The sequence below is a fragment of the Chlamydiales bacterium genome, from assembly GCA_031292375.1.
GTDB lineage: Bacteria > Chlamydiota > Chlamydiia > Chlamydiales > VFKH01 > JARLHF01.
Genome location: JARLHF010000008.1, coordinates 1 through 57,671, shown reverse-complemented (window position 1 = coordinate 57,671; position 57,671 = coordinate 1). Strand labels below are relative to the sequence as shown.

The 57,671-nt window shown below is 37.7% G+C and carries 41 protein-coding genes, 1 tRNA gene and 2 pseudogenes (1 of these 44 running past the window's edge); 23 read left to right on the top strand and 21 right to left on the bottom strand.

What is annotated here, in order from left to right; genetic code table 11:
• The 7 genes from P4L16_01645 to P4L16_01615 form a co-directional block, all read right to left on the bottom strand.
• On the bottom strand, window positions 1-189 hold the 5' portion of the coding sequence (locus P4L16_01645; protein MDR3623823.1) for a hypothetical protein. The gene continues 222 nt to the left of window position 1, outside the view; only the first 189 of its 411 coding nucleotides appear in the window; it begins with the start codon at window positions 187-189; the stop codon falls past the left edge of the window.
• A 385-nt stretch (window positions 190-574) separates the two neighbouring features.
• On the bottom strand, window positions 575-1,792 hold the full coding sequence (locus tag P4L16_01640; protein MDR3623822.1) for a SufS family cysteine desulfurase: 1,218 nt from the start codon (window positions 1,790-1,792) through the stop codon (window positions 575-577).
• Entirely contained in the window at window positions 1,789-3,066 is a 1,278-nt protein-coding gene (locus tag P4L16_01635) for a SufD family Fe-S cluster assembly protein (GenBank protein ID MDR3623821.1), read from the bottom strand. The genes P4L16_01640 and P4L16_01635 overlap by 4 nt, the downstream gene beginning before the upstream one ends.
• The gene (sufC, locus tag P4L16_01630) at window positions 3,066-3,842 is read right to left on the bottom strand and encodes a Fe-S cluster assembly ATPase SufC (protein MDR3623820.1); all 777 of its coding nucleotides are present in this window, start codon (window positions 3,840-3,842) and stop codon (window positions 3,066-3,068) included. The genes P4L16_01635 and sufC overlap by 1 nt, the downstream gene beginning before the upstream one ends.
• Before the next feature lie 2 nt (window positions 3,843-3,844).
• The gene (sufB, locus tag P4L16_01625; GenBank protein ID MDR3623819.1) at window positions 3,845-5,293 is read right to left on the bottom strand and encodes a Fe-S cluster assembly protein SufB; all 1,449 of its coding nucleotides are present in this window, start codon (window positions 5,291-5,293) and stop codon (window positions 3,845-3,847) included.
• Between the two features lie 218 nt (window positions 5,294-5,511).
• Window positions 5,512-7,116 (bottom strand): glycoside hydrolase family 3 N-terminal domain-containing protein, encoded by a 1,605-nt coding sequence (locus tag P4L16_01620; protein MDR3623818.1) that lies wholly within the window; start codon window positions 7,114-7,116, stop codon window positions 5,512-5,514.
• A gap of 38 nt (window positions 7,117-7,154) precedes the next feature.
• A complete protein-coding gene (locus P4L16_01615) occupies window positions 7,155-8,270 on the bottom strand; it encodes a hypothetical protein (protein MDR3623817.1) in 1,116 nt (371 codons plus the stop codon).
• 147 nt (window positions 8,271-8,417) lie between these two features.
• On the opposite strand from P4L16_01615, the gene P4L16_01610 reads away from it, so the two are divergent.
• The gene (locus P4L16_01610; protein MDR3623816.1) at window positions 8,418-9,269 is read left to right on the top strand and encodes an Rpn family recombination-promoting nuclease/putative transposase; all 852 of its coding nucleotides are present in this window, start codon (window positions 8,418-8,420) and stop codon (window positions 9,267-9,269) included.
• On the opposite strand, the gene P4L16_01605 is transcribed toward P4L16_01610, so the two are convergent.
• The 6 genes from P4L16_01605 to P4L16_01580 form a co-directional block, all read right to left on the bottom strand.
• Window positions 9,266-12,253: an NHLP bacteriocin export ABC transporter permease/ATPase subunit gene (locus P4L16_01605; protein ID MDR3623815.1), complete on the bottom strand. Its 2,988-nt coding sequence runs from the start codon at window positions 12,251-12,253 to the stop codon at window positions 9,266-9,268. The genes P4L16_01610 and P4L16_01605 overlap by 4 nt on opposite strands.
• Window positions 12,250-14,445, bottom strand: a complete 2,196-nt coding sequence (locus P4L16_01600) for an NHLP family bacteriocin export ABC transporter peptidase/permease/ATPase subunit (protein MDR3623814.1) — start codon at window positions 14,443-14,445, stop codon at window positions 12,250-12,252. The genes P4L16_01605 and P4L16_01600 overlap by 4 nt, the downstream gene beginning before the upstream one ends.
• Window positions 14,445-15,551, bottom strand: coding sequence for a hypothetical protein (locus tag P4L16_01595; GenBank protein ID MDR3623813.1), 1,107 nt, complete (start codon window positions 15,549-15,551; stop codon window positions 14,445-14,447). Before P4L16_01595 ends, P4L16_01600 begins: the two co-directional genes overlap by 1 nt.
• A 62-nt stretch (window positions 15,552-15,613) precedes the next feature.
• Window positions 15,614-18,628, bottom strand: coding sequence for an efflux RND transporter permease subunit (locus P4L16_01590; protein ID MDR3623812.1), 3,015 nt, complete (start codon window positions 18,626-18,628; stop codon window positions 15,614-15,616).
• Window positions 18,625-19,704 (bottom strand): efflux RND transporter periplasmic adaptor subunit, encoded by a 1,080-nt coding sequence (locus tag P4L16_01585; protein MDR3623811.1) that lies wholly within the window; start codon window positions 19,702-19,704, stop codon window positions 18,625-18,627. The genes P4L16_01590 and P4L16_01585 overlap by 4 nt, the downstream gene beginning before the upstream one ends.
• On the bottom strand, window positions 19,695-21,005 hold the full coding sequence (locus P4L16_01580) for a TolC family protein (protein MDR3623810.1): 1,311 nt from the start codon (window positions 21,003-21,005) through the stop codon (window positions 19,695-19,697). Before P4L16_01580 ends, P4L16_01585 begins: the two co-directional genes overlap by 10 nt.
• A gap of 542 nt (window positions 21,006-21,547) precedes the next feature.
• On the opposite strand from P4L16_01580, the gene P4L16_01575 reads away from it, so the two are divergent.
• The 3 genes from P4L16_01575 (at window position 21,548) to P4L16_01565 (ending at window position 24,828) form a co-directional block, all read left to right on the top strand.
• A complete protein-coding gene (locus P4L16_01575; protein MDR3623809.1) occupies window positions 21,548-21,703 on the top strand; it encodes a hypothetical protein in 156 nt (51 codons plus the stop codon).
• 4 nt (window positions 21,704-21,707) lie between these two features.
• Entirely contained in the window at window positions 21,708-22,892 is a 1,185-nt protein-coding gene (locus tag P4L16_01570; protein ID MDR3623808.1) for a phosphoglycerate kinase, read from the top strand.
• A 307-nt stretch (window positions 22,893-23,199) separates the two neighbouring features.
• Window positions 23,200-24,828, top strand: a complete 1,629-nt coding sequence (locus P4L16_01565; protein ID MDR3623807.1) for an Npt1/Npt2 family nucleotide transporter — start codon at window positions 23,200-23,202, stop codon at window positions 24,826-24,828.
• 29 nt (window positions 24,829-24,857) lie between these two features.
• Here the strand turns inward: P4L16_01565 and P4L16_01560 are convergent, their stop codons facing one another.
• Genes P4L16_01560 through P4L16_01550 form a run of 3 tightly spaced genes read right to left on the bottom strand, consistent with a single transcriptional unit; the run spans window position 24,858 to window position 27,145 of the window.
• On the bottom strand, window positions 24,858-25,361 hold the full coding sequence (locus P4L16_01560; protein MDR3623806.1) for a CDP-alcohol phosphatidyltransferase family protein: 504 nt from the start codon (window positions 25,359-25,361) through the stop codon (window positions 24,858-24,860).
• Window positions 25,362-25,384: 23 nt separating this feature from the next.
• Window positions 25,385-26,014 carry a DedA family protein gene (locus tag P4L16_01555; protein MDR3623805.1) on the bottom strand — a complete coding sequence of 210 codons (630 nt, stop codon included), beginning with the start codon at window positions 26,012-26,014 and terminating at the stop codon, window positions 25,385-25,387.
• A 33-nt stretch (window positions 26,015-26,047) separates the two neighbouring features.
• Window positions 26,048-27,145, bottom strand: a complete 1,098-nt coding sequence (locus P4L16_01550; protein ID MDR3623804.1) for a mechanosensitive ion channel family protein — start codon at window positions 27,143-27,145, stop codon at window positions 26,048-26,050.
• Window positions 27,146-27,163: 18 nt separating this feature from the next.
• Between P4L16_01550 and P4L16_01545 the strand changes: the two genes are divergently transcribed.
• From P4L16_01545 to P4L16_01515, 7 genes are all read left to right on the top strand, one after another.
• A complete protein-coding gene (locus P4L16_01545) occupies window positions 27,164-27,823 on the top strand; it encodes a carbonic anhydrase (protein MDR3623803.1) in 660 nt (219 codons plus the stop codon).
• Window positions 27,824-28,063: 240 nt separating this feature from the next.
• On the top strand, window positions 28,064-30,340 hold the full coding sequence (locus P4L16_01540) for a hypothetical protein (protein ID MDR3623802.1): 2,277 nt from the start codon (window positions 28,064-28,066) through the stop codon (window positions 30,338-30,340).
• 89 nt (window positions 30,341-30,429) lie between these two features.
• Entirely contained in the window at window positions 30,430-31,473 is a 1,044-nt protein-coding gene (locus P4L16_01535; protein ID MDR3623801.1) for a S49 family peptidase, read from the top strand.
• 25 nt (window positions 31,474-31,498) lie between these two features.
• Window positions 31,499-34,156, top strand: a complete 2,658-nt coding sequence (polA, locus tag P4L16_01530) for a DNA polymerase I (protein ID MDR3623800.1) — start codon at window positions 31,499-31,501, stop codon at window positions 34,154-34,156.
• A gap of 2 nt (window positions 34,157-34,158) precedes the next feature.
• Complete coding sequence (coaE, locus tag P4L16_01525) at window positions 34,159-34,752, top strand: dephospho-CoA kinase (protein MDR3623799.1); 594 nt, start codon at window positions 34,159-34,161, stop codon at window positions 34,750-34,752.
• Between the two features lie 396 nt (window positions 34,753-35,148).
• The gene (gene rho, locus P4L16_01520; GenBank protein MDR3623798.1) at window positions 35,149-36,402 is read left to right on the top strand and encodes a transcription termination factor Rho; all 1,254 of its coding nucleotides are present in this window, start codon (window positions 35,149-35,151) and stop codon (window positions 36,400-36,402) included.
• 21 nt (window positions 36,403-36,423) lie between these two features.
• Window positions 36,424-37,566 carry a hypothetical protein gene (locus P4L16_01515; protein MDR3623797.1) on the top strand — a complete coding sequence of 381 codons (1,143 nt, stop codon included), beginning with the start codon at window positions 36,424-36,426 and terminating at the stop codon, window positions 37,564-37,566.
• A gap of 147 nt (window positions 37,567-37,713) precedes the next feature.
• Here the strand turns inward: P4L16_01515 and P4L16_01510 are convergent.
• Window positions 37,714-38,133 (bottom strand): annotated as a pseudogene (locus tag P4L16_01510) (helix-turn-helix domain-containing protein).
• A 277-nt stretch (window positions 38,134-38,410) separates the two neighbouring features.
• Window positions 38,411-38,860: pseudogene (locus P4L16_01505) on the bottom strand (helix-turn-helix domain-containing protein).
• A gap of 179 nt (window positions 38,861-39,039) precedes the next feature.
• On the opposite strand from P4L16_01505, the gene P4L16_01500 reads away from it, so the two are divergent.
• From P4L16_01500 to rlmD, 4 genes are all read left to right on the top strand, one after another.
• Window positions 39,040-40,989: a S41 family peptidase gene (locus P4L16_01500; GenBank protein ID MDR3623796.1), complete on the top strand. Its 1,950-nt coding sequence runs from the start codon at window positions 39,040-39,042 to the stop codon at window positions 40,987-40,989.
• A 130-nt stretch (window positions 40,990-41,119) separates the two neighbouring features.
• The gene (gene secD / locus P4L16_01495) at window positions 41,120-45,706 is read left to right on the top strand and encodes a protein translocase subunit SecD (protein ID MDR3623795.1); all 4,587 of its coding nucleotides are present in this window, start codon (window positions 41,120-41,122) and stop codon (window positions 45,704-45,706) included.
• 56 nt (window positions 45,707-45,762) lie between these two features.
• The gene (gene recJ, locus P4L16_01490; protein MDR3623794.1) at window positions 45,763-47,499 is read left to right on the top strand and encodes a single-stranded-DNA-specific exonuclease RecJ; all 1,737 of its coding nucleotides are present in this window, start codon (window positions 45,763-45,765) and stop codon (window positions 47,497-47,499) included.
• Window positions 47,496-48,779 (top strand): 23S rRNA (uracil(1939)-C(5))-methyltransferase RlmD, encoded by a 1,284-nt coding sequence (gene rlmD / locus P4L16_01485; GenBank protein ID MDR3623793.1) that lies wholly within the window; start codon window positions 47,496-47,498, stop codon window positions 48,777-48,779. The genes recJ and rlmD overlap by 4 nt, the downstream gene beginning before the upstream one ends.
• Here rlmD and gltX read toward each other — a convergent pair.
• Window positions 48,763-50,280 (bottom strand): glutamate--tRNA ligase, encoded by a 1,518-nt coding sequence (gene gltX, locus P4L16_01480; GenBank protein ID MDR3623792.1) that lies wholly within the window; start codon window positions 50,278-50,280, stop codon window positions 48,763-48,765. The genes rlmD and gltX overlap by 17 nt on opposite strands.
• Window positions 50,281-50,449: 169 nt before the next feature.
• Here gltX and P4L16_01475 point away from each other — a divergent pair, with 169 nt between their 5' ends.
• From P4L16_01475 to P4L16_01455, 5 genes are read left to right on the top strand one after another with little or no spacing between them, the layout of a single operon-like run.
• Entirely contained in the window at window positions 50,450-51,739 is a 1,290-nt protein-coding gene (locus P4L16_01475) for an adenylosuccinate synthase (protein ID MDR3623791.1), read from the top strand.
• Between the two features lie 8 nt (window positions 51,740-51,747).
• A complete protein-coding gene (locus P4L16_01470; protein ID MDR3623790.1) occupies window positions 51,748-52,500 on the top strand; it encodes an isoprenyl transferase in 753 nt (250 codons plus the stop codon).
• A complete protein-coding gene (locus P4L16_01465; GenBank protein ID MDR3623789.1) occupies window positions 52,497-53,369 on the top strand; it encodes a phosphatidate cytidylyltransferase in 873 nt (290 codons plus the stop codon). Before P4L16_01470 ends, P4L16_01465 begins: the two co-directional genes overlap by 4 nt.
• A 1-nt stretch (window position 53,370) precedes the next feature.
• Window positions 53,371-54,048 carry a (d)CMP kinase gene (gene cmk, locus P4L16_01460; protein MDR3623788.1) on the top strand — a complete coding sequence of 226 codons (678 nt, stop codon included), beginning with the start codon at window positions 53,371-53,373 and terminating at the stop codon, window positions 54,046-54,048.
• Between the two features lie 22 nt (window positions 54,049-54,070).
• On the top strand, window positions 54,071-54,703 hold the full coding sequence (locus tag P4L16_01455) for a lysophospholipid acyltransferase family protein (protein ID MDR3623787.1): 633 nt from the start codon (window positions 54,071-54,073) through the stop codon (window positions 54,701-54,703).
• 16 nt (window positions 54,704-54,719) lie between these two features.
• Here the strand turns inward: P4L16_01455 and P4L16_01450 are convergent.
• A tRNA-Leu gene (locus tag P4L16_01450) sits at window positions 54,720-54,803 on the bottom strand.
• A gap of 238 nt (window positions 54,804-55,041) precedes the next feature.
• Between P4L16_01450 and trxA the strand changes: the two genes are divergently transcribed.
• Genes trxA through P4L16_01435 form a run of 3 tightly spaced genes read left to right on the top strand, consistent with a single transcriptional unit; the run spans window position 55,042 to window position 57,223 of the window.
• Window positions 55,042-55,359, top strand: coding sequence for a thioredoxin (gene trxA, locus P4L16_01445; GenBank protein ID MDR3623786.1), 318 nt, complete (start codon window positions 55,042-55,044; stop codon window positions 55,357-55,359).
• Between the two features lie 2 nt (window positions 55,360-55,361).
• A complete protein-coding gene (gene lpxI, locus P4L16_01440) occupies window positions 55,362-56,207 on the top strand; it encodes a UDP-2,3-diacylglucosamine diphosphatase LpxI (protein ID MDR3623785.1) in 846 nt (281 codons plus the stop codon).
• Window positions 56,204-57,223 carry a guanosine monophosphate reductase gene (locus P4L16_01435; protein MDR3623784.1) on the top strand — a complete coding sequence of 340 codons (1,020 nt, stop codon included), beginning with the start codon at window positions 56,204-56,206 and terminating at the stop codon, window positions 57,221-57,223. Before lpxI ends, P4L16_01435 begins: the two co-directional genes overlap by 4 nt.
• Window positions 57,224-57,450: 227 nt before the next feature.
• On the opposite strand, the gene P4L16_01430 is transcribed toward P4L16_01435, so the two are convergent.
• The coding region (locus P4L16_01430; protein MDR3623783.1) for a GxxExxY protein at window positions 57,451-57,671 on the bottom strand (221 nt) is incomplete at its 5' end.

The window sequence follows — 57,671 nt, the reverse complement described above, 5'->3', positions numbered from 1 at the left end:
TATTTTTTTTTTAAGTAATTCTTGATATCTTTCTTCAGAATATTTTTCTTCCAAAAAGATGTAGTTGTCTTTTTTTATAAACTTAGGCCAAAAAAAATCTAAGAATGTAAAAAATATTTTAGATTCGATTTGCTTATCTTGTACAAGCCAATATAAAGCTGTATATATTGAAGGTGTATTGTTATCCATAATGCCTTTATTTTTTACCTAGGAATTTCATCTGGTCTAGCTTCCCTTACTTGAGGATTACCTGGTCTAGGCCCTGTAGGAGATGGATTTATTTTATTTTCTTTTATATTTGGCCTTGGTATATTGCCATGAGGCTTTCCAGGCCTCTATATTGTTTAAATGTTCCATCTTCATTAAATGTAGTATATTTTCCTTCAGCACCAGGTTGTTCTATAACACTGTGTGGTCGCCCTTCTGCTTGGGGGTCTGGATCACAATGAGTACAATAATACAGGGTCTTCGCCCTGCAAATTATATACACAAACAAGTTCAAGAATTGTTTGTGCATAACTATTCAAGCTATTGATTAACAAACAGTTGAAAATCGAGCTGACGTTAAATAACCTTAAGACAGCCTTACTATAGCTTCTTTCAAGTAAGTGATAAATAGATCGACTTCTTCATGCGTGTTGTAAAGGCCAAAAGAGACTCTCGATACAGTTCCAAGAGAAAATCTGCTCATAGTAGTTTGTGAACATAAGTGCCCCGTGCGAATAGCAACTCCTTTAAAATCAAGAAAAGTACCTAAATCTAAGGGATGAATACCTTCTACGATAAAGCTTACAAGTGAACCTTTTTTCTTTGCTCTACCAAGTATTGTAAGACCTTCTATTTTTTCTAACTCTCTTATCAAATGATCTAAAAGCGCTATTTCATGCCTTTCTATGTGGCTTAGCCCAATATCTTTTAAATAATCAAGGGATGCACCAAGACCAATCACCTCTGCAATCATAGGAGTTCCTGCCTCAAACTTCAAGGGAAGCTCATTATAAGAGCTTTTAGAGAGGGACACCTTTTGAATCATGTCACCACCTGCCTGATAAGGAGGCAATTGTTCAAGTAGCTCGTATTTGCCATAAAGTATTCCAACGCCCGTTGGGCCATAAACTTTATGACCAGAAAATGCAAGAAAATCTGCATCTAATTCTTGTACATCCAAAGTAAGATGAGGTGCACTTTGAGCCGCATCTATAAACACTTTAGCATTAAAACGGTGCGCCTCTTCGATGACTTTTTTTATAGGATGAAGTACGCCTAATGAGTTGGAAATGTGAGCAATACTTACAAGCTTTGTACGTTCATTCAAAAGCTTTTTATAAGCCTCAAAAATAATTTCCCCATTATCGTCGATAGGGATAAAACGTAAATGTGCACCTCTCTCTTCACAAAGAATTTGCCACGGCACAATGTTAGAGTGATGTTCACTTTCAGAAAGGATGATTTCATCACCCTCTTGTATCATAGCCTTTCCAAAGGAGCTTGCAATCAAGTTGATACTCTCTGTCGTACCTCTTGTAAAAATGATTTCTTCCGATCTTTTGGCATTCAAAAAATGCTGCACTTTTGTGCGCGCTTTATTATAAAGGCTTGTTGATTCCATAGAAAGGGCATAAACAGCTCTGTGCACTGTTCCATAATGATTTTCATAAAAATCTGTGATGGCCTCTATCATAACTTTTGGCTTATGAGCGCTTGCTGCTGTATCAAAATAGATAAGCGGTTTACCATGCCTTATGGCTCTTAACATGGGAAAATCTTCTCGCAAAAGAAAAAGATCTTTCATAAACTTCTTCCAAAGGGTAAAAGGTCTAGAATTTCTTTTGTAAATCCTTGTATAAGAAGCTTCCTTGCTTTTGCATCACTTATGCCCCTTGACTTCAAATAAAACAGAGAATCTAAGTTGAGCTGACCAAAAGTTGCCCCGTGAGACGCCTTTACGTCATCTGCAAAAATTTCTAAATTTGGTTTACTATTGGCAATTACGTAAGGACTTAAAAACAGATGGTTGTTTAGTTGAAAAGCATCTGTCTTTTGAGCTTCTGGATGAACATAAATTTTCCCCTCAAAAGAAGACTTTGATGTGTCACTGAGCACGCCTTTAAACAACTGCAATGACTTGCAGAAAGGGGCTACATGCTCTATAAATACGTTTGTATGAGACTCTTGATTTTTTTTCAAATCCCATAAACCATACAAAGCACACTCGCTATTTTCTCCTAATAACGAGACATAAAAATCTTGTCTAAACGTCTTTGCACCCCTTGTATGGCTTACTGCTTGAAACAAGCTATTTTTTTTAAGCTGAGCCCTTAAAAACTCAAACTGCCATGACTTAAAAGAGCTATCAAGTGTGCTATAATGAACTTTTGCTCCCTCATCGACAACAAAATCGTACATTCCACTCAAGAAAACATCTGCATCTTTTTCTTGAACTGTTTTTGAAACGAAAGAGACTTCAGCAAATGCACCTACAAATAACTGCACTCTTGGAAAACAAAGTGGGGATTTATTTGTAACTACATGAAGAATCTGTATAGGAACCTCTATTTTAATTTTAGGAGGAATATAGATGAAAGCGGATCCAGAAGATAGAGCCATGTTGAGTAGAGCAAAAGCATCCGTTTCTTCTTTTAAACTCTTTCCTAAATGGTTATTTAAAAAAGTTCCATAAGTTCTAAATGCGTCTGAAAGGGCTTTCCATACAATGTTATGCTTAATAGAGCTCATATTCGAAAGACTCTTATCAAATTTTCCATCTACAAAAACAATGCAAGAGTGTCTACACTCTGAAAGGATGTGAGACTCAATATCTTCCACTTTTAACTCTTCCAAGATCTGCTCTCTTCCCAAAAACTCTGTTACGTACAAGGTGCGAAGAGGAACGTATTGATAAGACTCTTTTCTTTTCTTAGGAAGACCCAAATCTAAAAAACGATCCCAAGATCTTGCTCTAAAGTGTTGCAGCGCATCTTCTTTTGAAGCATTTGCATAGTGCTCATGCAATGAGCGCAAAAATAGATCTTCTTGCAAAGGTTCTAATAGAACATGTCCAGACATTAAGATTCATCTCCGACTGCTGCTAAAAAGGCGTCATACCCTTTATCTTCCAAATGGAGTGCAAGTGTAGAAGGGCCAGACTCTACAATTTTTCCATCCATCATCACATGCACAAAATCTGGCTTAATATAATCTAGAAGACGCTGATAATGCGTGATTAAAATAAGCCCCTTCTCTTTATTCATCAAGCGATTAACACCCCTTGAAACAACTCGCATTGCATCGATATCTAAGCCAGAATCTGTTTCATCTAATATAGCAAGCTTTGGATCAAGTATCGCCATCTGCAAGATTTCATTGCGCTTTTTCTCACCCCCAGAAAAACCCTCATTCACACTTCTTGTGATAAACTCTTTTTTCATCTCCACAAGATCCATCTTTTCTTGTAAAAAGATAGAAAAAGCCTCTTCAGAATAGGAATCTTGCGATAAAGCCCTTCTCTTTGCATTGAAGGCTTCTCTTAAAAACTGCTCATTACTAACACCTGGAATCTCTGGAGGATATTGAAAGCTCATGAAAAGCCCCATCATGGCTCTCTCTTCTGGATCTTGCTCTAAAATATTTTTTTTGCAGAATATAACTTCTCCATCCACAACCCCGTAAGAAGGATGACCTGCCAGTACTTTTGCAAGCGTTGACTTTCCAGCTCCATTTGGTCCCATAATTGCATGAATCTCTCCAGGAAATACCGTGAGATTAAATCCCTTTAAAATAGGTTTGCCATCAATTGAGACATGAAGGTTTTTAATATCGATTAAAGGCTCTTTTACATTCATGTTTATCCAACCGAGTTTTCAAGTTTTAATGAAAGCAGTTTTTGTGCTTCTGCTGCAAATTCTAAAGGAAGCTCTTTAATGACTTGCTTACAAAAGCCATTGACAACTAAATTAACAGCATCTTCTCTTGCAATCCCTCTGGACTGAAAGTAGAAAAGTTGCTCTTCATTCATCTTAGATGTAGATGCTTCATGCTCTACTTCACTTGTGGCATTTGCAACTTCAATATAGGGAAATGTATTTGCTGAACACTTATTACCAACAAGCATAGAATCACATTGCGTATAATTTCTTGCGCCTTCTGCTCTTGGAGCAATTTTTACAAGACCTCTGTAACTATTGGAAGAAGTATCTGCTGAAATCCCCTTAGAAATAATTGTTGACCTTGTATTTTTCCCAAGATGAATCATTTTAGTGCCTGTATCCGCCTGCATCTTCCCATTAGTAAGAGCTATGGAATAAAACTCTCCAACAGAATCATCCCCTTGCAAAATACAACTTGGGTACTTCCAAGTGATTGCAGCGCCCACCTCTACTTGTGTCCATGAAATTTTCGATGCCTTTCCAAGGCATCTTCCTCTCTTTGTAACAAAGTTGTAAATACCACCGAGGCCTGTTTTTGGATCACCAGAATACCAGTTCTGCACAGTAGAATATTTAATCGATGCATGATCTAAGGCGACAAGCTCAACAACTGCTGCATGCAACTGATTAGTGTCATAAGCAGGAGCTGTACACCCTTCCAAATAACTTACAGAAGCATTTTCTTCTACAATGATAAGTGTGCGCTCAAACTGCCCTGACTCTTTATCATTAATGCGAAAATAAGTAGATAACTCCATGGGGCACTTGACACCTTTTGGAACATAGACAAAAGAGCCATCGGAAAAAACAGCCGAATTAAGCGCTGAAAAATAGTTATCACTTATGGGAACTACACTTCCCAAATACTTTTCTATAAGCTCTGGATATTTATGTACTGCCTCGGAAATGGGGCAAAGAACAACACCTGCTTCATCTAACTTTTTTCTAAAGGTGGTCCCAATAGAAACAGAATCAAATACTACGTCAACTGCAACATTTGTAAGTCTTTGTTGCTCATCAAGTGGAATGCCCAATTTTTCAAATGTTGCCAAAAGTTCTGGGTCTACTTGGTCTAGGCTATCTAATTTTGGCTTAGTTTTTGGAGCAGAATAATAGCAAATATTTTGATAATCGATTTTTGGATAAGATACATTTTGCCAAGAGGGCTCTTCCATTTGCAACCAAGCTCGGAAAGCTTTCAGGCGAAATTCCAACATAAATGCAGGCTCTTGCTTCTTAGCAGAAATCGCTCTGATAATCTCTTCATTGATTCCCTTGGGCAGAGAGTCGGTTTCAATATGAGTTACAAACCCATACTTATACTCCGTCTTTTCTGAAGAAAATTGATCCACAGGATCATGAGCCATAAAAGAATCCTCTCTAAATTCAGAAGACATTTTACTCTAAATAAGAGTTATACACAAACAAGTTCAAGAATTGTTTTTTTGACTGCGCCAAAGCCCCGAGGTTCAACGATCATAATCAACTCAATATTAGCAATATGGAGTTGATTATGATCGTTGAACCGCGAAAGCTTTCGCGTTGTCAAAAACCAATTCTTGAACTTATTTGTGTATATACACAATTAATAAGACAAGATAGGAAGCTTGCCACTAGGGACAAATGTGCCAAAAATTGCATCCATGGCAGATTCTCTTGTATCAGGATCATCTTCATAAGCAACCATTATAGTTTCTACTGAATCGAATAAGGATAGGGCATAAGGGCTTCCAAATAAGACAAGAATAACAGGCCTTCCTTGCAAAGCACTAATTAGTTTCAGCGTAGATGAAGAAACATTAAAATTATCTTTTGAAAATCGACTCAGATCAAACAAAGAAATAACAATTGTAGAGGAAGGGGAAATGAATGGGCATTCTTCCAAAGAAAATTCTTTATTTAAATAGTAAGCTCCTTCAATAATCCCTTGCGTTTCTCCTCCAATTTGGAAATGAACGATTTGATCCGTTGCAATGGGAAGCAGATGATTTTGGTCTCTAACAAGAGTCAAGGATTCTTTATATAGTTTGTGCTTCAATGCTTTTGCATCCTCAGTAAACAGCTCATCTCTTGTTACAAAAGGAACATGCGAGCAATTAAAAAGATTGCAAACCTCTTTTGCTTTCAATATCTTTAAAACCCTCTCATCTAATTGTACCTCAGAAATTTTTCCATCTATCACAGCTTGTTTTATTGCAAGGATGGCTTCTGGAATATAGATAGAATGAATCTCTTCAATATCCTCAAAAAGATGCGCTCCAAAAAGAAGCAAATCATTACCGGCTAAAAATGCACGCAGCGCCGCTTCTCTTGGAGAAAAATATTTCATCACACCCTTCATATTTAAGGCATCTGTAATAACAAGGCCATTAAACCCAAGTTGTTTTTTTAAAAGACCATCTACAATATTAGAGGACAAAGAAGAGGGAAAAAGAGATGACTGGTCAAGACTTGGAATCGATAAGTGTGCTGGCATAATAGCTCCAACCTTGTTTTCTATCATAGCCACAAAAGGGACAAGCTCGCTATTTTGCAATTCTTCCATAGAACGCTCTATAACAGGAAGGTCCAAATGAGAGTCTACAAATGTATCTCCATGCCCAGGAAAGTGCTTAGCACAAGCCAAAACACCCTCTTCTTGAACTCCTCTCATAACAAGCAAGGCTTTTCTTGCAACATCTTCTGGAATATCTCCAAAGGAACGCTCTCCAATAATAGGATTTGCAGGGTTTGTATTTACATCAACAACTGGCATTAGGCCCACATGAATACCTACTAATGCAAGCTCTCTTCCTATCTCTTTTCCAAAAAGATAAAGAAGAGATTCATCTTGTATGGCTCCAAGAGCCATATTCTTTGGAAAACGAAGAGCAGGCTCAAGGCGCATGGTAAGCCCCCACTCCGCATCTTGCATAGTAATCAGGGGAATTTTTTGCATCTTTTGACAGCAATTGATGATCTCAATTTGAACAAGAGGATCTCCTTGAGTTAAAATGATACCTCCAAGGCGCTGGCTTTGAATTGAGGTTTTCACCCTTTCCATTAGCTCTGGAGTCAACTTACCCCCAATAGGAGCTACAAAAAGTTGTCCAATTTTTTCTTCCAAAGAAAGTGTGCTTAAAACTTCTTCAGGAGACATTCCTGCATATAAGGAAACACTAATACAAAAAAATAGTAAAAAACGAAGCATACATAGCTCAAAACAGAAATAACAAAGGAGCAGTCTACTTAAGTTACATCTAAAGAAGCAAGTGTTCTTTTAATTTTTTCTTTTATCATTAAATTATTCCCTTGCATTCCCTGCTTTTTATCTTCTATTGCCTTAATTATCTTCTCTTTCTCAGCAGTTAAAGCAGGATTACCAACAGATGCATCATCTGGCCAAACCATTTCATTCGTTCTTGGATGCATGACACGATGTTTGCCATCAGAACGCTCCTTTCTTAATTGAGTTGCATCATTCCCAAATGAACCTATAACAGCCTTTGCAGCTGCATCCAAAGATTTTCGACCTATCCAAGAAATATAAGTATTACTATTTTTAATACTTTTTAAAGCAACAGGCTCCTCTAAGAGCTCTTTTGTAAATGGATCTTTTAACTCATCAGGAATTAGATCATCTCTTCTTATTCTTTTAAGCAACTGAACACGCTTTTGAAGCGTTGCTTCATCTACCACTAGCCTGCGAAATGAATCATCAAGACCTCTACTCTCTATTTCTATAAGCGAAATAGGATGCAACTTACTCAATATTACTCCAATTTTGTCCCATAAAACCTGATTATCTGCAATTTCTTTAGTAGTCACAATTTTTTCTTTTGTAGGATCCTCTGATATTTCCCTTATTCTTTTCTCTAATTTTTCTTTATACCTGCAGGTGCTACTTTTCTTTGACTTTACTTTCGAAGCAGGCTCAGAATCATTAATCATATCCTCTAAAGTTTTCCTAAAATTTTCTTGTGAAACGCACTCTAGTGCATCTAGAATGTCTACTCTTTTTAGAGAGGGATTAGGTAATCCTGGCTGTCCACTTCGTGAACATATTTCCTTGTAAAGCGCATTAACCTTATTGAAAAGTAGTGCATCATACTTGTTTTCTGTTGCATCATCTAGTCGCACATAAGAAAAAATAATTTGCCTAGCACTTTCACTATTATACCAATTCCTATCCCCAAAATAGTAATTAACCATTCTAAATATGGCTGCAACAATAACAGAGACTCCATACAGATAATGCTGAATAAAGTTTGCTCCTGCTTTAACCTTAGCAGGCTCTAAACAAGCTGACATTCTATCTAGATTACACTCATTAATAAAATAATTACCATCTATTATGCGTATCATAATGCTAACTCTTTCAATTTATTAAAGAGAGTAGCGTATAGATAAATCATTAATTTATTATAAAGATTCATCAAAGAAGGTTTGCTCCTAGTCAACTTTATTATTTTTTGATATACTGGCGTAAGAACCTGCTTTGTAGGAAAAAATATGCTCTCTAAATTTTTAGATCCAAAAAATGATTTTGCTTTCAAAAAGATTTTTGGCACAGAAAAAAATAAAGATATCCTCATTCATTTTCTCAATGATACCCTCACTTTCAAAGAGGGTTTTCCCATTCAGGAAGTAACTTTCTTAAAGACAATTCAAGATCCAGAAATCATCTCAAACAAAACTAGCATTGTTGATATTCTCTGCAAAGATGAAAGAGGACACACTTACATCGTAGAGATGCAGGTCGCAAAAGAAAAGGGTTTTGAAAAAAGAGCACAATACTACGCCTCTAAAGCATATATCTCTCAAACAAAGGCTGGTGGCGAATATCACAATCTTCAAGAGGTGATTTTTTTAGCTATTGCTGATTTTATCATGTTTCCAAATAAAGAATATTTTAAATCTGATCACGTAATTCTCGACAAGAAGAGCTATGAAAATGATCTCAAAGACTTCTCTTTTACCTTTGTTGAGCTTCCCAAATTTCACAAAACAATAGATGATCTCTCAACGATGCTTGACAAGTGGGTCTACTTCTTTAAGCATGCTGAAGACACTTCAGAAAAGGAAGTTTCTAGGTTAGGAGCCCATGATCCTATCATGGAGAGGGCCTATGAGGAGCTCAACCGTTTTTCCTGGAGCGATATCGAGCTTTTAACCTATGACCAAAAAGACAAATATGCCCGCACCTACAAAGCCTCTATGGATCAAAAATTTGACGAGGGAGAAGCTGTAGGCCTTGCTAAAGGTATTGCTACGGTTGCAAAAGCGATGAAAAGTCAGGGCATGACATGGCAAAGTATTCACGCAGTTACAGGCCTATCACAAATAGCAATTGAAACCCTTTAAAGAGCTTGACGTTTTAGCATGGTTTTAAAGAGACCCTCTTCTGAAGAAAGCTCCTGGAACGATCCTTCTTGTATAACCCGTCCCTTTTCAATGACATAGATGCGATCTGCATTTTTTATGGTGCTAAGCCTGTGAGCTATTACTATGCGAGTAACTTTTAACTTATCCAGGTTCTCTGTTACCAAATCTTGCGTTTTATTATCTAAAGCACTTGTAGCCTCGTCAAAAATTAAGAGCCTAGGATTAGAAATAAGTGCTCTTGCAATAAGAAGACGCTGTGCCTGCCCTCCGCTGAATGCACCTCCACCGCTTTGAACCACTGTATGAAGCCCCATAGGAAAACTTTCTATATCCTTATCAAATCCAGAAACCTTCATTGCATATTCCACCTGTTCTTTTGTGTAGGTACCACCACAAACAATATTTTCATACAAAGACCCAGAAAATATAGCTCCATTTTGCAATACAACACCAATCTGATGACGTACATCTCTTAAATCCAAGGAAGAGAGGTCTTTGCTATTGTAATAAATACTACCAAACTCTGGAACCTCAAAACCAAGTAATATCCTAACAAGAGTAGACTTGCCACACCCAGAAGGCCCTACAATTGCAATAAATTCACCCGGATTTGCATACAATGACAAATTATCCAAAACCAAAGGTGATTCCTTTCCATAACGAAAAGAGATATGATCTAGCACTACATCACCCATAAGCCTTCCAGGCTTAATTTTTTCTGCATTAACCTCAGGATCTGCTTGTAAAATAACTTTTGATCGCTCCCAAAGAGGGATAACTTGCACTAAATTGATAAGTGTATTGCATACATCAAAAATTGCTTGAGAAAAGGGAACATAAGCTGCCAAAAATGCAATCAAGGAACCAACAGAAAGAGTCATCAAAGCTTGTCCTTGCTCACTATCTTCTAGCATATTCATAACGACCGTAAACAAAACCATCGACGATAAGATCGGTAAAAATGCCGTCATTGTAGTTACAACGTTTTGAATAGAGTAAGAATGTGCTCTCAAACGTCTGTTTTCAGTAAAATACTTGCTCCAATAAGCAAAAGCTCGGTTTTCAGCACCACTGATTCTAAGTTTTCCAACACCCGAAATAATCTGTACGACAATGCCATTTAAAATACCACTTACAGCCAAAATTTTTCTTTGCAAGATCGTTTTTAAGACGATACAAATGCCAGAGACAATCACGCTAGATACAATAATAGCAAGTCCCACAAGGGCAAGTAGAGGGCTGTAGTAAAGCATTGCAATAAGATAAAAGAGTGAGAATATTCCAGAAAGAAGGATCTTAACGGCTGTACCACTTATAAGTTGATGAATTTGTGTAATAGAATATACCCTCTGTATCAAATTACCAACGGTAAATTGCCTAAAAAATGTAGTTGGAAGGCTTAAAATACGATCCCACAAAGCGGTTTCCATCTTAAAGCCAACCATTTGAGTGAGTCTTAGCATCGTTAAAGAGCGTGCCAATGTAAAAATCGTCATGCTAAATGCAACTAAAACAAGACCTACAACTACTTGCCATAAAAGATTCGCCTCCCCAGCCCCTATTACATCACTAAACAACACTTTATTCAAGAAAGGAGGAAACAAGCTTATAATGCCACCAAGAACTCCTGTACAAGCGATTGTAAGCATTTCTCTTCTTCTTCCAAACGCACAGAATTTAAAAATCGAAAATCCACTCAAAGCACCTTCTGGAAATGGTTGATAGAATGTGTAGGCCTCACTCGATAATTTAGATGCAGTTTCTTGATTTAAAGGCGTTCTCTCTAAAGTAATAGGGTCAATAATCTCATAATAAGATGGGTTTTTATTAATAAGTGCAACAGGACGCATTCCATCTTTATAAAAAGCAAGAAGAGGCAGTGAATCAAAATTCCAAAAATCATCTTTTAGCGTAACTCTTCGCATCTGTGACCTTGCTTTTTGACACAGCTTTAATAATTGCGTGTAAATAGGATCCAAAGGCCTTTTATCTTTAACAGGGGCAAATTCAATACCCATTTCAATACCGACTAATTGACAAGCCCTTAGTAATCCATCTCTTCCAGGCGTTACTTGTGGATCTGGCTTTTCTTGCAAAACACTTGCCATATTTTTCAGTGACTGATCCACAACAGATGCATCTAAGACTTCCCTTTCATTAACTCGTTTTAAATCATCTTCTTGCTTACGTTGAATGCTTAAAGTGACAAGCTTTAAAGAATGCTCTTGGAATAATCTAAAACCAGTCCAAAATTTTGGATGTGCTACTGCCTCTTCTGTTGTCATCCCTCTTAGCACAACATGCGTTGCTGCCGTGGATATCCAAGAAATATGATTCAATGGATAAACACCTGCCTCTTTATCAATTTTCAAAGAGTCGAATCCAAATAAGTTGCATTCCCCCTCCAATACCTCTACCCAAAGAATGTCTTCCTTTTTCTTAGGGTCAACGCTTTTAAAGGGTGCAATGATTTTTCCTGTATCTACATCTAATGTGTCATCTGATTTGATGACCAAATCATTCTCTTCCAACTCTAGATAGGCTACTTGACTTGCAAATTGATTAATCCAAAAGTCTACTTGCAAAGAAAACTCTTTTCTTATTTCAAAATCATCTTGACAGGCAGAAGAGAGTGAATCCGCTCTCATTTTCTTCCACTTTGCCTTAGAGTGGGTCATAATAAGGATAGCCGTTGGGTCTTCTGGAGTGATCGTAAAGCCAAAAATTAGAGATCCAGGTTTTACAGAACTCAAGTAAGTAAGGGGCCCCTTGTCTAGAACACCATTTTTAACAAGCGTGCCCGTCCTCTCCATTGCAAAAATAGCACCTTCTCCAGACTCTATCATCCATATGGCATCTGGATAGGCAAGAAACCTTCTATGGTTTGAGGGAACTTCTTGAACATCTCCTTCGAGAGTAGAAATCTTAGATAGTTGAACAGAGATTGTTTTGTTATTCTTCATGACATTTCTTTTAATACAGATTCACGGTTTACCAAGTCTTGATATAATCCAGGAGTAGATTTTAATTCAAAATGAGTTCCTCGTTGTACAACCCGACCTTTATCAAGCACAAGAATTTCATCACATTCTTGAATGGTGCTTAACCTATGCGCAATCATGACACATGTGCAACCACGCTGTCGAATATTTCTAGAGATGATTTCTTCCGTTTTAGAGTCTAGAGCACTCGTTGCCTCATCCATGATAAGAACTCTTGGTGAACAGACCAAAGCTCTTGCAATTTCAAGCCTTTGGCGCTCTCCACCGCTAAAATTAGCCCCCTCTTCCTCCAATAAAGTATCGTAACCATGCTGTCTTAGAATGATCTCTTCATGAATGCAAGCATCCTTTGCAGCTTGAATAATCTCTTTATCTTCAACAGTTGCATCCCAAAGGGTTAGATTTTCTCGAATTAGCCCTGAAAATAAAAAGATTTTTTGATCCACGGCAGAAAGTGAATTATGAAAAACGTAAGCAGGTATATCAGGACGCAATTTTCCATCATAAAAAATTTCACCACTCCATGGCTGATATAAACCACTTACAAGCTTTGCAATTGTCGACTTACCACAACCAGATGGCCCAACAAGAGCTATTCTCTGTCCAGGCTTTAGCGTAATATTCAAATTCTCAATTAAGGGAGGATCCAGCGGGCTATAACCAAATGTCACATTTTTAAATTCTAAATACCCTTCAAGGCGAGTAATCGAGTGATCATCTCTCTTACCTTTTTCTGAAAGCTGCAACACTGGATCTTCTGCGTTCTTCAAAACATCATCCAGCCTTGCAATATCGATCTTAATTGTTTGCAGTGTGCTGCCTAGATTAACCATCTGTGCAACAGGAGATAAGAATGCCCCTAAAAGTCCTTGTAAAGCAAGTAACATACCTATTGTAAGCTCACCATGCAATACTTTCCAACCACCAATTCCAAGCAGTGCAGCTGTAGAAATCCCCTGTAAAAGAGCTGGAAATGACGTTAAAATGACGTCCTTTAAATTAATTTCTCTCTGAGCATTTACCGTTTTAGTATAATAGCCAGCCCATTTCGTAAATAAATCTGCTTCATTACCAGCAGCTTTAATACTCTCAATATTTTGCAGCGCACCAATTGCAAAACCAATACTTTTTCCCGTTTCTTGTTGTACTCTTGCGTAGGCATCATTACGAGATCGGTTAATTAACCATAAAATCAACAAATTCAAAAAAGCTGCTAAAATACCAATTAAAGCAATCGTTACATTATATTGAAACATAACAAAGGCATAAAAAATGATAAGCACGATATTGATAAAAGTAGTTGCTAAATTACCCGTTAGCGCAGATGTTACAGCTTCATTTAATGTTATACGATGAGCAATTTCTCCACTAAAGCGCTGCGCATAAAAAGAAACAGGAAGCCTTAGTATGTGCCAAAAAAATTCACCTGAAAATCGAATGGACAACTTAGAATATAATCTATTTAAATTTGTACACTGTAGCCAAGTAATTGCTCCAACCACAATTACAAGCCCTAACAAACCAAATGTTATACCATTTTTCCATCCTAAGTGATGTGCACCCAAAACCTGGTCGTAAAAGATTTGCGTGATCGCTGGAACTGCAAGCCCTGGCAAAACAAGAAAAATACCCGCCAAGCTAATAAATGAAATAGGAGTCATAACGCCCCAAAGGCGCGCCTTTAACATAGGCCAAAGAGCCGGAGCCTTTCCAACCTTTTTAAAGTCTTCTCCTGGTTGCATTGTAATGACAACGCCCGTAAATGCTTTGTCAAATTCTTCATAACTTATCTTTCTAGGGCCACTAGCAGGGTCATTAATGTATATAAACTTCTTTGAAAAACCCTCTACAACAAGAAAATGGTTAAAATTCCAAAAGACTACAAAGGGAAGTTGCATCTCTTGCAAATCTTCCATCTCGGCTTTAAATCCTGCCGACTCCATACCATACTTTTCAGCTGCCTGAATTAAATTAAACGCATTGCTTCCATCTCTTGAGACACCGCACTCTATACGTAACTCTTCAAGGGGAATAAATTTTCCGTAATATCCAAGCACAATTGCAAGCGATGCAGCTGCACACTCTACAGCTTCCATCTGTATCACTGTTGGAGTACGATGTCTTTTTTTCCACCTATCAAAAATTTGCATCATTACTTTGTCTCTTTTCCAAAATGACCATCGGGATAAATATTAGGGTTTTCTCCTAAAGGCTCTTTTGGAGGAGTAAACCAAAATGGAAAAAGATAGGAAATAGGTCTTTTATCTTCTGTCACTATTTTAACTTCACAGATAGATCCTATCTTCAAATAACTATTAGGACCACGTTCAGAAGACCATTTATATCCAGAGGGCTCTTGAGGATCAAGAATCGGATGAATTAAAACAGCAATAACCGCAGGAGCTCCCTGTTTTATATAACTTATAAGCTGTGGATTTCTTAGAACTTGAAGAAGGTCTAAATCAGATGCAGGAAATTCTGATACATCAAAAACAGTTCCAAGTAAATACCCATAAGTTTGTGTATCCACATTCTCAAGGGCCATTTTTACTTGCATGCCAGGCTTTATTTGCTCTCCATCTTTTACACGAAAATAGGCATGACACACAGGCAGCATATCTTCTCGAAGCGCATGATGTGCCCAAGCAATAGGCGTTCCAAAGCCTACAACACTACCAACGGTCACATCATATTCAATGACTTTTCCAATATTGGAAGCATAAACATTTACAATGCTTGGCTTCCTTTTCAAATCTGCAAGCAATATCTTTTCTGCTTCCAGCTGCAGATTTAGCGCATTTTGTTCTTGTTCTGACTTTTGACTTACTGCTGCCTTCATACTTGCATTGAGCGTTTCTACCTTTAACTCTTGCTCTCTAATTTGATCAATAAGCGCTTGGTCACGAATTTTTGCAACAACTGTTTCTGGAGTCACCCAGTCGCCCACTTTTACATTCGTCTCTGCAACAAGTCCATTTATGGTAGAATAAATACTAAATAAACCGCGCTCTGTTAAAATAACACCCCTTCCGTCCACTTCAATGGGTATGCGACCGACAAAAGCCCAAACAAGCCCTATAAGGATAAGGAAACCCAGGCAAAGAAGAGCTATCCAGCCTTTGGGCCTTACAACGATCATGACCCTGTCAAGCTGCTCAGGAGATGAAAGCCTATCAACTACCCCCTCTCTAAATGGGGACTCATTCTCACTCTCATCTTTATTATTGTCTTCATCTTCAGGAGAATCTTCTTTACCCATAATTTCTGCTCTTAAACTTTTTACTTTGGACTATATAAAATATTTAATTCTTGTCCAAGAAATTATTTCTTAATAAATGTTAAGTAAAGAACAGGTGTGACATAAAGAGTTAATATTTGTGAGAAAAGAAGGCCTCCAACAATAACAAGGCCCAGCCCTGTGCGCATTTCGGCGCCTTCTCCAAAACCTATTGCTATAGGAATTGCTCCCATAACAGCTGCAACAGTTGTCATCATAATAGGTCGCAGACGTACAAGAGAGGCTTCATAAATAGCATCTACAGAAGAGCGCCCTTGCTTTTCAGCAGCTATTGCATAATCTACCATCATGATACCATTTTTCTTTACCACTCCAATGAGCAATAAAAAACCAACGGCACTAAATATTGAGATAGGCTCATTAAAGAAAAAGAGAGTAAAAATTCCACCTAGCGTTGCAAATGGAATAGAAGACAAAATAGTCAATGGATGAATAAAGCTTTCATACAAAATTGCAAGTACTACATACATTACAATAAATGCTGCTAAAAGCAATAAAAGCGTGTTTTTTGTCGTAGAAGCAATCGTTTTTGCACTTCCTGAAAGGGATGCATTAATGTGCTCTGGAAGCGAATTAGAAGCAACATCCATCACAAGCTGAAGCCCTTTATCTACAGGAATGTTTTCAGCAAGAGAGAAATGAATAGTTTGAGTTGGCAATTGATCATAATGTGCTAAGGATACAGGAGCAAGCTTCTCCTCCCAAGTAGCTATAGACTTAAGGGGAATCAAATTTCCATTAGAGGATGTAAGGGATAAATAATTAGGTGCTTTGGGATGATTTTGAAAACCAGAAAGAAGATCGAGATAGATTTTCTCTTTATGTGTATTTTGAGAAATAGAGCCGATAGATCCATGTCCATAGGCACTTTGCAATATATTTTGAATCTGTCTTCTACTAATTCCCAACTTATCTGCAAGCCTTTCATTGACATGCATGACTAATGTGGTAGACTCTTGCTTCAAAGAACTATAGGCAAATGCAATCTCTGGATAGCTTTGTAGCTTTTCTGTTAATTTGGCAGTTGCAAGATCCACTTGCGAAAATTCCGATCCTCGTACCAAAAGCTTATATTGACCTTTCTTGCCAAAATCCAAGTCCAAATTAATCAAGTGATAAGGTTGAATAAAGGTTTGAATACCAGGAACTTGATCAAATGATTGCTGCATCTTTGTTATCAATTGTTCTTGTGGAGGACGCTTAGAAAGATGCTCTAAGCGCACAATAAAAAGTAGATTATTCTCAAAATTTACACTCAAAAAGTGATCTATATGGGGATGTGTTAATACAAGTGATTCCAATTGCTTTTGTTGCTCTTTTTGCTCTTTGGGTGGCATTCCGGAGGGAAGTTGGGCAAATACAAAGAAGAATCCACGATCTTCTGGAGGTATCAGATTAACTGGTAATTTGGTAAATAAAAAAATAGCTGCTCCAGAACATAAAAAAATGCTAAATAGCACTGTTTTACGATAAGATAAACAAGACTTAAGAGTTTTACCATATAAGCTTGTAAGCTTTGTGTTAAAATTTGAGGATGTTTTATGAAAAGAGCTCTCTTTTTTCTTTTTAGATAAAAATCGGCTACACAGCATAGGAGTGCAAGTGAGGGATATAAAACCAGAGATTAAAATAGCAATAGCCAGTGTTAAGCTAAACTCTCGAAAAAGACGGCCATTCATTCCTGGCATAAAAAGTAGTGGAATAAAGACCGCAACAAGAGCAAGCGTCATCGAAAGAACTGTAAAACAGATCTGCTTACTGCCTTGCAAGCTTGCATCTAGTGCAGAGCATCCCTCATCTTGATGCCTTACAATGTTTTCTAAAACAACAATGGCATCATCTACAATAAAACCAACAGATAGCGTAAGAGCCAAAAGAGAGAGAAGATCAAGACTAAAGTCTAAAAGATACATGACGATAAATGTTGCTATAAGAGAAAGGGGCAAAGATAGCGATGTGATAAGAGATTCTGAAAATCTACCTAAGCTAAGATAAATCACAATGGCTACAAGAATGAGTGCAAATAATAAAGACCACTGTACATCAAAAAGAGAGTCTTCAATCCAAACTGCTTTATCAAACCACACATCAAGGCTCATTGAAGAGGGAATTTCTTTTTTTAATTCTTGAAGGATCTCATGCACCCGCTTAGAGACTAAAACTGTGTTTGCATTACTAAATTTTTGTATCCCAAGACCAAAAGCTGTAGAGCTCAGCTCTTTTGAAACTAGGTGAAATTCTTCCTCATCATCATTTTTATCAGAGATCACACCAATCTCTTTAAGGCGCACGCCAGAGTCTCCTATAAGAATTTCTTCAAAATCTTTTGCAGCATGAATCGTTGTTGGCCATTCGATTGAAAGCTTTTTACTACTTGTTTGAATATTTCCAAGAGGAACCACCTTGATTTTTTCTTGAATTGCATGAATTGCATCATCAAAAGAAACTTGCCGAGCTCTCATTAGTTCTGGGTTTAGGTGAACATGAATAGACTTTTCTGCTCCAAAAAGTTGAATTTGGGCAACACCTTCTAATCGCATCAAGCGAGGAATAATGTAAGCATCTGAGTAGCTACGCAATTCATTAACGCTTGCATGATTACTCGTCAAAACAAGCCACATGATTGCTTCTTGGCTATTTTCTTGTAGATGATAGGCAGGCCTTGGATTAAGCTCTTGAGGCAAAAACTCTGCAGCTCGATTTAAAGCTGCTTGCACATCGCGTATAGCCTCGTCCATATTTTTAGAAAGGTCAAAAGTCAAAGAAATCATAGAATTACCAAGAGAGCTATTAGACTTCATCTCTTGAACATCTTTGACATGCGTAAGCTCTTTTTCTAAAGGCCTTGTAACTTCATTGAGAACGATTTCAGAATTGGCTCCTGTATACCCAGCTGTTATAGTAATTTGAGGATGCTCAATAGCAGGTAAATCACTTACTGGCAACTTAAAAAAAGCAAATAATCCTGCGCACAAAATCGTTAAAATAAGAATCGATGTCATTACAGGTCTTTGAATAAAGGGACGAGATAAATTCATGATTTAATTTCAACCCTCGATCCAGGAGCAAGGCGCAAATGGCCATCTGTTATAATTCGATCTTCTAATTCAATACCCTCTAAAACAACTTGGTTATTTTCATATTCATCACCCAGAATTAATTGACGAGAAGCAATGCTCATATCTTCTTGAACAAGATAGACATAAGGGCCCTGTTGATTATAACGAATGGCTTTTTGAGGAACTAACATAGCATCTTTTGCAATAAAAATAGGGATACATACATGAACATGCTGCCCTGGAAGAAGCAGTGATTCCTTATTTTCTATATTACCCCTAACCAATAATAAACCTTTCTTAGCATCAAAGTGATGATCTAAAAAAGTAAGAGTACCCTTTAGAACAAGATTTAAGTCAAAAAGTGGTTGAACTTCGATTTCAGATGAGGCTTTTGATAGTATTTGAAACTCTTTTTCCGTAACCAAAAATTCAACAGTAAGATTGCGAGTATTTGAAATCGTTGTTAATGGCTCTACCTGAGAATGAGCAACAAGCATTCCTGGATGTGCATCTATCTTTCCAACTTGCCCCTCAATATGCGATTTAAGTGTGCAACGCTCCAATTCGATGAGAGCAGACTCTAGCCTAGCTTCATCTAATTCAATAACATTATTAGCTCTTTCTACATTCGCCTCAAGCTCATCCCATTCTGACTGTGCGATCATATTTTTTTCAGAAAGCGTTTTAAAGCGCGCAAGTTTCTTTTCACAAGCTCGCAATTGCGTCTGGTCCATAGCAAGCTGCGCCCTTGCCTCTTTAACCTTTGTTCCACTCAATTTTGTATTAATTCTAAATAATGGAGTCTCTTTTGTCACCCACTCACCTTCTGCAACTAGAATCTCTTCTAAAATACCGCTAGCTTCAGGACGCAAGTCTACAGATGCCGAAGGAATCAATGTTCCAACTGTTTCCAAATAGGTAGGAACATCTTGAATGACCACTTTAGTTGTAATAACAGGAATTAAAGTGCTGTGCTCTTCAAGATGATTCACATCTTTTGAACAGCTAGTCATCAAGAGAATCAAGGCTGTAAAGAAAAAAATGATCAATTGCATTGTGCCCCCGAATAATGAGTAAGTGTTCCTGTTGCATAAGCAAGATTTGCAATGCTTAAGAGCCATTTTGTTTTAGTATCACTATATTTGATACGCGCTGCAGCAAGCTGCATTTGAGCATTAGACACTTCTGCGATTTTCTCTTCTCCAAGGCTATATTTTTCCACAACAATTTCGTAAGCATTTTGAGAGTTTTCTAAATTGCTACTGGCATCTGGAAGCATTTTTTCTGCAGATTCAAGTGATTTACTATATGTAAGCACCTCTAAGGCAATATCTAGCTGGACTTGAGCAAGCTCTTCTTGAGTAAGTTTTGTATCAGCATAAGCGATGCGATTCTTATATATCGTCTCAAAGCCATTGAAAAGTGGCATCTCTAAATTGAGAGCGACTTGATATTGACCACCACTTGCTTGGTCATGAAAAGCATGGTTAAGACCTCCTCTTCCAGACAAGAAGACTTTTGGACCAAATGATGCACTCACCTTATTGAGATTATAGTAAGATTCATAGAGTTGGGAGCGCTTTGCAAGTAAATCAGCGCGCTTTTTGTTTGCAAGGCAAATAAGTGCTGCAATATGATTGCCTTGAGGGTATTGTACAGGATTTAGCATTGCAAGTTGCAAACATGTATTGGCGGATAATCCAAGGCTTGCAGCAAGTTTTCCTTTCTGTATTTCTAAAAGACCAAGTTTTTCAGATAACTCCATCTTCATCTGTGCAAACATCGCTTTGGTTGTATAAACATCAGAAATAGGCTTAAGCCCTACGCGATATAATTCTTCTGTAGTCATCGATAGCTTTTTTGCATCTTCAAAAGAAGCAAATGTTGCCTGGAATACTTCTTGAGCATGTAAAGTTGCATAAGCTGCAACTAATGCATCTACCATTACTTTTTGAATAGCCCAGTCTACATGCCATTGAGCTGCTATTAGAGCCATTTTAGAAGCTTTCACCTTGTTTGTGCGCTCTTCACTATCGTAGAGCAATAGTGAAAGCACAAGATCTGCTCCAGTAATTGTATAATTAGTATTTGGTCCATTGATGAATTGAAAATCTCTGCCATGTTCTACAAAGGCTTCTACTCCAACATAAGGATAATAAGCACTTTTTGCATCTCCAACAACAGATGCTGCTCGCTGAGCTTTCCACCATACTTGCTTTGTTAAGGGATGGTGCGAAAGAGCAATATCGACAATTTCACTGAGAGTCAAAGGATGATCAAACTCTTCTGCTTTCAATGTGCCAAAAAAAAGACATACTATAATCAAAAACTGTATAAAGAATTTAATGACTGACATATGTTTCCACTATGAATGCCCAAAAAGCATACACAGAAAACATTTTAAATACAACTAAATATTTACAGATTACTAAAAATATTCGCCAAAATATTCTCGATAATTTACACTGATGATTAAAGAAATCGAGAAAAACATGGATTTTTTGCCAAGACATCTATTCTCCGCGCATTCTATCTGCTTAAGGTTATCCTTTTGCTTGGGCAAGACAAACAGGAAAAAGTACACTACTTCGCTATCTATTTCCTAATAGACTTCTTACATAATTAGCTTTGCTTAGAAAAATTGCAATTTTTTGAGTAGATTTATTGATAAATTTTTCAAGCATATGTGAACATATGGTTGAAAAATTTAACGATAAAGATGTCAAAAAAGACAATTTTAACAAGCAAATGTAATTACGCAAGAAGTCTATTACTCTGATGTTGGACAGATAAGGAAAAGTATATGCGAACAAGTTCAAGAATTGGTTTTTGACAAAAAAAAACTTGTTAAGTAGTATGGTGTTTTCGATGAGTTACAAATCATAAGGACAGGTAACTATGAGCAATAAAGAAAAAGCTAGCAAGCCTCTTAAAAGAAATGAAAAGCAACAACTTGAGAGCGCCCACTTAAAAAAAACTAGCGGTGGAAAGAAAGATACTAAAGAGCCTGCGCATCACCTCTACCATTCTTCTACAACAGCTAGAGGAAAATAGGGTCTTGATAGATAAACTACCAGTGAATGGTAAGAAAGTACTTGTTCGAGTGGATTTTAATGTTCCCTTAAATGAACAAGGAAAGATCGCTGATGACACGCGCATTGTTGCAGCCATTCCTACAATAGAATATCTTCTTAAATCAGGCGCTATGGTTATTCTTATGAGTCATTTGGGGCGCCCCAAAGGTAAAAAAGTTTCTGAATATTCACTTGCCCTCTGTGCAAAGCGTTTGTCTGAACTTTTAAGAAGAAAAGTGCAAATGGCTCCGGACTGCATTGGGAGTGAAGTAAAGTCTATGGTAAAAAATCTTTTGCCAGGGGATGTTTTACTTCTAGAAAATTTGCGCTTTCATGCTGCTGAAGAGGATCCTGATAAAGATCCTGGATTTGCAAAAGAGCTCGCATCCCTTGCGGACTTTTATGTCAATGATGCATTTGGAGCAGCTCACAGGTCTCATTCTTCGATTACTACCATCGCGCAGTATTTTGAAGGAAGAAAAGCACCTGGGCTGTTATTACAAAAGGAAATCCAGTTTTTAGGAGATGCTCTTTTAAATCCTAAAAGACCTTTTTACGCGATTATAGGAGGTGCAAAAATCTCTTCTAAGTTGGGGGTTTTACACTCACTTTTAAATAAGGTAGACGCTCTCTTTATTGGTGGTGGGATGAGTTACACGTTTTTAAAGGCGATGGGAATACCCATTGGTAATTCTATTTGTGAAAACGCCCTTTTAGGTGAAGCTAGGAATATTATAAGTAAAGCAAAAGAAAAAAATATTCGTTTAGAATTACCTGTAGATATTATTGCTTCAACTGAATACTCCAAAGATGCCCCATTTCAAGTTTTTGATTCCAAAAAAGGTGTTCCTGATGGCTTTGAGGGAATGGATATAGGTCCAGAAACCTCTAAAAAATGGGCTGTTTTGTTGCAGGATGCACGTACTTTGTTTTGGAATGGTCCTGTAGGCGTTGCAGAGTTTGAAAGGTTTGCTAATGGAACAAAGAATATTGCACAAGCTATGGCCTTGGCAAATGCAGTTACGATTGTTGGTGGAGGAGACTCTGTTGCTGCCTTGAGAGATCTTAATGTAATAGACAAAATGAGTCATGTGTCCACAGGAGGCGGTGCTTCTTTAGAATACATTGAATTTGGAAAGCTTCCAGGAGTTGAAGTTTTTAAACTATAGACAAATAAATCTGATTTAATGTAGAATAAATGCAAGAATCTTTAAACTTTTACTTCCAAGTAAAACATTTAGAGTAAATTAATCTTTAGATTAAAACCTTTAGAGTTAAGTCAAGGCCTGTGAGTTTGTGAATGAACACAATCTGTAGAGAGACAGTCGTAACGATATCACTCAAAGAGATAGTGCCTTTTCTATTTTTTCTTTTAAATTTTTTATTAGTTTTTAGCAAGCAGTTCTTTGCACTTTCTTTATCTTTTCAGGAAAAGGGAGTTATAACCTTCGCGACATACTCAACAAAAGGCTTTTCATGACGCAGTCATCACAATCACCTTTTGGAACGTGGCGCACGTATTTGTGGCCCATTCATAGCAGTGAATTGTCTAAGTTTCTTCCTTTAATCTTGATGGCTTTCTTTATCTCTTTTAATTACAATATTTTAAGAAATTTAAAAGACTCCCTTGTAGTGACCGCTGAGTCATCAGGAGCAGAAGTTATTCCCTTTATTAAAGTTTGGGTACTTCTTCCAATGGCTCTTTTAATGACTTTTTTGTTTACTCGTCTTGTCAATAAATATCCAAGAGAAAAAGTGTTTTATATTTTGATCACAATCTTTTTGGGCTTTTTCTTCTTGTTTACTTTTGTCCTTTATCCTGCACGTAGTTATCTGCATCCCCATGCAGCAGCCGATCTTCTTCAAAATATATTACCAGAGGGTCTTAAAGGGTTTGTAGCCATGTTTCGTTACTGGACGTTTACGGGTTTTTATGTGCTTGCAGAGCTTTGGGGTAATATTATTCTTTCTGTGCTTTTCTGGGGATTTGCAAATGAAGTTACAAAAGTTGTCGAAGCTAAGCGCTTTTATGGGTTAATTGGTATTGGTTGCAATTTTTCAGGCGTTGCGGCGGGGCAGATTTCTATCTTGATATCGCCTACTGTATTTAACACGTCTATTCCATTTGGCAATGATGCTTGGGAACAATCTCTCATGATGTCAACAATTGCCGTTCTTTTGTCTGGTGTCATTATTGTGGCTGTATTTCGTTGGCTCAACAAAAATGTGATTAGCCATCAAGAAAACTTAGAAAGGGCTGCTATTAAGTTATCAAAGCAAAAAGAAGAGCCAAAAGTTAAGCTTTCTATGAGACAAAATTTTGCTTATCTTGCACAGTCTCGCTACCTGATAGGGATTGCTATGGTCGTCTTGTGCTACAACCTTGTCATCAATCTGACAGAGGTTGTCTGGAAAGCTCAAGTGAAAGAGCTTTATCCTAACACAAACGATTATTATACCTATATGAGTCAGATTTCGACGATTACAGGGATTATTGCAACGCTTACAGCACTCTTTATTTCAGGAAACTCTTTGCGTAAATGTGGATGGACCTTTACAGCTCTTATCCCCCCCGTTATTTTATTAGTTACAAGTGTTGGCTTCTTTTCTTTTCTGCTTTTCAAGTTTCAGCTTGCAGGTATTGTGGCACTCATAGGTACAACGCCGCTTGCAATGGCTGTGTTGTTTGGATCGGCGCAAAATTGTTTAAGTCGAGCGTCTAAATACACCTTATTTGATGCAACAAAAGAACTTTCATTTATTCCGCTAGATCGCGAGTCCAAGCTAAAAGGCAAGGCCGCAATTGATGGGGTGGGTTCTCGTCTTGGTAAGTCTGGTGGCTCTATTGTCTACCAAGGTTTACTTGTTGTGTTTGGCACGCTGTCTGCAACAACTCCTTATGTTGCAGGGATTTTAATGGGGGCAATTGGTGTTTGGATACTTGCTGTAAAATCTCTTGGTAAGAGGTTCACAGAGCTTGTAGGACATCATGAGTCGCTGCATATTGCTCATGGAGAGCAGGTTCAAGTGTCAACAGAGCCTATACCGGAAGAAGCTGTGGCTGCTGCTGCTGCAGAGACTCCAGCATCACCCATTACTGCTTAAACGACGTAAAAACTTAGGTATTTTCAGGATCAAACTGGTAAATTGCCGATGCGGTAGAGAAGTTCTGCAAAGGTAAAGACTCCCAAGAGAATGAGTCCCAAGAAAAAAGCTGGTGGAAAGACTACGTTGAGAATAAGCCCTAAGAGAAGAGCAAGCTGTACAACGGTCGTTACTTTTCCAAAGAGTGTTGCTCTACATCGAAATGTATCCCAAGTCCCATTCAATTTGATATAAGCCCAAAAGAGAAAGAGGAATAAGTCTCTTGCAAAGATTGCAACGAGGGCCCACCAAGTTAATTGGTGTTCCAAAAGTAGCATGCCAGATGCAAATGCAACGAAGAATCTATCGGATATAGGATCTAAAAGCGTGCCAAAGCGAGTGACAGTTTGTCTGCTTCTTGCAAGAAAACCATCGAGATAGTCTGTTGTAAGTGCCAAAGCGATGGCTATAACTCTTATAGTTACATTATCAAAGAGGAAGAGAAAGGCAAGAGGAAGACGCGAAGCTGAAAGAATATTAGGTAGATTCCACATGATAAGACGCTTGGCTGAGTGGTTTATTGCGATGTCACGCGTTTTGTTTTATTGTACCAGATGATACCGGCTAAAGTAACAAGTACAATAGCAATTGCGCTAATAAAAGCAATATCATAAGTTTTAATATATTCCCAGATGGGCTCGTAATGCTGACCAAAAGTATATGCTAAGTAAAATGCTGATGTTGTAGAGCAAAGGGCTGCAACGCCATCGATAAGCAAAAATTTAGGAAAAGACATGTGCCCCATGCCGGCGCTGATAAAGAGACAATTTCTTACACCAAATGGGACAAATCGCCCTACAAGAAATGCAAAGAAGCCCCATTTTTCATAGAATTTGTGCATTTTATCAATGCGCTCTTGTTTTACAACTTTTGAAATCCATCTCATCGTAAGTAAGCGAGGTCCAAGTAGTCTGCCCGTCCAATAAGCAATCCAGTCTGATAGAAAAGCGCCTGCAAAGACGGCAATCCAAAGTTTGAGGGCGTGTTCTGGTATGACAGCGCTTGCAAGCCAGCCACTTGTTACAAGCATGAGATCTTCACTAATGGGCAGATTAAACCCTGCAAGAATAAGAGAGATAAAAATGATCCAATAAGCGTGGTGTGGGTATTGATAAATAAACCCAATGATAATGATGTCAATTCCCATGAAAATTTCCTTATGAATTCTTGGAGAATTGTATCATTTTGTTTTAGAAAAAAGCAAGGAATCTGTCAGTTCCTTAGAAATGCCCATAGTTCTTGTTGGATAAGCAAATTCTGCATGGTGCGCTGCAACAATATTTGAAACCTCTAAAAGAATTTTTTGTTTAATAGGGATGACATCATCTTTTTTTGTTGCAAATATGCATGCCCAGATCACAATTTCAAGGGATGAGTCTGCAAGTTTATCAAAATAGACGCGAATAGGCTGGTTTTTGTCAATGGAGCCCTCTTGGTTAAGAAATTGTTTAATATTTTCGATGATAGGCAGTAGGGAATGGATGTCATCATAGCGAATACCAATGCGCTCATCGATGTTCCAGTGACTCATTCTAGATAAGTTAGTAAGCAAAATGGTAGAAAAAAGAGAGTTGGGTACATAGATAGGTTGTTTATCAACACCTCTAATGGAAGTATAGTACCAACTGATTGTTTCGACAGTGCCCTCTATCGGTTTATCGCTCGATTTGATTAAGTCTCCAACAACAAAGGGTCTTGTTAGATAGAGCATGAGCCCGCCAAAAAAGTTTGCAAACACATCTTTTCCTGCAAATCCGATGGAAAAACCACTAATACCACCGATTGCAATGAGAGTTTGAATATTGAATCCCAGCGCTTCTAAGCTGAATAGGGTTGCTAAAAGGATAATGAAAAGAGATATGAGCTTTCCAAGTATATCGACTTTAACTTTGTCTGGAGCATGATCATCTGTTCTGGATAAAAGATGAGTTTGGATACTTTTTTTCCAGCGAAGAAGAAACCAGGTAACACAAAAAACAATGAGAAAAGTACGTAAATGATCGACTGGAAAGGTAGACTCTTTATCGATATGGCAGATAAGGGTACTTAATACGATAGAGCCTGCAAACACCCAAAGTATGAGAATTAAAGGGATATAAAGCGCATGAAATAAAAGGATTTGCCACGATTTTTTTTGATGCGAGGAGGATATGATAAATTTTTTAAAAAGAAGGTTTAAAATAAAATGTAATATGGTAAAGATAAGTAAAACGACAAGGACTTTGAAGGCCCAGGGCAATTCACTGTGGATCTTTGTTATGAGAGAGTTAAAAGACATATGATTGGTGAGGTAAATATGTATCAAAGAATGCTTATAATCTTTCTTTTTCTATTTATGCAAGAATCTTTGTTTGCAGAGGCTCCTTTGCAACAAACAAAGGGTGTTTTAGAAAAATTATTAGAAGGTAATGTGCGTTATATCAACCAAAAGTTAGAGCTTTGTTTGAATACAGCAACGAGTAGAGAAGGCTCTTCTAGTAAACAAAAACCCATTGCAGCTATTGTATGTTGTTCTGACTCCAGAGTTCCTCCAGAAATTATTTTTGATCAAGCCATAGGGTCTTTGTTTGTTACAAGACTTGCTGGAAACTTGGTGGATAATTTCTCTTATGGCAGCCTTGAATACGCTGTAAAGAACTTGGGCGTTTCATTCATCATGGTGCTCGGGCATGAGCGTTGCGGCGTTATGGAGACTTTTTTAAAGACTTTAAAAGAAAAGCAGTATTTAGAAGGGCATATCGAAGAGCTTGTCTTGGCAGTTTATCCTGCCATACAGGATGTTAAGGATATTAATAATTACACAGTTGATGACCTTGTAAAGAAAAATGTCCTTCATATCGTTCATGCATTAAAAGAAACAGCTCCCATTTTATCAGAAAAATATGCAGGTGGGCAGTTAGAGATTGTTGGTGCTTTTTACGATCTTAGCACCGGTAAAGTTTCTGTTTTAAAATAAGTTTTATTTTTTAGGTTAACTTACTCATGTTATGCTTTCGTGGAGAGCGACTTCCGCTAATTTTTAAATTAATTTTTAATGTTATGTATTGTAATCAAAAATTAATTTATTATTTATTAATAATTGTTTATATATAATTAACTTTTATTCCATCAATCTTTATGTAATTTTTATATTATTATTGTTTAATTAATAGTATAGTTTTTTAAATAATAAATAATTTTAAAAATAGGTTGTTAGATGGAAATTTCTCGTTATTTAGTAGAGTTTCAGCAGGGTAAGAAAGATTATTGTGAGAGCATTGCTGATCTTCTTTTATGGACTTCGAGGTCCGCATTTGGTGGCTATAATGTACGCATAATTGAATCCAAAGCAAATTGGAATGAAAATGTAATAGAAAAACGCGTGCATATTCTAAATAAAGTGGCTTTAGGTTTAATTGCGATTATTTCTTCTGTTTTTACATTGATAGGTCTTGCATGTGCTTATACATCAACATCACATGAGCACAAGTTTAGAGAGCTTATTCTCGCCAAAGAGAACAAGCCTAAGCACGACAAGGAAGAGCCAAAGCCAGTTGTAAATCCTGCAGCTGAAGCAGAGCCTGTATCAGTCATAAATCCTGCAGTTGAAGTAGATCCTGTGCCAGTTGATGTCGTTAATGTAGGTGCTTTAATTGATAGTGTAGAAGAGCTTTCTGGACTTTCTGATGGAGACGAAGGTGATGATAATGAAATATTTGATGGTAGCCTACCTCGGGTAGAGGAACGGGGAAGTAGTGTGCTAGTTGTTAGTCCGCCTCAAGTAGAGGAACCACGAGTTGCTGATAGATTACCAGTAGACCCAAATGGCGCAGAGAGTGCTGTTTTTCATGAAGAAGGTACTTTTCTAGACAAAGCTGCAGGGGGAGTTTTTAAGGTAGCTGACCGGGTTTTCTCTGCTATTGGAAATGTAGTAACAACGGGTGTTAACCTTTTTGGTAATGTCTTTGCAGGAAGAACCCATCCTTGGTTGCAGCAGCTTCACAGTTTTCCTTTGATCGCAGTACAAAAAAAAGATAAAGAAGGCTCTTTTCCTGCTTGCCAGACACTCTTAGATAGAAGTGTTATAGATCTTTTGGAACCATTAAAGCGTTTAGAACTTGTTGATCCTAATACAATGCAAGCAATACATAAGAGTTTTTTGACTAGTTTAAGAGATATTCTCAATAGTCAAGTATTCAAAGACGAGTTAGAAAAGAAGAAGTCAGGAGCATCTTATGATCTTGCTTTAGATCATGTTTTGGAGCTTTGTTATGTTCGCTTTAGAAATACACATATGCATTCATTTTACTTTGAGCTAATGCGAGAAGTAATTATGGATGGAAGGTCTGAGTTGCACAAGAATAGTCCTGTAAGATTTGGTGTGCCAAATGCATATAATGTATGGCATGATCTTACCCTTAAACAACAATTTGAAGCAATTGATGAGGCAATACTTGGCGGGTATGGGGTTAGTAGGGCCGCAGTTGGTATAGGCAAAGCAGAGGGTGCAATAGGTATGCTTTTCGATCCTCATGCAGAAGATAATATTCCCTCTCATTGGTATACAATCGAGGAAGGCTTTATTAATTGCGAGCATGCTATTCATTGCTTACGCTTTGGAACACCTACGATTGATGGTCTTCGAAGTACAGAAGTTAACCCTGAGTTTAGAGGGTACTTAGAGTCTCTTCGTGCAAAGAATGAAAAGCATCTTTATGTTAGTTTGCAGCAGTATGGAAAAAACAATGCTGATGGAAAACGCAATCAATGCATTATTGATTTGCAAAAAGAATTTCCAGATTTTGCTGTGGTTGTATTGGCTCAAGATTCAAAGTTTTATAAACAAGAAGATAAGTGGAGTCAGGAAAATTTAGCCTCTCAAAGTTTTATTAATGACTTTAAAGAACAGTTAATGGATTCAACTGGAGCATCTGGTTTTTATTTTCCAGAGGATTGGCGTGCAAGCGCTGAGAATAGGGTTCGGTTTGAAACAATGCTTGGAGGTACATTAGAGCGTGTACATAAGGTGATGTTTAATGATAAAATAGAGCTTTCTAGAGAAGAGAGAAAAGATTTTATCGAAACTTTTTATGCATTTCTCACATTAGAACTCTTGAAAACTTCTCAGCCACATTCTTTTAATATGTCTTGTAAAGATGCAATTGATAGAGCGGGCAAGTGTAATGCATTACTTTATGCGCTACTTTCATCTTTGTCTGAAGATAGGGATACAGTTAAAAAAGAGAGAACAGCAATGATTCATGGACCTGCGTGGATGGTAAAAAAACAGGCCATGGTGGGTGACAGAAGAGAGCGTTTGCTATCCGCAATTGCAAGGTTAGATGAGCAAAGAGAAGAGATTCAATGGGAACTTGATGGAGAGTATGTGGATCCTGGGATTAATTTATCTACAAAGATCTGGAAAAACCCAAACTTGACTATTCACAGTGATAAGAAAGATGTTAGAAGAGGGTTAAGTGTTCCTGCAGCTTAGTAGAAAAATTACAGCTCTTTGAAGATTTTCTTTGATCGATACATAAAGAGTCGCTATAGTGCGCGTTTGATGTTTAACTGCGGGTTATCATGAGACTTTCACACGAATCTATCTTTTCTTCTTCTATTCGCTCCTTTTGCATTGCATTCTTTGCATTGCTGGGCATTTGTTTAAGTTTGATGATTGTGATTCTCTTTTTGGGGGGTGTTTTAGGATCTGGAAAAAAGGGTATCGTATCCAATTATACGTACGAAATTTTGCCAGACGCTAATTTTCAAAGAGAGTTATTGAGTTTTCACTCTCCTGTTATCCTTCAAATCGATATTCATGGTGTAATTGGGTTGGAGGAGTTAACAGCAGAATCCATAAGAAGTCAGCTTGTAGAGTCAAATGAGGGTATCATTCAAGGAGGACGTGTCAAGGCGATTTTATTGAATATTAATTCTCCTGGCGGTGTTGTCTTTGATGCGGATGCGATTTACCAAACGCTTATGGAATACAAAAAATTACATAAAATTCCTATCTATGCCTATGTTGATGGTCTTTGTGCCTCTGGTGGACTATATATTGCATCTGCTGCTGATAAAATCTATGCATCAGATATCAGTGTCATTGGCTCTGTTGGTGTAATTTCTCAATTTTTTAACGTGTCGGAGTTGCTGAATAAGGTAGGCGTCAAGGCTTTATCTCTTACAGAAGGCAAAGACAAAGATGCTATGAACCCATTTCGTCCTTGGGGGCCATCTGAAGATGAGAATTATAAGGAGCTGGATCGCTATTTTTATAACAGATTTGTTGACATTGTCGTAAAAGCGCGCACTCGCATTTCAAAGAATATACTCATCGAAGAATATGGTGCTAAGGTGTTTCCAGCCCCTCTTGCATTAGAGCATGGTTTTATCGACGTTGCAGGAGCTAGTTGGACAGATGCGATAAAAGCACTTGCAGAAGTAGCTCACATTTCACCAGATAGTCCGTATCAGATTATGCGATTAAAGCATGACAGGTGGCTAGGAGACTTGTTTAGTGCTCAAAGTTTTATAGCCCCAAAAACATGCATACATAAATTAGAGCTTCCACAAGGGTGTGATGTAAGGCTTGCAAATAAATCCCTCTATCTTTACCAGCCATAAGGCTTTTTCTAGAAAAGAAACAGTAATGACAAAAAAAATCTACATCTTAGATGTGTCTGGGTATATTTTTCGCTCCTACTATGCCCTGCCGCCTATGACAAATGCGTCTGGCAAGTCTACTCAAGCAGTTTTTGGTTTTATCAGATCTGTTTTAAAGGTGATTAAAGATTTCTCCCCAGAATATATGGTAGCGGTCTTTGATGGTCCAGACAATAAAAAGAAGCGCTTGGAAATCTATGCTGATTACAAATCTAAAAGAATGCATGCTCCAGAGGATCTTTTAGAGCAAATTACGTGGGCAGAAGAATTCTGTGCTATTTATGGCATACCTAAATTAAAGCTTTCTGGTGTGGAAGCAGATGATGCAATGGGAAGCGTTGCAAAATATTTAGAAAAACAGGGTTTTTTATCTTTTTTATGTACTGGCGATAAAGACTTATGTCAATTGGTCAACGAGCATATTTTTGTATTGCAAACACACAAAGATAATATGATTGTAGATAGCTCTAAAGTAGAGGAGTTGTATGGTGTATTGCCAAGCCAGATTGTAGATTATTTGGCAATTACAGGAGATGCATCAGACAATATTCCAGGGCTTTCTGGATTTGGCCCAAAGACTGCTGCAAGTTTGCTTAAAGAGTTTGGTTCACTAGATGCCTTGCTTGCAAATCCTACACAAGTTTCTGGGAAGAAAAAGCAAGAGATTTTAATGCAAGAAGCGGAAACGGCTCTTTTAAGTAGAAGACTTGCACTTATTGATACATCTCTAGACCTTCCAGAAGAGGATTATCGCATAAAATCTGTAGATACATTAGGTCTTGCAGCCTTTTATGAGGCCCTTAATTTTAAGGCTCTTAGAAAAGAGTTACAAGTAGATGCTCCAAAAGATGCTTATCAAAATGATGTCTCTTATGAGCTTGTTGATGATGAAAAATCTCTTAATGCGTTAGTTGAAAAATTGGCAAGTGCTTCAGAAGTTGCATTTGATGTAGAGACTACAGATCTTGATCCTATTAGAGCAGATCTTGTAGGGGTTGGATTTTGTATTGAGCCAAAAAAAGCTTGGTATGTGCCACTTAATGGAAGTCTTGGAAAAGAAAGAGCGTTAGCAGCATTTAAGACGATATTTAAGCATAAAACAGGTTTTTATGGGCATAATGTTAAATATGATTTTCAGGTGCTTTGTAGTTACGGTGTAGAGCCTAAAAAAATAAGCTTTGACACTATGCTTGCATCCTATTTGCTTTATTCACAAAGCAGGCAACACTCCCTTGAGCATTTGGCTCTTCACTATTTAGGGCATACTAAGAACCCGATCAAAACACTTTTACATGAGGGTAAAGAACAGCTTACCATGGACTTAGTGCCTATACAAAATGTTTGTTCTTATTGCTGTTTGGATGTGGATCTTACTTGTCAGTTGAAAATGCGTCTGGAAGAGGAGCTGAAAGAGCGAAAATTATTACATCTGCTTTATGATTTGGAACTTCCTTTGCTCCAAATCCTTGCGAATATGGAAAGACATGGAATCTTTGTGGATGTAGGTGTCTTGCAAGAGATGTCTAAAGATTTAGTCCAAAAAATTACGTCATTAGAAAAAGAGATTTATGAAATTGCAGGAGTTGAATTTAATTTGAACTCCCCAAAACAGCTTGGGAGCGTTTTACAAGATAAATTGGGGCTTCATCTTGGAAAAAAAACAGCTACAGGTCAAGTCTCAACGAATGTAGACGTTTTAGAAGAGCTTGCAAGGAAAGAGCCTATAGCAAGGAAAATTTTAGAGTTTCGAAGCATTGAAAAGCTTAGATCCACTTATGTAGATGCGCTTCCTCTTCTGATTAACCCAAAAACAAGGAGAGTGCATTGCTCCTTTAATCAGTCGGTTGCAGCAACGGGAAGGCTTTCTTGTCAAAATCCAAATCTGCAAAATATTCCCGTGAGAACGCCTCTTGGAAGAGAAATAAGAAGAGCATTTAAACCAGAGTTAGATGGGTGGAGCTATTTATCTGCTGACTATTCGCAAATTGAGCTTCGTCTACTTGCCCATTTGAGCGAAGATCCTAATTTGCTTCATGCCTTTCAAAATGATGAAGATATTCATTCCTTTACAGCAGCTCTTATTTTTGATAAGAAAGTTGTAGATGTTACAAAAGAAGAGAGAAGCCGCGCTAAAACTGTCAATTTTGGAATTATCTATGGTCAGCAAGCTTATGGCCTTGCAAAGGAATTAGGTATTTCTGTACATGAAGCGGCTGGATTTATAGAGGCCTATTTTGCTCGTTATAAGCGTGTTCATGAGTTTTTAGAAGAGTGTAAAAAGAAGGCTCGTTTGAGCGGGCGAGCTGTAACTATAACAGGCAGAGAGCGTGACATTCCCGATATTCATAGCAAAAATCAACTCTTACGTGTTCAGGCAGAAAGGCTTGCCATTAATACACCGATTCAAGGGTTTGCAGCTGACTTAATCAAGCAGGCGATGCTACTTGTGGATGCGCGCATTAGAAAAGGGCATAAGTTAAGTTATATGATTTTACAAATTCATGATGAACTTCTCTTTGAAGTTCCAGACTTTGAGCTCATGGATATGGAGCATATAGTTAGATCTTCCATGCAAAATGTTATAAAGTTAAAAGTTCCTTTAAAGGTAGATATTGCGGTTGGCAAAAATTGGAAGGAGTGTTAACCTTGAGGAAAGTCGCCGTTACGGGTGGACTTGCATGCGGTAAAACGACGGTATGCAGCCTTTTTAAGGACATGGGAGCTTATGTTGTAAGTTCCGACGAGATTGTCCACAAGTTGCTTTCTCCTAGCACAGATATTGGAAAAAAAGTAATCGATTTTTTGGGACGTGATATTGTTGTAGATCAGCAAATTGATCGAAGTCAAATTGCTAGAAAAGTATTTCAACATGCAGATCTCTTGAAGGGTTTAGAAGAAATTATCCATAGTGCCGTGCAAAAAGAGATAGATAAGCACTATTTGGATGCCAAAAAAAACAAGCAAGTTAAGCTTTTTTTGGCAGAAGTTCCCTTGCTTTTTGAAACAGGAAGTGAGAGATACTATGATGCTGTGATAGTCGTTGTTGCTAAAGAAAGTGTATCCAAAGAGCGTTTTTTTAGTAGAACACAATGCATGAATGATGAATATGAAAGGCGATCAGCGCGTCAGTTACAAGTAAGTGATAAGCAAGCAAAAGCTGATTATGTAATCATGAATCAAGGAAACTTTGAGGAGCTCAAAGTTAAGGTAAAAGAACTTTTTAACCAATTAACGCAATGACTTAAGTTAGTTTTAAGTCAGAGAAGATGAGGGAGTTGCAATTTTCTCAAACAGATCTTCTAGTGAAAATTAGAGGGCTTTTTCTCTTAATATTTAAGGGAATCTTTCTTACCCGCGTTGCCAAGAAATTCAAGGAATCGAATGAATAACCAAGAACACACATCTCAAGAACAGAATACGCACCAAGATACACATAGAGAGCAGAATGCACATCGAGATACGTATCGAGAGCGTCCACGTCGCACAGAGAGGCGTAAAGGTGACGAAGTGCGAGAAGAGCAGAATACACATCGAGAACAAAATGCGCATCGTGAACGCTCACATCATGCAGAAGAGCACAAGAGTGATGAGGTAAGAGAAGATGAGGGTGTTGTAAGTCAAGAGCCAGAGGTGTATATAAAAATTTCTGATCTTCAGCGTACAAGTATTGAAGAGCTTAATCAGCATGCGCGTCAACTTGGAATTAGAAATTTGAGTTCTTTAACAAAGTCTCAAGTTGTTTTTGAAATTGTTAAAGTGCGTGCACTAACGTATCCCAATGAAGTTCTATATGGTGAGGGTGTATTAGAGATATTACCAGATGGCTTTGGGTTCTTGCGCTCTCCTATGTATAATTATTTGCCTTCTGTAGAAGATATTTATGTATCTCCTGCTCAAATACGAAGATTTGATTTGAAAAAAGGAGATACAATTTGTGGAACGATACGTTCTCCCAAAGAAAAAGAAAAATATTTTGCGCTTCTAAAGGTAGACAAAATTAATGGAAGGCTTCCTGAACGCTCTAAAGAAAGAGTGCTTTTTGAAAATTTAACACCTCTCTATCCAGATGAGCGTCTGGTTATGGAAACAACAAAAGATCTTTTGTCAACGCGTGTATTAGATCTTGCATCTCCCATTGGAAAAGGGCAAAGAGCATTGATTGTAGCTCCTCCTCGCTCTGGAAAGACGATGCTTTTACAAAATATTGCCAATGCGATTACAACGAACAATCCAGAGACAATTTTAATTGTACTCTTGATCGACGAGCGTCCAGAAGAGGTGACGGATATGAGCCATCATGTAAAGGGAGAAGTTGTTGCATCCACGTTCGATGAGCCTCCAGAGCGCCACGTACAGGTAGCTGAGATGGTAAGTGAAAAAGCAAGGCGTTTGGTTGAGTGTGGTCATGATGTTGTTATTCTTCTTGATAACATTACGAGGCTTGCAAGGGCTTACAATACGATACAGCCTCATTCAGGAAAGATTTTGAGCGGTGGTGTGGACGCAAATGCTTTGCACAAACCAAAACGCTTTTTTGGTGCTGCAAGAAATATTGAGAAGGGTGGTTCGTTAACTATTATTGCAACAGCTCTTATTGATACAGGCTCTCGTATGGACGAGGTTATCTTTGAGGAATTCAAAGGTACTGGCAATATGGAAGTGGTTCTTGATAGACGCCTTGCAGATAGAAGAATTTTTCCAGCAATTGATTTGATTAAGAGTGGAACTCGTAAAGAGGAACTTCTTTATCACCCAAGTGAATTGGAAAAAATTTATATTCTTCGCCAAGCCCTAGCGGATTTGTCTCCGGTAGATGCTATGAATTTACTGCTTGGACGTCTTAAGAAGACAAATAATAATATTGAGTTCTTGCTCTCTATGAAAGATTAGTTTTTAAGAGATGGATCTTTTATGTACTATGATCGTAGTAAGCCATTTTTGGCACCTCTAAAGGATATTTATCGCCTTAATAAGCCGGGCTCAACAAAAGAGACGTACCATGTGGTACTAGATGTAAATGGGTCTGGCATTGTTTTTAATGTGGGGGATAGCATTGCTATATTGCCATCACATGACCTAGAACTTGTTCAAAGAACATTAGATGCTCTTCATGCATCTGGCGATGAAATTATACGTGATAAGCGCTCTTTAGAAGAGCGCTCATTTCATGAGCATTTAAGGTCTAGAGCAAATATTACCAAATTGCATAAAAGTCTTTTAGAGGCAATTGAAGCAAAAGAAAGAAATCTTGTAAAAAAAATACATTTACAAGAACTTATAGAGCCTAAAAATCATGATAAATTTTTGGCATATGCGGCTACTCATGAAGTTTGGGATTGTCTTTTAGATCATCCTGAAGTCTTGTTTTCAGTGCAAGAGATTGCAGATTTACTTCCTCCCTTATTACCAAGATTTTATTCTATAGCATCCTCTCTTGCTGCAGCTCCTAATGAAGTGCATTTAACTGTTGCAATGAGTGATTTTGAGTCCAACGGGAAGAAAAGATATGGAGTGGGCACACACTTTCTTTGTAGGCTTGTAAAAGAACACAATTTACAAGTACCTTTGTATATTCATCCATCAAATGGGTTTACTCTTCCGGAAAATAAGCATGCTTCTATTATTATGGTAGGGCCAGGAACAGGAATTGCACCTTTTAGAGCTTTTATGCAGCAGCGTATATTTGATCAAACCCTTGGAAAAAATTGGTTGTTTTTTGGGGAGTGTACAAGAAAACATGATTATTTTTATGAGGAATTTTGGCAAGACTTGCATGCTAAGGGCATGTTGCGCCTAGACCTTGCATTTTCTAGAGATGCTGCGCATAAGACTTACGTGCAGCACAAGATGTTAGAACAAAAAATGGAGCTTTGGCAATGGCTTGAAGAGGGTGCTCACTTTTATGTCTGCGGTGATTTACATCATATGGCAAAAGATGTGGATGTGGCTCTTCACGCAATTGTACAGGAATGTGGACTTTTAAGTGACTTAGAAACAAAAGCCTATATCAAAAATCTTAAGAGGGAAAAGCGTTATCTTCGTGATGTATATTAGACTTCTATATGCACAAACAATTCTTCATTAACGATGTGTATAATTATGCAAAAAGTCTATTAAAAAAAGGGCCGAATTTTTAAATTCGACCCTTATTAGTAGAAGCTTTATTCGTTGTTTAGACTAGCTTACTTTATGACGCGTTGTTCTTTTATCAAGATAAGTGTCTTGATATTCTTTTAGATCATCATTATGGATTACCCAAGCAGCTCCCTTGCGAGTTGCTTTCATAAGACCTACGCGAGTTGCGTAATAGATCTTTTGTGCAGGCACATTTAAGAGTTTTGCTACTTGGTTAATGGAATGAAATCCTTTAATATTATCGAATAAAAGTTCGCCATTGTAGACAGATTTTGTTCTTGAATATTTATTATCGCGATAATTTTCGAGATCTTTTACATCAATTTCCCAACGTGTCTTTTTTGTTGCTTTAAGTTTGTTTTGCTTAATTGCAACATAAATTGCTTGGCGAGTAACGTTGTTAATTTTTGCAGCTTCTGTAATAGAAACTACTTTTTTCCCAGATGAGTTATCAGAAAGGTCAGTACTTTCTATTTCCCAATTAATTGTTTCTTGATTAGCCATGAGATAATCCTCCGATTGTATTTATATATATTTTGTTAAAACTAAATTAATTTATATATTTAGGATAATCCATTTTATCTTTATGCAGATTTACAAGTCAATAGATTTTTATATTTTATATGTTTTTTATTAAGAATAGGTGATTTTTTTATAAAAAATAGCTTAATTTAGTTTTTAAAAAGAATTAAAAAGAAAAGGGCCTCAAAATAATTAGAGGCCTTGATAGAAGTACAAGATATAATTAATGTTAGATAGCTTTTTTCTTGGACAAACGTCTGTCTAGGTAGTTGTCACGATAGGAACTAAGATCGTCCGAGTGAATAACCCAGGCAGCCCCTTTACGGCTTGCTTTTAGCATGCCAGAGCGTGTAGCATAATAAATCTTTTGTGGGGGTACGTTGAGAATACTTGCAACTTGATTAATCGAAAAATAGCCTTTTCGATTATCAAAAAGTAGTTCGCCATCGTATACAGACTTTGTTCTAGAATATTTGTTTTTGCGATATTCATTGAGGTCATGTATATCAATTTCCCAACGTGTTTTTTTTGTTGCTTTTAGCTTGTTTTGCTTGATAGCAACATAAATGGCCTGTCTTGTGACATTATTTATTTTAGCCGCTTCTGTGATAGATATAATTTTTTTGTCTTGTAAATCATCAGATGTAATGATAGATACAAGGTCTTCTTCTTGAAATTGAGCATTTGTCATAGGACAGCCTCCTTTGATAAAGTTAAATATGAAGTTGAAAAATTTTATTTTTACAAGAGTTTATGCATAAAAAAATAATTTTGGTCAACTGTTTTTTTTAACCGTGGTTTTTTTGTGATTGATTACCTATTCCTTGTAGTTATAAACTTACATTTACACTTATGTATAGCAGGAGAGCTATGATACCTCGTATTTTTAAATACTTTTTTCTTTTTTTGTTAGTGATTTCAATAGGAGTTAATGGAGCAGAGCTTCTTCCAGAGCTTTCTAGCAAAGATGTAAAGAAAAAGCTAAATGAAATTATGAGCGCTCATGCAGAGTATAAGAAGCTTGAATCAAAACTTGTACAAAGGGCCTTGCAAGAGTTTATAAATGAGATGGATTCAACAAAAACTTATTTGACTGAACCAGAAATAGAAAAGTGGACATCCCCTTCAAGTAAGGTTGTAGATCAAGTATTAGAAGAATATAACCAAGGTGAATATGATACTTTTAAAGAGATTTTTCAACAAATGGTACGCGCTATTGAGAGAAGAAATCGTTTAGAAGAAGATATTAAAAATATAGAGCTACCCAAAGGTGTTTTAATTTCAGAATTTAAAGATATGTCTTGGGTGAAGAGTGAAGAAGAGTTAAAAGATCGCTTGACGAAAGTAAAGGCTTTGCAGTTAGAGACAGCAGCAAAACTTAGTGAAGAGTCTAAAGAAGTAACCTTGCAGCGCATCCTTAAGAGAAGAGCTAAGAGGGAGGATGAGTTTTTAACTACGAATGAAAAAGATCGTGAAAACTTCACTTATGCACTTATCTTAAAGGCGACAACTGCAGCACTCGATTCTCATACATCCTACTTTACACCATCAGAGGCGGAGCAGTTTTTGATTCAGGTTCAACAGAAGCTTTTGGGGCTTGGAGTGCAAATTCGAGATGATTTAAATGGTTTTACTGTCGTAAAAGTTCTTGAGGGAGGACCTGCTTTTCAAGGTAAACTTTTGAAGGCTAAGGACAAGATTGTTGCTGTCGACAATGAACCCGTTGTGGGCCTAGATATTGTCGAGGTTGTGGAGCTACTGCGTGGGCCAAATGCCACGTCGGTAGTCTTAACAGTACTTCGAGAGTCAGAAGAAGATGGAAAAAAGAGGGATGAAAAATTAGATATAGCGGTCAAGCGAGGAGAAGTTATATTAAAAGATACACGTATTGAATCTTCTTTTATGCCCTTTGGAGATGGTGGTATTGGGTATATAAAGCTTTATTCATTCTATCAAGATCAACATGACTCTTCTTCTGCAGACGTTGCACGCATCATTGAAGAGTTTAAAGCTCAAAATAATTTGAAGGGTATTCTTTTAGATTTACGTAGTAATCCAGGAGGGTTGCTACCTCAAGCTGTTGCTGTGACTGGCTTATTTATCAATAAAGGGGTTATCGTTTCTGTAAAACATAGCGATGGTAAAATTCAGCATTTGCGCGATTTGGAAGGGGATATTGTATGGAATGGTCCTTTAGTTGTTTTAACCAACAAATTAAGCGCATCTGCTGCAGAAATTGTCGTACAGACTTTGCAAGATTATGGGAGGGCCATCATTGTAGGTGATGAGCACACCTTTGGTAAAGGTACATTTCAAACATTTACATTAGATACAATAGGGCGTGCTAAAGTAAATTCTGAAGGAGAGTATAAAGTAACGAGGGGCAAATATTATACAGTTTCTGGAAAGAGTCCTCAGCTTGTTGGAGCAAGTGCTGATGTGGTTGTTCCAAGTCTTTTTGCCTATGAAGAAGTAGGGGAAAAATATACGACCTACCCACTAGAAAATGATTCGATAGCACCTCATTTTGAAGATGATTTTTCCGATGTTTCAGGTCTTATTTTTCAGCAGCTTTCATGGATTTATCGCACAAAAATGCAGCAGCGCATGACAAGTTATAACCAACATATTCCACGACTTGTATCCAATTCTAAGCAACGCGTGGATAGCAATAAACACTATAAAAACTTGATGGAGAAGTTAGAAAAGTCTCATGTGAGCTTAGATCTTTTTGATGAGGATGAGTTGCCAGATTTTCAATGTGAAGAGGCCTTTAATGTCACAAAAGACCTTATCGTTTTAGAAGCATCAGTTGCATAATATGTATATACACAAACAATTCTTGAACTTGTTTGTGTATATTATTTTAATGAATGTAACTCATTGACAGAATGCTATTCTCTTGATATCTTACTTCGAATCGAACACTTTTAAAGGATACTAAGCGAGAATGGAGAAGCAAAAACGCTGGCAGCTCATTGTGATCGTTGCCGTAATCTTACTAACACTTTACAATATTCTTCCTACTATTTTTTATTATTCTAAGCCGTTGAAAGAACCTATTAATGAGGCTCAAGCACAGATTGTGCAGAGTCAAATTGCATCTAGGGTCAATAGCTTGGAAGATGATGCAAAATCTTGGGTTTTGGCCTTTAGTAAAAATTTAGGGATTACCGCAAAAAATATCTCGTTAAACCCTGATAATCCAAAATATATTCAAGTAACTTTCGAAAATGCTCAACAAGCAGGCCTTTTTAAGCGCATCTTGCCAAGAGCAGGCCTTCTTATTCCTTTTGTGCCTGCACAACTTGACATAAGCCATATATCGCAAAATCCTAATGAAGTTACATTACAAAGACGTATAGGTATTCATTTTGAGAAGGAAACGATGCCTTCTTTTTTTAGTTTTGTACAAAAAGTAGACGAAAAAGGCACGATTACCCCCTTCTATCAAAAACTTGTTTTTGATAGAATAGCCCCTATTGCCCTTGCAATTGCAGGTAAAAGTGAGTCGGCGCAAAATTTAGAGCAGGCACTCGCTCTTCCATCCACTGAGGCCGTTAATTCAAAATTAATAGATCTTTCCAAAAAGATTGTTTTATTTGAAAAGACCTTTGGAAGTGATAGCGAAATTACTAAGCGATACTATGCAAGCTTCACGCAAACAAATGCTTCGAATAAACTCGAACTTATTGACACTCTACAAACTCGTCTAGAAGCTCTGGCAACACAACTTTCGGCAGAGATAAGTACGTTGTCAACAGAGCAAAAAGAGTTGCAAACCAGCCGTGGGTTTGCAGACTCTTCAAAAAGCTCTAAGTTGAAATCTCTAGAAAATGATCAAAAAAGTATCGAGCTTGCAAAAGCAATTATTCAACGCAGTAGTTCCCTCTTTAAGTCAGGGCAAGAGCCTCTTACTTCTGCATCCATTTTGAATAAGCTGCAAGACCTTTACAACAAGATGCCTCCATCTTCAAAAAGAGAAACTCTTTCTTTTGATGGTTTAAATCCTTTTATTGCAGAAATGAGCATTAACTGGGCAAATGATCAGGTTAGCCTTACCCTACAGCCAGAATTGCAAGCTATCCGAGAACAAGAAGCATCAACTGAGACAAACGCCTACTTTACAGATCTTGCAAATACGCTTGTTGTCAACGAGATCGCAAAAATATCTAAAATAGCTGGTGAAAATATCTCTCCGGATATGAATAACTACGTAATCTCTTTAAGAGATCTTACTAACAGCACAAGCTTACTTGCTCTTAATTTAGCAGCTGTTGCTGATGCTGAAAGCACTCTTGTCTTAAAGCAACTCAATACTAATTGGCAAAGAGAAAGCACAGATCTTACTTCAGAAAACTTTCCTATCATGAGCTTTAAAGACTATCAAAACCGTAAACCGGAAGATAAAAAACTGGGGCTTGTAATTTATTCTCCGTTATCTTCTGAAGAAGAAACATTGCCCGGCTTCAAGCCGAGCTCTATTTATGTTATTGCAAAGGGGTTGCAACCACTTGCTGAGCAATTTAGTAAGAATCAAGAGTCTGCTTCTGCTAAACTTTTTATTGATGACTATACAAAGTTACAAGAACTTTTACAACAACAAGGGTTCTTTGGCTATCCTGCAGTTGCCTACAACTTTGGTCCGGAATTTAAAAACGACTATATTTTTGAACTTGATGATTACTATAGCTTTTTAATTAAATCAACACGTGAAGCATTCTCAGTACATGGTACAAAACACTTTGCTGTGCTTGAATTTACGGATGTGGAACAACGTATACTTGCTTTAAACCGTATTGAAGATAGTATGCATGAAGATCTTTTAAAATGGAAAGATGCTTATCACGCAGCTCAAGTTGATTTGAATTTAAGAGCACGTTACGACGTGCCTCCCGTTACAAAAAGTGTCTACTGGGATAATGTTAAGCTAAGTTTTGCAAAATATTTTCGTGGTGATGACCGCAAAATTCTAAAATGGGGTCTGGACTTATCCGGTGGTAAAACTGTACGCATCGGCCTAAAAGATCAAAATGGAAAATCTGTCACAGATCCAGCAGCACTAAAAGAGGGTGTCAATGAACTTTATAAACGCGTCAATAAAATGGGTGTTTCTGAAGTTGGCATCCGTGTTGAGGGAACAAATATTATTCTTGACTTTCCTGGATCTCAAGGTTTATCGGCAGCTGAGCTCATTAAAGCCTCTTCCATGTCCTTTCATGTTGTAAATGAAAAGTTTGGAAAAAATAATCAAGCTCTTGCTTCTAACGTCAACCAATTTTTGCAAGAAGTTTGGAATGAGTCGGTTGTAACAAACCGAAAAGGTATTGATGAAATCAACCAAATCGCATGGCGACATTTAGGCGGAACTAACGATCCAAATGCTGAGGTAATTCCTCAAAGTGAATCTGCAAAGGTCCTTTATGATAGCGGCTTAAGACTTGCCGGAACTAGAGAAGATGCTCCAAGTAGTTCTTTTAGTGATACACTCTCCTCTATTGCTATGTTTAGAGGTGAAGACTTCGTAGAGTGGCAAGGACAATCTCACCCTCTTATCGTCGTATTCCATAACTATGCGCTTGAAGGCTCACGTTTGCAAAATATTCAAGCAGGTTATGATCCTACAAAGGGTAATATCTTATCTTTTGGCGTTGCCTCTTCAAGCACTAACAGTAAGGGACAAAAGTCAAATGCCAGAGATGACTTTTTTGCTTGGACATCACAATTTTCTCAGGAAAAAATTGTAGGTACACCAAAAGAGAGCTATTCTAATGGAGCTGGCTGGCGTATGGCTGTTATCTTGAACGGCTCTATCGTCAATGCACCTACTCTTAATAGTCCACTGAGAGACCATGCAATGCTCAGCGGTCATTTCTCACAAAGAGAAGTAAACCAATTGGCAGCGGATTTAAAAGCTGGATCGCTCAGCTTTACACCTAAAATTTTGTCTGAACAAAATGTAAGTCCTGACCTTGGCCTAGAAGAACGCTCTATGGGCATTACTGCATTTGTTGTTGCAACACTTCTAGTCATCCTCGCCATGCTCGTATACTATCGATTTGCAGGCCTTGTTGCATCTGTTGCAGTTCTCTTCTTGCTCTTAATCATGTGGGGGGTACTTCAAAATCTAGATGCAGCTTTAACGCTTCCTGGAATTGCGGGTATCATCTTAACGATAGGTATGGCTGTCGATGCTAATGTTCTTGTATACGAACGAATAAAAGAAGAGTTTGCCCTCACAAAACGGCTTCCTTCTGCTGTTCAAGCAGGCTATAGAAAAGCGTTTAGTGCTATTATCGACTCTAACATTACGACATTGATTGCTGCTATTATCCTATTACAGTTTGATTCAGGCCCGATTAAAGGCTTTGCGCTCACCTTGATTATAGGTATTATAGCTTCTATGTTTACATCCCTATTCATGACGCGTTATTTCTTTGCTGGCTGGGTACAAAATCCCAAACACAAAGTACTTAACATGCTTAATTTAATTGGTAAAACAAGCTTTGACTTTATTAAGCATAAGAAAACAACTCTCATTGTATCTCTCATCATTGTAGTTGTTGGTGGCTACTTCTTAGTAGCTCAAAGAAATGTAATGCTCGGTATGGACTTTACAGGAGGGTTTGCGCTTTCATTAGAGGTGCCTGAAAAAGCAAATACTAACTATAAGCAAGAAGTTAGCAATGCCCTAATAAAAGCAGGAAGTTCAAGAGGTGACTTCCAGATTAGAGAGCTTAACACACCTGGTAGTTTACGCATCCAGTTTGGAAGAATCATGGAAGAAGCTGGGCATCCATTCTATGGCCTTCCTATAGAAAATAATTCCTCCGATCTTGTTTATAACTATGAACAAAATCCTCGCATAGCTTGGGTAGTTCAGGCCATGCTCCAATCTAACATCTCCTTGAATGAACAAGATTTGGTAACCTTAGATCAAAATTGGAGTGAAATGAGTGGGCAACTCTCAGATACAATGCTCAACAATGCACTTCTTGCCCTGTTCATAGCACTCTTATGTATTCTGATCTACATAACGATACGCTTTGAATTTAAATACGCCATTAGCGCAATCCTTGGCCTTGCCTACGATATCGTAATTACACTTTCTATACTGGGCATTTTACATCTTCTTAATGTTCCCGTACAGATCGACTTACAAGTAATTGCAGCCCTCATGACAATCATTGGATACTCTCTCAATGATACAATTATCATCTTTGACCGTATCCGAGAAGACATTCGCCTGATGAAAAAAGTTTCTTTTGAAACAATTGTCAATCATGCGCTGAATGCAACACTTAGCCGCACTTTGATGACCTCTGGAACAACTGTTTTAGTGCTTGCAACTCTTGTCACTCTTGGGGGCAGCTCTATTCTTGACTTTTCTCTTGTAATGACTATAGGAGTAATTGTTGGTACGCTATCATCTCTATTTGTAGCAGCACCACTTCTCCTCTATTTTCATAACAAAGGAATAGAGGAAAAAGATGAACCTGTAACAAGAGGCACTATCGTAAAACTGGGCGTACAATAAATGTACGCCTTCAAACACCCTGCTAGGACGGGTTATTAAATGCGGAGAGTTTTAAGATGACTTTTCAAGATGGCCTGTCCTTAACAGAATGGATATATCCTCCAGATGATCCTATATGGCTTAATAAGATTGTTGCTGACTTTAATATTCACCCTATTATTGCCCAGTTTTTTGTAGCAAGAGGATTTACATCTACAAAAGAAATACACGATTATCTCTACGCAAAACTTCCTGATCTAAATGATCCTCAATTATTTGCTGACATGGACAAGGCAGTCTTACGTATCTGTGAAGCCATCCGTACCGGAGAGGGTGTTTTAATTTATGGTGATAACGATGTCGATGGCATGACGGGAACTGCACTACTTACAGAATTTTTGCGCTCAATTGGAGCACATGTGTTCTTTTATGTTCCAAACCGCAATTCATTAAAGCAGAGCATGCTTCTAGATGCTCTTAATTATGCTCTACAAAATCGCTGCACATTGCTCATTACTGTAGATTGCGGCGTTACTGCTGCAAAGGAAATTGAAGAGGTTGTCAAACATAATGTTGATGTTATTGTAACAGATCATCATGAACCAACAGCAAAAATTCCTCATTGCATTGCGACTTTGAACCCAAAGCTTGTTACTAATTCCTATCCAAACCGTGATATCACAGGTGTTGGCGTTGCCTTCAAATTTGCTCATGCCATTACCAACCATTTTGCGGCAACTAATCATCCTCTTTTTAAAAAAATAGTTCTCAAACGCTATCTTGACTTAGTAGCTCTTGGCACCATTGCTGACATGGGCTCTCTGCGTGGAGAAAATCGAATTTTGGTGCGCTATGGTTTAAGACAGTTGCGAAAAACAAGGCGCATTGGTCTTACCAAACTATTCTCAGTTTGTGACCTAGAAGCATCAGAAATTACTACGATAGATATTGCCTCTAAAGTAGCTCCAAGACTCAATAGTTTGGGCCGCGTTGCAGAACCTAGAAAAGGTGTCGAACTTCTTCTTATAAGAGACGCACAAGCTGCAGAAACACTTGCAAAAGAGCTAGACCTTTTTAATATTGAAAGACAAAAAATCGAACAAGTTGTTTCTGAAGATGTTGAAAAATATATAGAAGCACATCCTGAAATTTTAAAAGAAAAAGCTATTGTTATCTCTTCCAATCAGTGGCACTCAGGAGTCATTCCCATTGTAACGACGCGTATTTGTAAACAATATAACCGCCCTACAGTGATGATTGCAATCGATGGCGGTATCGGTAAGGGATCTGCAAGAACTATTCGTGAATTTCCCTTGCTTCCAGCCTTTAGAGAAAACGCAGATCTTCTCTTAAACTTTGGTGGTCATGACTATGCAGCGGGTCTTACCATAAAAGAGCCGCATATTGAAGCATTTAAAGCCAATTTTCTCTCTTCTGCTAATCACAAGTTACAAGAATGTGATATGGTCTCTAAAGTCCAAATTGATGCAAAAGCTGATTTTAGTGAACTTTCTTTTGATTTCATGGAGTCACTAGCTCTTTTAGAGCCTTATGGCAATGAAAATCAGCCTCCTTTGTTTTATTGTGATGCAAAGCAAGCATGGCCTCCAAGGATCGTTGGAAGATCTCACTTAAAGCTTTATTTAGAGCAAAATGATCGCATGCTAGAGGGCATTGGTTTTGGTATGGGTAAGCGTATTGCAGAACTTAAAAAGCGTAACTTAGTGCTCAGAGTTCTCTTTACACCTACCATCAATCGTTTTCAAAATAAGCTGAGCATACAGCTTCATGTTCGCGATTTTAAAGTTTTATGATCGCTTTGGATCAAGTGATTCAAGGAACAATTACCTCTCTTGCATTTGGAGGAGCAGGTATTTTCCGATATAACCATTTTGTCATTTTCGTTCCCTATACATGTATAGGAGAAGAAGTCGAAGTCCGCATTCAAAAGGTCTCTAAAAATTTTGCAACAGCTCTTCTTATAAAAGTACTCACGCCAAGTAAAGAGCGTATCGAAGCGCGCTGTCCTCATTTTAGAGTATGCCCCGGCTGTCAAATTCAACACCTCTCTCAAGCAGCTCAAAATCATTATAAACTCTCATCTGTTCAAAATGCACTCTGTAAACTGGATATGCCTTCTTCTTCTATCACTTTTCAAGAAACTACAAAAACATGGGAATATAGACGCTACATTAAACTTGCGCTTCATAGCACAAACAATGGCTTTAAAATGGGTTATATTGCTCATGATAATAAATCTCTTATAGAAATTGGCTGCTGTCCTATTTTTGTTAATGAACAAAATCAGATTATTCAAAAACTTCAAACATTTACCCATAATCTTGATAATGTAACACCGCAAAAAGGCTCTGTCACAGTATTTAAAGCAGATAAAAGCTTTATTTTATCTTTTTGCTTTGAAAAAGAAATCCCAAAAAACATAAGGTTGCTTGCTAAAATAGCCCTTCAAGAGGGAGTATGCAAAGGAATACAGATACAGAGTGCAAATACATGCTTTTCACTAGGAGCAACTCACGTAGCATTTTCCTTCGAGGGATTAAACATTTTAAGCCATCCAAAAGCATTTATACAGGTTCATGAAGAACAAAGCTCTCTTCTCTACAAAAAATTATATAAGCATATTCTTGCAAGCCACGCAAAAAACGTTCTAGACCTCTATTGTGGGATTGGAATTACAACGCTTTTACTTGCAAAGATGGGTCTTAATGTAATAGGGATTGAAAAAAATAGAGAAGCTGTAAAACTTGCAAATAGTAATAAAAAAAGTAATGAGATTCAAAATGTCAAATTTCTACAAGCATCCGTTGAAAATGTGCTAGAAAAGACCCTGTCGAGCTTCAAAGCAGATACTGTGATCATTAACCCACCCAGAACAGGTATTGATAAAAAAGTAATCCAAGCACTTGGAAAAGCGCGTCCCAAAGAGCTTATCTACATCTCTTGCATGCCTAGCACACTTGCAAGAGATGTTTCCCTGCTGCAGCAATATGGTTACCATGTTGTTCAAGGGCAAGCTTTCGACATGTTCCCTCAAACAGGCCATGTGGAAACCCTACTTATCCTGATGTATTAACCATTAGTTCTTTGCAGTCTTTTTTGTCCCAAGCATGTTTTAGATGTGAGTGTACCTTGTTAGAAATGCCTCCTAAAAACTCGATAGCTCTGAGGAAGCGTACTCTTGTACGATCTTTACCAAGAAGAGCAACGGAGTCAAAAAATGGAGGTCCAAAAACTTTTCCCATAATGCTTGCAAAAAGAACTGGCATGACAATCTTTTTATGGTTGACACCAAATACTTCTGCAATGACCCTGGATGCATTTTCTATACCAGACCTTCCCCAATCTTCATTCTCATCCATATGCCAAATGACACTTTGTAAAAGGAGTGCTGACTGGTGAGCCGTTATTCCTTTGGGACAAAGCAAGTCTAAGTGCAGAGGAATATGATCGATAAAGAAAAAATCACACAACTCCATAAACTGCGAAAATGTTTTAATACGCGTATGAACAAGGGGCATGAGTTTTCCCATGAAAACATCGTTAAATTGCCACTCTTTTATCCTGTTCCAGAGATTGTCCTGAGGTATATTTTTAATAAGATATTGTTGGTTTATCCAGTCGAGTTTTTGTATGTCAAAAATAGCACCAGAGACACCTATGCGCTTAGGATCAAATGCTGCTACAATCTCTTCTATAGAATAAACTTCCTTGTCGTCTGTCATGCTATAGCCCATCAAAGTCAAGAAATTCATAAAAGCTTCCGACAAGTAGCCACTATCTCTGTAATAGAAAATGGATGTAGGGTTTCTTCTCTTAGAGAGTTTTTTGCCATCCTTGCCAAGAAGAAGGGGCATATGCATAAATACGGGCGGTGTCCAGCCAAATGCTTCATAAAGATAAAGATGCTTGGGTGTAGAGCTGAGCCATTCATCTCCTCTAATTACATGAGAGATTTTCATGAGATGGTCGTCCACTACATTTGCAAGGTGATAGGTTGGAAATCCATCCGATTTAAGAAGCACTTGATCATCTACATCGGCCCATGGATAGACACAACGTCCTTTGATGCCATCTTCGATGATACACTCACCACTGAGTGGTACCTTTAATCGCACAACATAAGGCTTGCCTGCAGCAATATGCTCTTGTACCTCTTCAGGAGTGAGCGTGCGGTAGCGTCTATCGTAACCTTGGCGAGCGCCTGTTTTAGCTGCAATCTCTCTCATTTCTGCAAGCTCTTCAGGCGTTGCAAAACACTTATAAGCTTTTCCTTGATCTAAGAGCTTTTGACAATACTCTCTATAAATAGAATAACGCTCAGATTGCCTGTAAGGAGCATAAGGTCCTCCTACATCTGGACCCTCATCCCAAGAAATTCCACACCACTTGAGGGCATCATAAATGTTTACCTCATACTCCGGTCTACTTCTTGTTTGATCCGTATCTTCGATGCGTAAGATAAATTTTCCTTGAAAGCGCTTTGCAAAAATTACATTAAAAAGCGCCATATAAGCAGTTCCAACGTGTGGATCGCCAGTTGGGGAGGGCGCAATACGAACGCGTACATTACTCATCACTTTTCCTCTTTAAAAAAGGGAAATTTTCGCGCTTTACGCGATAGATTTCAAGAGAAATCTAAAAAGAGGAGCCCTGACGCAAAATTGCTCCATGAAGAAAAAACTTGAGTCGGTTAGGGCGGATTGTGTATCCTTGCTTGGCATGTTGCTATTTTAGGGGATTTAGATGCCAGGTATTATTGTTGTTGGAACTCAGTGGGGTGATGAGGGAAAGGGAAAAGTAATCGATTTGCTTTCGCATCAAGCAGACTTTGTTATAAGAGCGCAAGGTGGCAATAACGCGGGACATACGATTCTTATTGGTAAAGAAGAATTTAAATTACATTTGATACCCTCTGGTATTCTCTACGATCATACAAAATGTTGCATTGGTGGTGGTACCGTTATAGACCCAGAAGTTTTGTTTAATGAAATGGATACATTAAAGCAAAGAGGTATATCTTTTGAAGGAAGGCTTGGAATATCATCTGCAGCCCATATCATCTTTCCTTATCACAAGTTATGGGATCTGCTCATAGAGGAGAGAAAAAAGGATAGCGCCATTGGTACGACAAAAAAAGGAATAGGTCCTTGTTATGCAGATAAAATTAATCGTATCGGTATAAGAGTTGCTGAATTGATTTCTCCAGATCAGTTAGAGATTGCTTTAGAAAAAGTTCTGAAAATTAAAAATGAAGAGTTGGAATGTGTTTTTAAAAAACCAGCATTTGATTTTAAAGAAATATTTAATGTTTATAGGGCTTATGGAGAACGTTTAAAGCCTTATGTTGAACCTGTAGAAGATTTGATTTATGAGGCCTTGCAGGCAGGGAAAAAAGTGATTTTTGAAGGTGCTCAAGGCACATTCCTGGATATAACATTTGGCTCATATCCTTATGTGACTTCTAGCCAAACAATAGCATCTGGAATTTGTGCAGGTGCAGGTATTGGTCCAACATCTATCGATCACACAATAGGTGTTGTGAAAGCCTATACAACTCGAGTAGGTCTTGGGCCATTTCCTACAGAAATGAAAGAGGAAGAGACCTGTATTGATCCCATTCTTTCACGTGAAATTGGTACAACAACTGGAAGAATAAGAAGAATTGGTTGGTTTGATGTACCTCTTGTAAAACAAGCAATTCGCTTAAATGGTATTGATTCTATTGCTTTAATGAAGTTAGATGTTTTAGATCATGTTGAAAAGATTAAGATTTGTACTGCTTATGAGCATAAGGGGGCTATACTTAAAGATTTTCCTGTGCTAAAAGAGAGTTTTGAAAAAATAACGCCCCAATACCAGATAATGGATGGTTGGATGCAATCCACAAGAGATATAAGATGTGTAAGCAATCTACCCCTCAATGCACGTCGTTTTATAGAAACAATAGAACAGCTTTGTGGTGCGCAAATGTGCATTGTTTCTGTAGGACCAGAAAGAGATAGTACATTAATTGTAAAAGATATTTTTAACTAAGGATTGTTTTGACAGTTTATTCTCCTTCAATTATTTCTTCTCCAGTTCGAGAGAATCATATGATTACAAAATCTTGTAATCATATTGCTATCATTATGGATGGAAACAGAAGATGGGCAAAAAAACGTTTTTTACCCTCAATTGCGGGGCATTGGGCAGGAGCTGCTGCTCTTAAGAGAACAGTAAGGGCTGCAAGTGATTTTGATGTTAAGATACTGACAGTGTATGCATTTTCTACAGAGAATTGGTTGCGTCCACAAATGGAGATAAAAGCTCTCTTTAAAGTTTTAGAGTCGTATCTTCTTCAGGAGAGAGAAGATATGGTTGCAGAGGGAGTAAGACTTAATTTTATTGGTGATATCTCTCGATTTCCTGAGTATTTGCAACAAGTAATACAAGAAACAAAAGCAATGACTGCTTATGGGCAAAAAATAGAGCTTGTTTTGGCTCTTAACTATGGTAGTCGGGATGAAATTACAAGAGCTGTGCATCACATTATAGAGGATGTTGAACAAAAAAAATTGAAAAAGCATGAAATTACAGAAGATCTTATCACACATTATTTGGATACAAATAAGATGCAAGATCCTGATCTGCTCATTCGTACAAGTGGAGAGATGCGTTTGAGTAACTTCTTGCTTTGGCAACTTTCTTATGCAGAAGTGTATGTAACTTCTGTTTTATGGCCAGATTTTTCTAAACAAGATCTTGAAAATGCAATAACAGAATATCAAAGGCGTGAAAAGAGGAATGGTGTATGATGAGGCATGCAATGAAAGATTTAAAGCCGCGCCTTATAATGACAACTATTTGCGTGCTTTTTCTTTTTTTCTTTATTGGATTTGCAGAGCATACCTATTTTAAGCCTGTATTTGTTGGAGCCGTAGCTTTTGTTGCATCGGTTGCATTTTGGGAGTATTGCCAAATCGTTAAGATGAAGGGAATCGTGCCTTGCACAAAAGTGGGTATAGTAGGGACTGTTTGTTATGCCTATGCTATTTATTTTGGTATAGAAAGTAGCTTTTTTAGTTTTCTTCCTCTTTTTGTATTGGGTATCATTTTGACGCTTTCATTTTTAATGCGTTTTAATGAAGTAGAAAATGCATTAGCATCCGTTGCGACAACATTTTTCGGTATCGTCTATATCACGGTAACATTTTCTGGAATCATCGTTATTATGTATCATTTTCCGCAAGTGAGTGGTAAAGATGGTCGTCTTTGGCTTATTTATTTACTTGCAGTAAGTAAGATGACGGATGTTGGAGGGCTTTTTATTGGCAGGTTTTGTGGTAAAAAATCACTCATTCCAAAAATAAGCCCTAATAAAACGGTTGCAGGGGCCTTTGGAGGTATTTTATTTGCGGGCATAACAAGTGTAGGTTTTGCTTATGCCACAGGCTTTAAAGAAAGCTCTGCACTTGGTCTTACGCTTTTGCAGTCGATCTATTTGGGATTGATTCTAGGATTCTTTGCTGAGATAGGTGATCTTGCTGAATCGTTGTTAAAACGGGATGGAAAAATTAAAGATAGTAACCCGCATTTTCCAGGTCTTGGGGGTGCTTTGGATACAGTTGATTCTTTACTTTTTACAACACCCATTGTGTGTTTATTTTTACAAGTAGCAATATAAGATGATTATTACAATTGATGGCCCTTCAGGTACGGGTAAAAGTACTGTTGCAAAGCTTCTTGCAGGTAAAACAGGTTTTGTGTTTTTTGATACAGGAGCTATGTATCGGGCAGTAACTTATACGCTTTTAAAACAAGATATTCCCTTCGACGATAAGGCACGTATAGAAGAAGTTTTACAAAACTTTTCTTTTCGTATTGAAACACATTCTAATGAAAAAAAATATTTTGTAGGTAACGAGGAAGTAACATTAGAAATACGTTCACAATATATAACCAAGCATGTCTCTGAAGTTGCAGCACTTTTGGTGGTAAGGCATGCTCTTGTTGAATTACAAAGACGTTTTGCAAAAGATGTCAACGCAGTTTTTGAAGGACGTGACATTGGCTCTGTTGTATTTCCTGAAGCTGATTTGAAAGTATTTTTAACGGCACGATTGGATATAAGGGCGGATAGACGTTTTCGAGAATTTGTATTTAAACATCCATCTGAAGCAGAAAATATGACGAAACAGCAAGTGTTAGAAGATTTGCAAAGAAGAGATTTGCATGATTCAACTAGAGAGCATTCTCCTTTAAAAGCAGCAAGTGATGCTGTTGTGATCGATACTTCTGATAGTACTGTAGAGGAAGTTGTTCAGAAAATTTTTCAGATTTATTTAGATAAGTTGCATACTTAGAAGGAGTACTGAATTGAGCTTAATGTATCGCTTTGTCATAGCTTGTTCGCGTGCTTATTTTTCTTTATTTTTTCGCTATCGTGTATACGGCATACAAAATCCTTATAAGAGAGGTGCAATTATTGCGCCTAACCATACTTCTTTTTTTGATCCTCCTATAGTTTCTGCTGCTTGGCCTCAGGAGGTACATTTTTTGGCAAGTGATTATCTTTTTCGCATACCTCTTTTTGGTGCATTAATTAAGAGTTTAAATTCACATTCTGTTGCAAGAGGAAATGCTGATTTAGGTGCTATTAAAACAGTTTGTGAATTACTTGGAAATGGTAATAAAGTAATTATTTTTCCAGAAGGTAGAAGATCATCAGATGGAAAAATAGCAGCAATTAAGCCCGGTATTGGACTTATTGTTGCTAAAGCGAAATGTGCAGTTATTCCTACGTATGTTTACGGTATGTATGAAGCTTGGAGCCGCAATAGCAAATTCCCAAGGCTATGGGGAAAAGCAGCTGTTGTTTTTGGAACACCTATTTTGTATGAAGAATTTGCTCAGTTGGATAAAAAAAATGCGCAGCAAGCAGTTGTTGCAAGAGTTGAAGTAGCCTTGCATGCACTTGAAAAGTGGTATCTAGACGGTGCAAAAGGTGCGCCTCCTTAAAACTTGCGTTGAAAATTGCGGCCAAGATGACTCGAACATCCACCGAGTTGCCCCGACTAGAACCTGAATCTAGCGCGTCTACCAATTCCGCCATGGCCGCATAATCAACTTATAGGCCAGCAGAGTATAAGCCATCATTCATTTTTGAACACGTAAAAAGCTTGAATTTATTTTTTATTTAAAGAAGTCTCTTGTAAAAGCATGAGGGAATACAAAAAAAGATTTAATCACATAAAAAATTTCAGCAGCGAAGAATTCCTCAGTATATTTGTGTATAGATAATAAAGCTGAAAATTTTCTATACTGGAGGAAGTTTTTATTTATCTTGAGGAGATGATATGGCTGATATTGAAAAAGTAACGGATGATAACTTTGCAGCATCTATTGCAGCAGGTGTTGTATTAGTAGATTTTTATGCAGATTGGTGCGGTCCTTGCAGGATGCTTGCGCCTGTAATTGACAAGGTTGCCGTTGCTATGAAGGGGCAGGCGAAAGTTGTAAAATTAGATACGGATCAAGCTGAAAAGACGGCTGCATCTTTACAAATTACGTCTATTCCAACACTTATCTTATTCAAAGAGGGTAAGGAAGTGGATCGCGTAGTTGGACTGAAGGACGAGCAAGCTCTTTTAGCTATGATTAAAAGGGCACTATAGTAGTGTTTTGGAAGAAGAGGAAGTCTTTTTATCATCAAGAGCTTCCTCCAATTGCACTTCTTGCAGGTGAGGGAAAGATGCCTTTTTTGGTTTTAGAAGGCATTCGGGCAGCTGGTAGGAGGGTTTTGTTGCTTGCAATTCATGGTAGCGCGGAAGATCGTTTGATTTCTTTGGCGGATTATTCAGTTTCTCTTTACGTTACAGAGCTTGGTAAGGCAATACAAACATGCTTAAAGCATGGTGTAAAGGAACTTGTAATGGTGGGGCGTGTCCATCATAAGAATATATTTTCGGTTTCTCTTTTTAAATTGGATTGGACAGCATTTTGTTTTTGGTGGAAATTGAAAGACAGACGCGCAGACAGTCTTTTAAAAGGGATTGCAGATTTGTTTTTTGCGCGTGGGATTACCTTGATGAATTCAGTTAAATATCTACAAAGCCATCTTGCTAAAGAGGGAGTGTTAACAGACAAAAAGCCTTCTTCTTCTCTTTGGCAAGACATCCATTTTGGCTCAAAACTTGCAAAAGAGATAGGGCGCTTAGATATCGGACAAGCTGTGGTTGTTAAGCAAGGCTCTGTTGTGGCTGTGGAGGCTATGGAAGGAACCGATCAATGCATTGAAAGAGCAGGTCTTTTAGCAGGTCCTGGATGCGTTGTTGTTAAAATGGCAAAGCCTAATCAAGATATGCGTTTTGATGTACCTGTAGTTGGTATAAATACGATAGAAAAGCTTATTAAGGTAAAAGCTGCGGCTCTTGCAATAGAAGCAGGAACTACTGTGATCTTAGATCCAGAAGCAATAGAAGTTGCAAATAAACATGGAATTATTATTGTGAGTATTGTATGAAGTGTGTTTTACAAAAAGCCTTTACATTCGATGATGTTGCATTGGTTCCGCAGTACAACAATGTTCCATCTAGAACAGAGCCTAACCTAGAGACATGGCTTACTCGCTCTACAAAGTTGGGAATACCCATCATTGCATCCAATATGGACACAGTTATTTGTGAAGAGCTTGCAGATGTTCTTATTGCACATGGTAGCGTACCTATTTTTCATAGATTTACAGATTTTGAAACGCAAGCACATTGGGTTAAGAAATTTGGTGAAAAGACATATGTTTCTTGTGGTATTCAGACATCTCATATTGATGAGACACGCACTTTGTTAGATATGGGGGCAGCTGGTATTTGTGTAGATATAGCTCATGGCCATTCTGAAAAAATGCTTCGCTTTATAGAAGAAATTAAGAGACTTTGTCCTGGAAAAGAAGTGATTGCGGGCAATGTATGCACGGCAATGGCCTATCATGACCTTGTTAATGCAGGTGCAGATGCTGTTAAAGTAGGAATTGGCCCTGGAGCTGCCTGTAAAACACGTGTAGTTACAGGGTTTGGTGTGCCTCAATTCACAGCTATTCAAGAGTGTGCAGAAATAGCGGAAAAATTGCGTATACCGCTCATTGCAGATGGTGGAATAAGGTCGAGTAGAGATGTTGTTTTAGCGCTTGCTGCTGGTGCTAGCTCTGTAATGCTTGGAAAGCTTTTTGCACTCACTAATGAAAGCGCTGCAAAAAAGAGAAATGGCCCAAATGGAAAAGAGGCTAAATATAGGGGCCAAGCAAGTGAAGATTTTCAGGTGGAATACTATGGTGGCTTGAAAGAGAAGACTGTAGCAGAAGGTATCGATTTTTGGTCCATAGTCAGTGGTAGCGCAGAAAAGTTAATTAACGAGCTTTTAGGTGGCTTGAGAAGTGGCATGACTTATGGTGGCGCTCGTAGTTTAAAAGAATTACAGCGAAAAGCTGAATTCGTAGAGGTTTCTGCTTCCTATATGGCAGAGAGCTTTCCAAGAATTTCCTAATTAACAATTTCGACAAGGTCAGAATATACACAAACAAGTTCAAGAATTGGTTTTGTATACTTCATGGGCATTTAGAATTTTTGATTTTGTTATTTGGGAAAGATAGCTATCTTTTGCAATGCACCAAAGAAAGATGAGGGTATCTAATAAACGCCAGCTCGATTTTCAACTATCAGCTAATCAATAACTTGAATAGTTAAAACACGGAGACGCGGAGACACGGAGACTTATAATTTATCATTTATGATGCGTTCTACACCGTTTAGGATATCCAAATAAAGTGGTTCTCTAATTTTACACCCTTTGTATGTTACATTTACAGGGACTTGTGTTTGAATTTGCAATCCTTGCAACGACAATTCATGACATAATGCAGACTCATATACACTTTCAAGCAAACCAGGCCCTCCAAGCACCTTATGGACTTCAATAGCTGCTCCAATAATTT

Excerpts from the sequence above, each read along its gene's own strand:
- P4L16_01540 (MDR3623802.1), top strand. The coding sequence starts at position 28,064 with ATGGAAATTTCTCGTTATTTAGTAGAGTTTCAGCAGGGTAAGAAAGAT.
- P4L16_01455 (MDR3623787.1), top strand. The coding sequence starts at position 54,071 with ATGTATCGCTTTGTCATAGCTTGTTCGCGTGCTTATTTTTCTTTATTT.
- P4L16_01565 (MDR3623807.1), top strand. The coding sequence starts at position 23,200 with ATGACGCAGTCATCACAATCACCTTTTGGAACGTGGCGCACGTATTTG.
- P4L16_01615 (MDR3623817.1), bottom strand. The coding sequence starts at position 8,270 with ATGATACGCATAATAGATGGTAATTATTTTATTAATGAGTGTAATCTA.
- sufC (MDR3623820.1), bottom strand. The coding sequence starts at position 3,842 with ATGAATGTAAAAGAGCCTTTAATCGATATTAAAAACCTTCATGTCTCA.
- P4L16_01545 (MDR3623803.1), top strand. The coding sequence starts at position 27,164 with ATGTATCAAAGAATGCTTATAATCTTTCTTTTTCTATTTATGCAAGAA.
- P4L16_01580 (MDR3623810.1), bottom strand. The coding sequence starts at position 21,005 with ATGTCAGTCATTAAATTCTTTATACAGTTTTTGATTATAGTATGTCTT.
- P4L16_01635 (MDR3623821.1), bottom strand. The coding sequence starts at position 3,066 with ATGTCTGGACATGTTCTATTAGAACCTTTGCAAGAAGATCTATTTTTG.
- P4L16_01500 (MDR3623796.1), top strand. The coding sequence starts at position 39,040 with ATGATACCTCGTATTTTTAAATACTTTTTTCTTTTTTTGTTAGTGATT.
- P4L16_01555 (MDR3623805.1), bottom strand. The coding sequence starts at position 26,014 with ATGGGAATTGACATCATTATCATTGGGTTTATTTATCAATACCCACAC.
- rlmD (MDR3623793.1), top strand. The coding sequence starts at position 47,496 with ATGATCGCTTTGGATCAAGTGATTCAAGGAACAATTACCTCTCTTGCA.
- gltX (MDR3623792.1), bottom strand. The coding sequence starts at position 50,280 with ATGAGTAATGTACGCGTTCGTATTGCGCCCTCCCCAACTGGCGATCCA.
- P4L16_01590 (MDR3623812.1), bottom strand. The coding sequence starts at position 18,628 with ATGAATTTATCTCGTCCCTTTATTCAAAGACCTGTAATGACATCGATT.
- secD (MDR3623795.1), top strand. The coding sequence starts at position 41,120 with ATGGAGAAGCAAAAACGCTGGCAGCTCATTGTGATCGTTGCCGTAATC.
- P4L16_01610 (MDR3623816.1), top strand. The coding sequence starts at position 8,418 with ATGCTCTCTAAATTTTTAGATCCAAAAAATGATTTTGCTTTCAAAAAG.
- P4L16_01435 (MDR3623784.1), top strand. The coding sequence starts at position 56,204 with ATGAAGTGTGTTTTACAAAAAGCCTTTACATTCGATGATGTTGCATTG.
- P4L16_01600 (MDR3623814.1), bottom strand. The coding sequence starts at position 14,445 with ATGATGCAAATTTTTGATAGGTGGAAAAAAAGACATCGTACTCCAACA.
- sufB (MDR3623819.1), bottom strand. The coding sequence starts at position 5,293 with ATGGCTCATGATCCTGTGGATCAATTTTCTTCAGAAAAGACGGAGTAT.
- P4L16_01585 (MDR3623811.1), bottom strand. The coding sequence starts at position 19,704 with ATGCAATTGATCATTTTTTTCTTTACAGCCTTGATTCTCTTGATGACT.
- cmk (MDR3623788.1), top strand. The coding sequence starts at position 53,371 with ATGATTATTACAATTGATGGCCCTTCAGGTACGGGTAAAAGTACTGTT.
- P4L16_01620 (MDR3623818.1), bottom strand. The coding sequence starts at position 7,116 with ATGCTTCGTTTTTTACTATTTTTTTGTATTAGTGTTTCCTTATATGCA.
- P4L16_01475 (MDR3623791.1), top strand. The coding sequence starts at position 50,450 with ATGCCAGGTATTATTGTTGTTGGAACTCAGTGGGGTGATGAGGGAAAG.
- P4L16_01595 (MDR3623813.1), bottom strand. The coding sequence starts at position 15,551 with ATGGGTAAAGAAGATTCTCCTGAAGATGAAGACAATAATAAAGATGAG.
- P4L16_01575 (MDR3623809.1), top strand. The coding sequence starts at position 21,548 with ATGAGCAATAAAGAAAAAGCTAGCAAGCCTCTTAAAAGAAATGAAAAG.
- trxA (MDR3623786.1), top strand. The coding sequence starts at position 55,042 with ATGGCTGATATTGAAAAAGTAACGGATGATAACTTTGCAGCATCTATT.
- polA (MDR3623800.1), top strand. The coding sequence starts at position 31,499 with ATGACAAAAAAAATCTACATCTTAGATGTGTCTGGGTATATTTTTCGC.
- recJ (MDR3623794.1), top strand. The coding sequence starts at position 45,763 with ATGACTTTTCAAGATGGCCTGTCCTTAACAGAATGGATATATCCTCCA.
- P4L16_01535 (MDR3623801.1), top strand. The coding sequence starts at position 30,430 with ATGAGACTTTCACACGAATCTATCTTTTCTTCTTCTATTCGCTCCTTT.
- P4L16_01550 (MDR3623804.1), bottom strand. The coding sequence starts at position 27,145 with ATGTCTTTTAACTCTCTCATAACAAAGATCCACAGTGAATTGCCCTGG.
- P4L16_01560 (MDR3623806.1), bottom strand. The coding sequence starts at position 25,361 with ATGTGGAATCTACCTAATATTCTTTCAGCTTCGCGTCTTCCTCTTGCC.
- P4L16_01465 (MDR3623789.1), top strand. The coding sequence starts at position 52,497 with ATGATGAGGCATGCAATGAAAGATTTAAAGCCGCGCCTTATAATGACA.
- P4L16_01640 (MDR3623822.1), bottom strand. The coding sequence starts at position 1,792 with ATGAAAGATCTTTTTCTTTTGCGAGAAGATTTTCCCATGTTAAGAGCC.
- P4L16_01605 (MDR3623815.1), bottom strand. The coding sequence starts at position 12,253 with ATGAAGAATAACAAAACAATCTCTGTTCAACTATCTAAGATTTCTACT.
- P4L16_01515 (MDR3623797.1), top strand. The coding sequence starts at position 36,424 with ATGTACTATGATCGTAGTAAGCCATTTTTGGCACCTCTAAAGGATATT.